The following is a 54,469-nucleotide window of genomic DNA, read 5'->3' as shown; positions in this document are numbered from 1 at the left end:
GGCTCGCTCCCACAGGAGAACGCATTCCAATGTGGGAGCGAGCCTGCTCGCGAAGGGGCCAGCTCAGGCAGTGCAAGTCTCAGGTGAACTCGAAGGTATCGGCATCCAGGTTCGCCGGAAAACGCGCGCGATACGCTGCCAGTTCCGCCGCATCCAGCACCACCTTGAACACCCCGTCCGCCTCCCCCGCGCTGAGCAACGTCTCGCCCTGGAAATCCAGCACCTGGCTGTCCCCGGTATAGGCAAAGCCCTTGCCATCGGTGCCGATGCGATTCACCGCTGCCACGTAGCACAGGTTCTCGATGGCCCGCGCCGGCAGCAAGCGGTTCCAGTGCTGGCGCCGTGCGCCCGGCCAGTTGGCGGTGTACAGCAGCAGGTCAGTGTCCTGCGCATCGCGACTCCACACCGGGAAGCGCAGGTCGTAGCAAATCAGCGGCCGCACTCGCCAGCCCTTGAGCTCAAATTGCACCTGGCGTTCGCCGGGGGTGAAGTGCTTGTGCTCGCCGGCCATGCGGAACAGGTGACGTTTGTCGTAGTGCCACACTTCGCCGTCCGGCCGCGCCCACAACAGGCGGTTACGATGGCTGCCATCAGCGGCCTGCACAATCACGCTACCGGTGATCACTGCCTCGAATTTTGCCGCCTGAGCCCGCAACCATTTACTGGTCGGTCCGTTTTCCGCTTCAGCGAGGGTCTCGGACTCCATCGAGAAACCGGTGGTGAACATCTCCGGCAGAATGATCAGGTCCGCGCCGCGAGCCTGTTCCAGCAAGTGCTCGAAATGCTCCAGGTTGGCCTGGCGATCGTGCCAGGCCAGGGTGGTCTGGATCAGCGCAACGGTCAGGTTCGGCAGCGCACTCAGATCACGCATAATTTTTCCGCTGCTTCACGCAGGGTCTCCTCACGTTTGGCAAAGCACAGGCGTATCAGGCGCTGGCCTTCAGGCGGCGTCTGGTAGAACACCGAGATCGGGATGCTCGCAACGCCGTGTTCACGGGTCATCCACAGGGCCATCTCGACGTCGTTGAGATCCGGGCGGATCTGCGAGTAGTCGACCAGCTGGAAATACGTACCGCTTACCCGGGTGAAGCTGAAGCGCGAAGGCGCCAGCAGGTCGCAAAACAGGTCGCGCTTGGCCTGATAGAACGCCGGCAACTCTTCCACGTGTTCCGGGTGTTCGGCCATGAAGTCGGCCAAGGCATACTGCAACGGTGTGACGCCGCAGAAATTCACGTACTGGTGCACCTTGCGCAGCTCTGCCGTGAGCGCCGGCGGCGCGACTACATAGCCGGTTTTCCAGCCGGTGACGTGATAGGTCTTGCCGAAGGAGCTGACCACGAAGGCGCGCTGATACAACTCTTCATGGGCCAGCACACTGACGTGGGGCACACCGTCGTAGACCAGGTGTTCGTAGACCTCATCGCTGATCACATAGATGTCACGATCGCGGATTAACGCCGCCAGTTGGTCCAGCTCCGCACGGTTGATCAGTGCGCCGCTGGGATTGTGCGGAGTGTTGAGGATGATCATCCGCGTACGCGGACTCAGTGCCTGGGCGAGCTTCTGGAAATCGATGCTGAAGTCATCCAACCCCAGTTGCACATGAACGCAACGGCCACCGGCCAGCTCAACCGAAGGCTCGTAACTGTCATAAGCCGGGTCGAACACGATGACTTCGTCACCGCTGTGGATAACGGCCTGGATGGCGCAGAAAATCGCCTCGGTCGCGCCGGGCGTCACGGTCACTTCGTTGTCCACATCGACGCTGACGCCATAGCTGCGGGCGATTTTCGCCGCGATCTGCTGACGCAGTACCGGCAGCCCGGTCATTGGCGAGTATTGGTTGTGGCCATTGGCAATATGCCGGCCGACCGCATCGCACAGGGCCTGCGGAGCAGCGAAATCGGGAAAGCCCTGGGACAGGTTGAGCGCCCCGGTTTGCGCCGCGAGCTGAGACATCTGCGTGAAGATGGTGATGCCGACATTCGGCAGCTTACTGGTGATCATCGAGGATTCCCTGCTCTACACCCGGCTCTAACGGCGGCGCGGGAGAGCCCGAGGATAGCCCAAACGGCGCCCATAAAAAAAGGGCGCCAAAAGCGCCCTTCTTCTCGTCCTACCCTGTGGGAGCGAGCCTGCTCGCGAAGGCGGTGTGTCAGTCGCGATAAACGTTGACTGACAGATTGCATTCGCGAGCAGGCTCGCTCCCACATGAGTGAGGCAAGCCTTAGATCAGCGCTTGTCGCGGCGCTTCTTGTCGGCTTTCTTGTGGTGCGACATCAAGCGACGCTTCTTGTTGACCTGGCGGTCGGTCAGCGAGTTCTTGTTGCCTTCATACGGGTTCTCGCCGCCCTTGAACTCGATGCGGATCGGCGTACCGACCAGCTTCAAGACACGGCGGTAAGTGTTTTCCAGGTAACGCACGTAAGACTTCGGCACCTTCTCGATCTGGTTACCGTGGATCACGATGATCGGCGGGTTCGCACCACCCAAGTGGGCGTAACGCAGCTTGATCCGGCGGTTGTTGACCATCGGTGGTGCGTGCTCGCCAACCGCGTCTTCCAGGATCTGGGTCAGGCGGTTGGTCGGCCAGCGGGTGACCGCGGACTTGAACGAGTTCTGCACCGAGGCGTAAAGGTTGCCCACGCCAGTGCCGTGCAGGGCCGAGATGAAGTGGATGTCGGCGTAGTCAACGAAGAACAGACGACGCTGCAGCTCGACCTTCACGAAGTCGCGCTCGCTCGGCGTCATGCCGTCCCACTTGTTGATCGCGATGACCAGCGCACGACCCGACTCGATGGCGAAGCCCAGCAGGTTGAGGTCGTGGTCCACCACACCTTCGCGGGCGTCCATCACGAAGATCACCACGTTGGCGTCTTTGATCGCCTGCAGGGTTTTGACCACGGAGAACTTTTCGACTTCTTCGTGGATCTTGCCGCGCTTGCGCACACCGGCGGTGTCGATCAGCGTGTACTTCTCGTCGTTACGCTCGAACGGGATGTAGATACTGTCGCGGGTGGTGCCGGGTTGGTCGTACACGATCACCCGGTCTTCACCGAGCATGCGGTTGACCAGGGTCGACTTGCCAACGTTCGGGCGACCGATGATCGCGATCTTGATCCCGTCTTTTTCGCTCGGGCCAGGAATGCGCTTGGCTTCCTCGCCTTCGGCAACGTCCTCTTCCTCGCCTTCTTCCGGCTCGTCTTCGTCTTTCGGGAAGTCGCCCAAGGCGATTTCCAGCAACTGGGTGATGCCACGACCGTGAGCACCGGCGATCGGGATCGCGTGGCCCATACCCAGTGGAGCGAATTCAGCGCGGGCCATTTCCGGGTCGATGTTGTCGACCTTGTTGGCGACCACGTGGGAACGCTTGTTACGCTTGCGCAAATGCTCGGCGATCATCTGGTCGGCGGCGGTGAAACCGGCCTTGGCATCTACCAGGAATAGAACGACATCCGCTTCTTCAATGGCCAGCAGCGACTGCTCGGCCATTTTTTCGTCCATACCATGCTCGTCACCGGAGATACCGCCGGTGTCGACCAGAATGTAGGAACGCCCTTGCCACTTGGCCTCACCGTACTGGCGATCACGGGTCAGACCGGACAAGTCGCCGACGATAGCGTCGCGAGTCCTGGTCAGGCGGTTGAACAAGGTGGACTTGCCGACGTTCGGTCGGCCCACCAGGGCGATTACGGGAACCATGCGGCTCTCCACTTCGTTTATTTCAGAAAATACAAAAGCCGCTGCGAGGGCAGCGGCTGGTGCTCGGGGCAACACTGTGCGCTTGTCTGTGGGAGCGAGCCTGCTCCGGGCGGCGTTCCGACGAAAAACGCCGGAGCACCGCGTTTATTCAGGATGCAAACGTTATCGTTGACGTCCATCGCGAGCAGGCTCGCTCCCACATTCATATCCACAAGTGAAGCAGCCCGGGGGATTAACCCCAAGCATAGTCGTTACTTAATGGTCAGGGCTTCCAGTTTGCCGCTGTTGCCATATACATAAATCGTGTCACCCACCACCAGCGGACGGGCACGCAGGCCGTCGCTGTCGATGCGCTCGCGGCCGACGAATCGACCGTCCACCTGACTCAACAGGTGCAGGTAACCTTCCAGGTCACCGACTGCAACATAACTGGAGAACACTTCTGGAGCCGACAGTTGGCGGCGAGCCAGCGAATCGTTGCTCCACAAGGCTGTGGTGGAACGCTCGTCGACGCCTTCAACGGTGCCCGAGGACAGGCTCACGTAGACGCTGCCGAAACCCTGGGCGACACCGGCATAGCTGGAAGCATCACGCTGCCAGAGTTGCCGACCGCTTTGCAGGTCCAGTGCCGCAACGCGACCCTGGTAGCTGGCGACATAAATCGTCTCACCGGACAACAGCAAGCCGCCATCGATGTCGACAACACGCTCCAGTTCCGAACGACCTTGCGGGATCGCTACACGCTGTTCCCACACCGGCACGCCGTTGGAAATGTCGAGAGCGACCACTTTACCAGTCGAGAAGCCAGCCACCGCGAGGCGGTTGGTCACGATCGGTGCGCTGGTACCGCGCAGGGTCAGTACCGCAGGCGTGCTGTCATACAACCAGCGCTGGTTGCCAGTGGCGGCATCCAGACCGATCAAACGATCGTCCTGGGTCTGGACCACGACCACATCGCCATTGTTGGCCGGCGGTGCGAGGACTTCACTGGACACGCGCGCGCGCCATTTCTCTTCGCCGTTGATGGCGTCCAGGGCAACGATTTCACCCTTGATCGTACCCACCGTCAGCAGACCGTAACCCACGCCAACAGCGCCGGAAACAGGCAGTTCGAGATCTTTCTTCCATTTGACGTCGCCGTTGCTGCGATCCAGCGCCATTACCACACCGGTGACATCGGCGGCATAGATGGTATCGCCATCGATGGCCGGAACCAGCATGTTGTAGGTTTCGCCCTGACCGTCACCGATCGAACGACTCCACTGCTTCTGCAGGACCACTTCTTCCTTGAAGTCGGTCAATTCGGCCGGTGGCAATTCTTTCTTGCTGTTGCTGCTGCAACCCGCGGCCAAAATGGCCAGGGCCAGCAATGCTGCATGCTTCCAACGAATCACGTCACGCATCCCCTTTGGCCAGGTCGTCCAGCTTGATTTGCAGGCCACCGACCGCCGCTTCATCCGACAGTGCCGCCTTGGCTTTTTGATACGCCGCGTGCGCTTCGTCGGTACGACCCAACTGCACCAGCAGGTCGCCCTTGAGTTCTTCGCGAGTGGCCAGGAAGGCCTTGTCGGCATCGCCTTCCAGCAGCTTCAGGGCTTCATCGACCTTGTCCTGCGCGGCCAGTACCTGCGCCAGGCGCTGACGGGCGATTTCGCCCAGTGCCGGGTTGGCCGGCTTGGCGACGATGGCCTTGAGCTCGCTGGCTGCGTCATCGAGCTTGCCACTGTCGACCGCGACTTTCGCCACGAACAGGCTGCCGTATTGCGCATAGGCGCTGCCGCCGAACTCGCTGTTGAGCTTGCCGGCCAGGTCCGAGACACGCGCCGCATCTGGCTTGCCGTCAGGCGTCAGCGTGGTTTCGAGCAATTGCTGATAGAGCATCGAGGCACCTTGCGACTGGTTGCTCTGATACTTCTGGAACGCCTGCCAACCGAACACGATGACCAGCGCCAACAGGCCGCCAGTAACCAGGGGCTTGCCGTTGCGTGACCACCATTCCTTAAAATCCGCCAGCTGTTCGTCTTCGGTACTCGACACCCCAATACTCCTTAATCGCTAATTCGGCTGTTATGACAGCTTCAACCCTGCACGACGCAGGTGGCCAGGTGTGCAGCAAGCGCATCCCAGGCAATGCTTTGTTGTTCGCCCTGGCCACGCAGGGGTTTGAAACCTACCACTTGCTGGGCCATCTCGTCGTCGCCGAGGATCAGTGCGAACAGCGCACCGCTCTTGTCGGCCTTCTTGAACTGGCTCTTGAAGCTGCCAGCGCCGGCATTGACTTGCAGGCGCAGGTTGGGCAACTGGTCGCGCACGCGCTCGGCCAAGGCCAGGCCTGCCAGCTCGGCGGCTTCACCGAAGGCACAGAGGTAGACGTCGACCTGACGGGAGATTTCTTCCGGGATCTGCTCCAGGGTTTCCAGCAGCAATACCAGGCGCTCGATACCCATGGCGAAACCGACGCCGGCAGTAGGCTTGCCGCCCATCTGCTCGACCAGGCCGTCGTAACGACCACCGGCACACACTGTGCCTTGGGCGCCAAGTTTGTCGGTGACCCATTCGAAAACGGTCTTGCTGTAGTAGTCCAGCCCGCGAACCAGCTTCGGGTTGATCACATAGGGGATGCCGGCGGCGTCCAGGCGAGCCTTGAGGCCCTCGAAGTGCACGCGAGATTCTTCGTCGAGGTAGTCGGCCATTTTCGGCGCATCGACCAGAATCGCCTGTGTATCGGCATTCTTGGTGTCCAGGACCCGCAGCGGGTTGGTTTTCAAGCGGCGCTGGCTGTCTTCGTCCAGCTTGTCCAGGTGACCGGACAGGAACTCGACCAGCGCTTCACGATAGCGGCCACGGGACTCGCTGGTGCCCAGGCTGTTGAGTTCGAGCTTGACCGCATCGCGGATGCCCAGCTCGCCCCACAGGCGCCAGGTCAGCACGATCAGTTCGGCGTCGATGTCCGGACCGTCGAGGTTGAAAACCTCGACACCGATCTGGTGGAACTGGCGGTAACGGCCTTTCTGCGGACGCTCGTGGCGGAACATCGGACCGATGTACCAGAGCTTCTGCACCTGGCCACCGCCGGTGATGCCGTGCTCGAGCACCGCACGCACGCACGCTGCCGTGCCTTCGGGACGCAGGGTCAGGGAGTCGCCGTTACGGTCGTCGAAGGTGTACATCTCTTTTTCAACGATGTCGGTCACTTCACCGATGGAGCGCTTGAACAGCTCGGTGAACTCGACGATCGGCATGCGGATCTGCTTGTAACCGTAGTTATCCAGCAGGCGCGAAACGGTGCCTTCGAAATGACGCCACAGGGGGGTCTGTTCGGGCAGGATGTCGTTCATGCCACGAATGGCTTGCAGAGACTTGCTCACATTAAATCCTTAAATTCCGTTCGGCTCTTCAGTCGGCTCAGCCGCGCGCGATAACCGCTGCGTCGGCTTCGACCTTTTCGGCCGCTTTCTCGCGGATCAAGCGTTCAAGCTCATCCACCAGATTGTCATTCGTCAGTTTCTGCGACGGCTTGCCGTCGATGTAAATCAGGTTTGGCGTGCCGCCGGTCAAGCCGATATGGGCTTCCTTGGCTTCGCCCGGCCCGTTGACCACGCAACCGATGACCGCGACGTCAAGCGGCACCAGCAGGTCTTCGAGGCGCCCTTCCAGCTCGTTCATGGTCTTGACCACATCGAAGTTCTGCCGCGAGCAACTCGGGCAGGCGATGAAGTTGATGCCACGGGAACGCAGATGCAGGGACTTGAGAATGTCGTAGCCGACTTTCACTTCCTCGACCGGATCCGCCGCCAACGAGATGCGAATGGTATCGCCAATCCCTTCGGCGAGCAGCATACCGAGGCCCACGGCAGATTTCACCGTGCCTGAACGCAAACCACCGGCTTCGGTGATGCCCAGGTGCAGCGGCTGGACGATTTCCTTCGCCAGCAAGCGGTAGGCTTCGACGGCCATGAACACGTCGGAGGCTTTCACGCTGACCTTGAAGTCCTGGAAGTTCAGGCGCTCAAGGTGTTCGACGTGGCGCAGCGCCGATTCGACCAGCGCGGCAGGCGTCGGCTCGCCGTATTTTTTCTGCAGGTCTTTTTCCAGGGAGCCGGCGTTCACCCCGATACGGATCGGAATGCCACGATCGCGGGCGGCATCGACCACCGCACGCACGCGGTCTTCGCGACCGATGTTGCCCGGGTTGATCCGCAGGCAGTCAACGCCAAGTTCGGCCACGCGCAAGGCGATGCGGTAGTCGAAGTGAATGTCGGCGACCAAGGGCACCTTGACCAGTTGCTTGATCTTGCCGAAGGCCTCGGCGGCGTCCATGTCCGGCACGGACACCCGCACGATATCGACACCCGCGGCTTCCAGGCGATTGATTTGCGCGACGGTCGCAGCTACGTCGTTGGTGTCGCTGTTGGTCATGCTTTGCACAGCGATGGGCGCATCGCCGCCAACAGGTACATTACCGACCCAGATCTTGCGCGATTCGCGACGTTTGATTGGAGATTCGCCGTGCATGACTTATTGACCCAACTTCAGGCGAGCAGTCTCGCCACTGGTGAACGGAGCGACATTGACCGCCTGACCGTTGTAGCTGACCTGCGCGCCGCGGGCATAACCCAGGCGCACGGAAAACGGCGGCTTGCCATTGAGGGAAACGCTTTCGCCTTTACGCTTCAGGCCGCTCAACAGCACCTTGCCGTTGCCGTCGGTGACCTGGGTCCAGCAGTCGGCGCTGTACTGTAGTTGGACCTGGCCCTGGCCTGCCACCGCAGGCGCTGCTGGCGCCGGTGCCGCAGCGGTTGGCGCTGCAACACTTGGAGCAACCGGTGCATTCACCGTCGGCGCTGCAACAGCTGGAGCTGCAGGAACAACCGGGGCTGGCGTCACAGGCGTGGCGGCGGTCGGTGCGGCGGCGGTCGGTGCAACGGGTGCCGGCGCTGGCGTTTCAGCCGGAGCCGGGGTCGCGGAGTCGGCCTGCGGCAATGCCAGGGCCGTGGTGTTTTGCGCCTCACCCTCGGCCACCGCCTGGTCTTCCGGCTCATCCAGCGGATGAATCTGGGTAGTGCCATCGGCACCTTCGACTTCCACGTGTTCTGGGGTGAGGCTGATCAGGTCCTTGGTGCGCAGCGAGGTCTGGTCCTGCCACCAGACAAAACCACCACCCACCACGGCCACCAGCAACAACAGGCTGACAATGCGCAAGATGGTGTGGGACACGCGAACTGGCTCTTCGATACGGCCCAGGCTGTGAACGCTGCTGCCCTTGGAGTCGGTACCGGTGGATTGGTCGAACTGCTGGACCAGGACGGCCTGGTCCATGCCGAGCAATTTGGCATAAGCACGGATATAGCCGCGGGCGAAGGTATGCCCTGGCAGCTTGTCGAAATCGCCGGCTTCCAGATTGCTCAGGGAATTGACGGTAAGGTTGAGCTTAAGGGCCACTTCGGCCAGCGACCAGCCATTGCTTTCGCGGGCCTGGCGCAAGGTCTCACCGGGGTTAACGCGATTCGCTGCTACAACTTCGGGATGCGCCGCTTTCATCATTGCTCCGACAGGTATTGCTGATATTCCGATGTACCGGGATAAAGTCGTTTTAATTGCAGGCCCGCACTGGCGGCCTTGTCGCGATCATCAAACACTTTTGCCAGGCGAATGCCGAGCAATAGACTACGTGCATTTTGCTCGGCAAGCAGGCTAAAACGGTCGTAAAAGTCACGCGCGGGCACATAATGCCTGTCTTCGTAAGACAACTCAGCCATTTCCAACAATGCCCGAGGCTGTTGTCGATTCAAACGCAGGGCTTTTTCCAGTTGCTGCTGGGCCAACTCGCGCTGGCCGAGCATCGAAGCCGTCATGCCCAGGTTCTCGAACACGCGCGAACGCTCAGGATACAGGGTATCGGCGGCGGCCTGCTCGAAACGCTCGTAGGCTTCCTTGTAACGTTTCTGCTCGTAGAGAAAGCTGCCGTAGTTGTTGAGGATTCGCGCATCGGCGGGACGGGAAGCCAGCGCCTTGCGAAAATGCTGGTCAGCCAGTTCCGGCTCCATTTCGGCCTGGAACACCAACCCCAGCGCGGCATTGGCGTCCGGGTCTGCGGCGTCCAGCTCCAGCGCCTTCTTCAGAGGCACTTTTGCTCGCTCGGTCATGCCTTGTTGCAAATAACCGATGCCCAGTTGCACGTAGGCCTCGAGCGCCTCGCCACGGCCTTTGCTGGTCTTCATCGGGTTGTAGTCGCCCGAAAGCACACAGCCAGCGCACAGGCTGGCCATTAGCAAAAGCAGCGCAAAGCGCAGGGACATGGAGATCCTCTCTTGATTACTTCGCAGCGTTCGACGCCATATCGTTGTCGGCGCTCAGTTCACGCACGGCGATATAACGTTCGCTGCGACGGGTGCGATCCAGCACCTGCCCTACCAATTGACCACAGGCCGCGTCGATGTCTTCACCACGGGTGGTGCGTACAGTGACGTTGAAACCGGCATGATGAAGCTGATCCTGGAACCGACGAATGGCATTGTTGCTAGGCCGCTCGTAACCGGAGTGCGGGAACGGGTTGAACGGGATCAGGTTGATCTTGCACGGGATGTTCTTGAGCAGCTCGATCATTTCAACGGCGTGCTCGACCTTGTCGTTCACGTCCTTGAGCAAGGTGTACTCGATGGTCAGCACGCGCTTTTCGCCCAGGGACGACATGTAGCGCTGGCACGACTCGAGGAGCATCTTAAGCGGATACTTCTTGTTGATCGGCACCAATTGGTTACGCAATGCGTCATTCGGTGCGTGCAGGGACAACGCCAGGGAGACGTCGATGTGCTTGGACAGCTCATCGATCATCGGCACCACGCCGGAGGTCGACAGGGTCACGCGGCGCTTGGAAATGCCGTAGCCCAGGTCGTCCATCATCAGGTGCATGGCCGCGATGACGTTGTCGAAGTTCAGCAGCGGCTCACCCATGCCCATCATCACCACGTTGGTGATGGCACGGTCGACGGTTGCCGGGACGCTGCCAAAGGATTTGTTGGCAATCCACACCTGGCCGATGACTTCGGCGGCGGTGAGGTTGCTATTGAAGCCTTGCTTGCCGGTGGAGCAGAAACTGCAATCCAGGGCACAGCCTGCCTGGGACGAAACGCACAAGGTGCCGCGCTTGCCCTGGGGAATGTACACGGTCTCGACGCAGCTGCCGGACGCCACGCGCACCACCCACTTGCGGGTGCCGTCGCTGGAGATGTCCTCGCTGACCACTTCCGGACCGCGAACTTCAGCAACGGCCTTGAGCTTCTCGCGCAGGGCCTTGCTGACGTTCGTCATGGCGTCGAAATCATCGACGCCAAAGTGGTGAATCCATTTCATTACCTGACCGGCACGGAAACGCTTCTCCCCGATTGAGTCGAAGAATTTTTCCATTTCCTGTTGAGTCAGACCCAGCAGGTTGGTTTTTACAGTCGATGTAGTCATGGATTCACCTTCACTCTTAAGCCAATGCTTAGCGAGTGGTTACTTCAGTAGCTGCGAAGAAGTATGCGATTTCGCGAGCGGCAGCGGCTTCGGAGTCCGAACCGTGTACGGCGTTGGCGTCGATCGATTCAGCGAAGTCAGCACGGATGGTGCCGGCAGCAGCTTCTTTAGGGTTGGTAGCGCCCATCAGCTCACGGTTGCGAGCGATGGCGTTTTCGCCTTCCAGAACCTGGACAACAACCGGACCGGAGGTCATGAACGCTACCAGGTCACCGAAGAAACCGCGCTCGCTGTGCTCAGCGTAGAAGCCTTCGGCTTCGGCTTTGGACAGTTGCTTCATTTTCGAAGCTACAACGCGCAGGCCAGCGTCTTCGAAACGGGAAACGATCTTGCCGATCACGTTTTTAGCAACGGCGTCAGGCTTGATGATGGAGAAAGTACGTTGAACAGCCATGGTGTAACTCCAGAAACGGTAATTTGCGAAAAATTAAACCCGCGAATTATACGCGGGTTCTTGGGTATTGCCTAACTGTGTACAGGTCGCCAGCTCTGTAGGAGCTGCCGAAGGCTGCGATCCTTTGATCCTGGCCTTTCGCTTGAGATTCAAGTGGCACCGGAAAGATCGCAGCCTCGCTTCGCGAGTCAGCTCCTACAAGCGTTCTTCGATCCAGTGGGCCTGAATGGCCTCCAGGATCTTTTCGCCACAATGCTCAGGCTTGTCGTCGAATTCGGGCAATTCCATCACCCATTTACGCAGATCGACGAAGTTGACCGACATAGGGTCCACTTCAGGCTTGCTTTCAGCCAGCTGGATCGCGATTTCCAGCACATCCGTCCACTTGAGACTCATGACAGTTCCTTGAATCAGTGCGGCGCTTCGGCTGCGTGGTTGAGCGAGTACTTCGGAATTTCAACGGTCAGGTCTTCGGTGCCGACCTTGGCCTGACAGCCCAGGCGCGACTCACGCTCCAGCCCCCAGGCCTTGTCGAGGTAGTCCTCCTCCAGCTCGTCAGCCTCTTCCAGCGAATCGAAACCTTCGCGGATGATGCAGTGGCAGGTGGTGCAGGCGCAGACGCCGCCACAGGCACTTTCCATCTCGATATGGTGTTCGTGAGCCAGCTCGAGGATGGAAATACCCGGCTCAGCCTCGACGACCATGCCTTCAGGGCAAAACTTCTCGTGTGGCAGAAAAATGACCTGCGGCATCGTTATTCCTCAATCTCATTCAGGTTGCGCCCCGCCAGCGCGGCTTTCACCGTCGAGTCCAGGCGGCGGGCAGCAAAGGCGTCGGTCACTTGCGACAGACGCTTGGTCTGCTGCTCGATGGCGTAGCCATCGGTACCTTTCATCAGTTCGGTCAGTTCCTGCACTTGCAGTTCGATGACCATGCGCTCGTCGGCGTCCAGCAAGCGCTCGCCGTCAGCTTCCAGGGCGGCCTGTACCGCCTCGATCAGGCGCTGGGCATCGACCTGCTGCTCACGCAGAACGCGGGCAACCTTGTCGTCGTTGGCGTGCTGGAACGAATCCTTGAGCATCTTGGCGATTTCGCCGTCGGTCAGGCCGTAGGACGGCTTGACCTGGATACTGGCCTCGACGCCCGAACCCAGTTCGCGAGCGGAAACACTGAGCAAGCCATCGGCATCGACCTGGAAGGTCACGCGAATCTTCGCCGCGCCGGCCACCATCGCCGGAATACCGCGCAATTCGAAGCGCGCCAGGGAGCGGCAGTCGCTGATCAGCTCGCGCTCGCCCTGCAACACGTGGATCGCCATGGCCGACTGGCCATCTTTGTAAGTCGTGAAGTCCTGCGCCCGAGCGACGGGGATGGTGGTGTTGCGTGGAATCACCTTCTCCATCAGGCCGCCCATGGTTTCCAGGCCCAGGGACAACGGAATCACGTCCAGCAGCAGCAATTCATCGCCATCGCGCTTGTTGCCGGCCAGGGTATCGGCCTGGATCGCGGCACCGATGGCCACCACTTGATCCGGGTCGATTTCAGTCAGAGGCTGGCGCCCAAAAGCTTCGGCGACAGCTTCGCGAACACGAGGCACGCGAGTCGAGCCGCCAACCATGACCACCGCATGCACGTCTTCCAGCTCTACACCGGAATCACGCACCGCGCGGCGACAGGCTTTCAGGCTGCGCGCGATCATCGGCTCGATCAAGGCATCGAAGGCTTCGCGGGTCAGCTCGGCTTTCCAGTCGCCATGAGTCACTTCGACCGACGAGGCGTTGGTCAGGGCTTCCTTGGCGGCGCAAGCCGTTTGCAGCAGCTGACGCTGCGCACCCGGATCGAGGTTGGCGGACAGACCGGCGCTCTCGATGATCCAGCCAGCAATTGCGTGGTCGAAGTCATCACCGCCCAGGGCGCTGTCGCCGCCGGTAGCCAGGACTTCGAACACACCGCCGGTCAGGCGCAGAATCGAAATATCGAAGGTGCCGCCGCCCAGGTCATAGATGGCAACCAGGCCTTCGGCGTGCTGGTCCAGACCGTAAGCCACCGCCGCGGCGGTCGGCTCGTTGAGCAAACGCAGCACATTCAGGCCGGCCAGTTTGGCCGCATCCTTGGTGGCTTGACGCTGGGCATCGTCGAAATAGGCCGGAACAGTGATGACCGCACCTACCAGCTCGCCGCCCAAAGTGGCTTCGGCACGCTGGCGCAAGACCTTGAGGATGTCCGCCGAGACTTCGACCGGGCTTTTCGGCCCCTGGATCGTCTCGATGAACGGCATGTGCGACTCGCCGCCGACAAAGCGGTACGGCAACTGATCACCCAATTGCTTGACGTCGGACAAACCACGACCCATCAAGCGCTTGACCGACAGCACGGTGTTCAAGGGATCGGTGGCGGCAGCCAGCTTGGCGGATTCGCCAACCTCGACGCGATCGGCGTGATAGCGCACGGCAGACGGCAGGATGACCTGCCCTTGCGCATCAGCCAGCGGCTCGGAAAGACCACTGCGCAACGCAGCGACCAGCGAATTGGTAGTGCCCAAGTCGATCCCCACAGCCAGGCGACGCTGGTGCGGTTGAGGACTTTGGCCGGGTTCGGCGATCTGCAGTAGGGCCATCGTTATCAGGACTTATCTGTATATCAGGCGTGCGACCGGAGCGGCACTGGGTTAATCGTCGAGGCGCTCTTCCAGCTGGCGCACTTCGTAGGTCAGCTTGTCGAGGAACTGCATGCGCCGCATCAGGCGTTCGGCCTGTTCACGTTGCGCTGCATCATTCCAGCAAGCTGCGAAACTGTCGTTCAGTTTTTCCTGGGCCACTTTCAGGCGGCGCTTGAAGACGGCAACGCCATTGAGGTCGGCGCTGTCCTGCAGGTCTTCGAGCTCTTCGCGCAACTCCATCTGTTGCAGAAGAAACTCCGGATCATGCACCGTGACCTCCAGCGGCAACTCGCCACCATTCAAGGCGAGCAGGTAACGCGCGCGCTTGGGTGGACTCTTGAGCGTCTGGTAGGCCTCGTTGAGGCTCGCGGATTGCTCTAGCGCCAGCCGCTGCTCCCGCTCGGAAGCGTCGGCAAAGCGGTCTGGATGAACACTGCGCGCCAACTCACGGTAGCGCGTAGCCAGCTGGTCGAGATCCAGGTTGAAGCTCGGTTGCAGCTCGAATAAAGCGAAATGACAAGGAGTACCCACGACAAGCCTCAGATGTTGAAGCTTTCGCCGCAGCCACATTCACCGCGCACGTTGGGGTTGTTGAACTTGAAGCCTTCGTTCAACCCTTCCTTGACGAAATCGAGCTCGGTGCCGTCCAGGTAGGCCAGGCTTTTCGGGTCGATGATCACTTTCTCGCCGTGACTCTCGAACACCTGGTCCTCTGCAACCACCTCGTCGACAAACTCCAGCACGTAGGCAAGGCCGGAGCAGCCCGTGGTGCGAACACCCAGGCGAATCCCCTCACCTTTGCCGCGCCCGTCAAGGGAGCGTCGCACGTGTCGAGCAGCCGCTTCTGTCATGCTGATAGCCATCGGTGACTCCTTACTCGTCGCCAAAAACTGAAAGTCAGATCAAGCCTTTCTTCTGCTTGTAGTCGCGAACAGCCGCCTTGATGGCGTCTTCGGCGAGTACCGAGCAGTGAATTTTGACTGGCGGCAGGGCCAGCTCTTCAGCCAGCTGGGTGTTCTTGATGGTTTCCGCTTCGTCCAGGGTCTTGCCCTTCATCCACTCGGTGGCGAGGGAGCTGGAAGCGATAGCCGAACCGCAGCCGTAGGTCTTGAACTTGGCATCTTCGATGATGCCGGCGTCGTTGACCTTGATCTGCAGGCGCATCACGTCGCCGCACGCCGGAGCGCCGACCATGCCGGTGCCGACATCAGGATCTTCCGCGTCCATCTTGCCGACGTTGCGCGGGTTTTCGTAGTGGTCGATGACCTTTTCGCTGTAAGCCATGATTCTCAATCCTCACTCATCAGGGCCGCTCTTGAGACCCTGTAGCTGCGCTTGCGTCAGTCGCCGCGTCGCTACAGGAGCTGTATCTGGCGGCTTCTTTATTTAGTGTGCCGCCCACTCGATCTTCGAGATATCGACGCCGTCTTTGTACATGTCCCACAGCGGCGACAAAGCGCGCAGCTTGGTAACGGCCTCGCAGACTTTCTGCGCGGCATAATCGATTTCTTCTTCGGTGGTGAAACGGCCGAAGGTGAAGCGGATCGAGCTGTGTGCCAGTTCGTCGTTGCGGCCCAGGGCGCGCAGTACGTACGAAGGCTCAAGGGACGCCGAGGTGCAGGCCGAACCGGACGAAACCGCCAGGTCCTTGAGCGCCATGATCAGCGACTCGCCTTCAACGTAGTTGAAGCTCAGGTTCAGGTTGTGCGGAACGCGGGCGGTCATGCTGCCGTTGACGTACAGCTCTTCCAGGTGCTCGACCTGCTTGTAGAAACGGTCGCTCAAGGCCTTGATGCGCACGTTCTCGGCAGCCATGTCTTCCTTGGCTACGCGGAAAGCTTCGCCCATGCCGACGATCTGGTGGGTCGCCAGGGTGCCCGAACGCATGCCGCGCTCGTGACCGCCGCCGTGCATGGTCGCTTCGATGCGAACACGTGGCTTGCGGCTGACGTACAGGGCGCCGATGCCTTTAGGACCGTAGGTCTTGTGGGCGGAGAACGACATCATGTCGACTTTCAGCTTCTGCAGGTCGATCTCGACCTTGCCAGTGGACTGGGCGGCGTCGACGTGGAACAGGATGCCCTTGGAACGGGTCAGTTCGCCGATGGCCGCGATGTCGTTGATGGTGCCGATTTCGTTGTTCACGTGCATGACCGAAACCAGGATGGTGTCGTCGCGCAGTTCGGCTTCGATCATCTCAGGCGTGACCAGGCCGTCGGTGCGAGGCTCGATGTAGGTCACTTCGAAACCTTCACGCTCCAGTTGGCGCATGGTGTCCAGGACAGCCTTGTGCTCGATCTTGGTGGTGATCAGGTGCTTGCCTTTGGTGGCATAGAAATGTGCCGCACCCTTGATTGCCAGGTTGTCAGATTCGGTGGCACCGGAGGTCCAGACGATTTCACGCGGGTCGGCGTTGACCAGGTCGGCCACCTGACGACGGGCGTTTTCGACGGACTCTTCGGCCTTCCAGCCAAACACGTGGGAACGGGACGCCGGGTTACCGAAGTTTCCGTCGACCAGCAGGCATTCACTCATCTTTTGCGCGACACGCGGATCAACCGGGGTAGTCGCAGAGTAATCAAGGTAAATCGGCAATTTCATGGACTATCTCCTAAATCAGGCTGGCTGGCGTGCCGCTAGCTCTCTGGCTGTCATTCGACGGCGGACGCTTCAATCTTGTCCAGGCGTGGCGCCTTGCTGTTGCAACGGCGTTGATCCTGACGCTGGGCTACTTCTTGCACCTCACGGCGAGTCACAAGGTCAGCCAAGCTGATACCGCTCAGAAATTCGTGAATCTGCAAGCTCAGATCGCACCACAAGTGGTGGGTCAGGCAGGTGTCGCCTTGATGGCAATCACCCTGACCCTGGCATTTGGTTGCATCGACCGATTCGTTCACCGCATCGATCACCTGGGCGACCTGGATACCTTGCATGTCGCGTGACAGCTGGTAACCGCCGCCTGGACCGCGAACGCTGGACACCAGATTGCTACGGCGCAATTTGGCAAACAGCTGCTCGAGGTAGGACAGGGAGATGCCTTGGCGCTCGGAGATATCGGCCAGGGACACGGGCCCGTGCTGCGCGTGCAACGCCAGGTCGAGCATGGCGGTCACGGCGTATCGGCCTTTTGTAGTCAGTCGCATGGACAATTACCACGGAGTTCGGAATGAGGCGAGTATGCAATTCCCGAGTATTTAAGTCAACTATAAGACCTAGTACTTTAGTCAGGTTTACCCGCAAAAGAGCGGCCGCATCATATCAGGATCTGCGACTTAATGGCACACCGCTTAGCGCGGTGCCATTGTCTAAATGCGACCTGTAGGAGCTGCCGCAGGCTGCGATCTTTTGATTTTGCTTTTATAAGACAAGATCAAAAGATCGCAGCCTGCGGCAGCTCCTACAGGGGGGGGGAATTCAGCCGGCCTGGCTTTGGTCCTTGTCCTTCACACAGGCGAAGTCTTCTTCGCGCAGCGAAGGCAGGTCCTTGGCACAGTAATTACTGCCCAGGTCCTTCAACGCCCCGCACATCCCCTCCAGACGCCCATCGACCGCCTGCAGGTGGTCGAGCAACTGGTTGATGGCGCGTGCCACCGGGTCCGGCATGTCTTCAGTCACGCCATAGGCATCGAAGCCAATCTTCTCGGCCATGGCCTTGCGCTTGGCATCCAGCTCCTGGTCCGGCTTGACGATGATCCGCCCCGGAATGCCCACCACCGTGGCGCCAGGCGGCACCTCTTTGGTCACAACGGCATTGGAGCCGACTTTGGCACCCGCCCCCACAGTGAACGGGCCAAGCACCTTGGCACCGGCGCCGACCACCACACCATCACCCAGGGTCGGGTGGCGCTTGCCCTTGTTCCAACTAGTGCCGCCCAGGGTCACGCCCTGGTAAATGGTCACGTCATCGCCGATTTCGGCGGTTTCACCAATGACGATGCCCATGCCATGGTCAATGAAGAATCGCCGGCCGACCTTGGCCCCCGGGTGGATCTCGATCCCGGTCAGCCAGCGGCCGAAGTTCGACACCAGCCGCGCCAGCCATTTCAGGTCGGCGCGCCACAGCATCGCCGACAAACGGTGGATCCAGATGGCATGCATGCCGGGGTAGCAGGTCAGGACTTCAAAAGCGTTACGCGCCGCCGGGTCTCGATGGAAAACACTCTGGATATCTTCACGCAAACGCTCAAACATCATTAATCCTTCCGCTTAAGAAGCTCACCACGGGCCGCTTTCTGGGTTTCCGTGAGGATGCCACGCAAAATGTTCATTTCCGCTCGGCTGACCGAGCTGCGTCCGTACAACCGGCGCAGGCGCGCCATCAAGTGCCGTGGTTTTTCCGGGTCGAGGAATTCGATGGACACCAGGGTTTGTTCCAGGTGCTCATAGAACCGCTCCAGCTCATCCATAGTCGCCAGCTCAGCGCTTTTGACCGATGCCACTTCTTCCTTCTCGACCTTGGTTGGCTGACCTTGGGCGGCCAGCCAGGCCATGCGCACTTCATAACTCAACACCTGCACCGCCGCCCCAAGGTTCAGCGAACTGAACTCAGGGTCTGATGGAATGTGCACGTGATAGTGACATCGCTGCAGCTCTTCGTTGGTCAGGCCGGAATCTTCACGACCGAACACCAGGGCGATCTCGGCCCCCTGCCCGGCCTCCTCGACCACTTTGGTCCCGCATTCGCGCGGGTCCAGCAGCGGCCAGGGAATGCGCCGGTCGCGAGCACTGGTGCCCAGCACCAGATTGCAGCCGACCAAGGCATCTTCCAAGGTGGCGACGACTTGCGCCTTTTCAAGGATGTCACCGGCACCGGAAGCACGGGCATCGGCCTCGTGGTGCGGAAACAGGCGTGGTTCGACCAGCACCAGGCGCGACAGCCCCATGTTTTTCATGGCGCGCGCGGTCCCGCCGATATTGCCCGGATGGCTGGTATTGACCAGGACGACACGAATGTTTTGCAGCAAGGGAGGCGCTCTCGAACACATTATCGGGAGCAGAATCTTACAGCGCCCACTACCGTTAAGCCATGAAAGCGAACGTCGTCCTTCTCCTGTAGAAACTTTCTGATAGAATGCCCGGCTTTCTTTAACAACCTTAGGTGACACATCCATGCAGCCCATGCTGAATATCGCGCTGCGCGCCGCCCGCAGCGCCAGTGAATTGATCTTCCGCTCCATCGAGCGCCTGGATACCATCAAGGTCGACGAAAAAGACGCCAAGGATTACGTATCCGAGGTGGATCGCGCCGCCGAACAGAAAATCATCGACGCACTGCGCAAGGCGTACCCAAATCACTCGATCATGGGTGAAGAGACCGGCCTGCACGCCGGCAGCGGCATCGAAGGCGAAGAGTACCTATGGATCATCGATCCGCTGGACGGCACCACCAACTTCCTGCGCGGCATTCCTCACTTCGCTGTCAGCATCGCCTGCAAATACCGCGGTCGCCTGGAACACGCTGTGGTCCTGGACCCGGTTCGCCAGGAAGAATTCACCGCCAGCCGTGGTCGCGGCGCCCAACTGAACGGCCGTCGCCTGCGCGTCAGCGGTCGCACCAGCCTGGACGGCGCCCTGCTGGGTACCGGTTTCCCGTTCCGTGACGACCAGATGGACAACCTCGACAACTACCTGGGCATGTTCCGCGCCCTGGTCGGCCAGACCGCCGGCATCCGCCGCGCTGGCTCGGCGAGCCTGGACCTGGCCTACGTGGCCGCCGGTCGTTTCGACGCCTTCTGGGAGTCGGGCCTGTCCGAGTGGGACATGGCAGCAGGCGCCCTGTTGATCCAGGAAGCAGGCGGCCTGGTGAGCGACTTCACCGGCGGTCATGACTTCCTTGAAAAAGGCCACGTCGTAGCCGGCAACACCAAATGCTTCAAGGCAGTATTGACGGCCATCCAGCCGCATCTGCCGGCCTCGCTGAAGCGCTAAGCTTCCAGCGACAGAAAAAGCACCCTGCGGGGTGCTTTTTTTATGCCTGGAATCCATCTCCGGCGGCAACACTACCCCCCTGTGGGAGCGAGCCTGCTCGCGAAAGCGGTGTATCAGCCGCCATCATTGCTGGATGCGGGGACGCCTTCGCGAGCAGGCTCGCTCCCACAGGGGATTGGGGTGCGGCATGACTCGTGCGCACAAAAAAGCACCCCGCAGGGTGCTTTCATTTGAATCTGACTTCAGCGGATCAATGTGCCTGCTGATTCTCCGACAAGATCAACTTGCCCTCTTTATCCACAGGGATCTGGTTCCCTGGATCGCGATCCATCCGCACCTTGCCTTCCTTGCCATCAAGCGAATAACGCACGTCGTAACCCACGACCTTGTCGCTGATGTCATTCACCGTATTACAACGGGTCTGCGTCGTGGTGTAGGTGTCACGCTCTTGCATGCCCTCCTGCACCTTGTTACCGGCATAACCTCCACCGACAGCGCCTGCAACCGTGGCAATCTTCTTGCCCGTGCCGCCGCCGATCTGGTTACCCAGCAAACCACCTGCCAGCGCACCTACCACGGTACCGGCAATCTGGTGTTGATCTTTGACCGGCGCTTGCCGGGTGACCGCCACATCCTTGCACACTTCACGTGGAGTCTTGATTTGCGTCTTGACCGGCTCAACGGCGAGTACTTGCGCGTACTCAGGGCCATTATCCTTAACCAGGCTGTAGGTGGCCACAGCACCGCCGGCAGTTACACCGACAGCACCCAGTACAGCACCAACCAGCATCGACTTGTTCACATGAACCTCCTGAACATCACATGCGGAGCGCGTCTGCGCTTCTCCCAGCCTTGGAGTATAAAAAAAGGCGCGAGTTCAACTCGCGCCTTTTTGGACTACATCGCCGAAGGAATTGGCCTTCAAGGACGGTCGTCGACTTCCTTCTCGGTGTTGGCCGCAGGAATCAGGTCTTCGGAGCTCAGGTTCAGCCAGATCAGCACCACGTTGGCGATGTAGATCGAGGAGTAAGTACCCGCCAATACACCAATAAACAGCGCGATGGAGAAGCCGAACAGGTTGTCACCACCGAAGAACAGCAGGGCCGCGATCGCCAGCAAGGTGGAGATCGAGGTGGCCATGGTGCGCAGCAGGGTTTGCGTGGTCGAGATGTTGATGTTCTCGATCAGGCTGGCCTTGCGCAGTACCCGGAAGTTCTCACGAACCCGGTCGAATACTACGATGGTGTCGTTGAGCGAGTAACCGATGATCGCCAGTACCGCCGCCAGCACCGTCAGGTCGAAGGTGATCTGGAAGAACGACAGGATACCGATGGTCACGATCACGTCGTGGATCAGGGACACGATCGCCCCGACCGCGAACTTCCACTGGAAGCGGAACGCCAGGTAGATCAGGATGCCGCCCAGCGCCATCAGCATGCCGAGGCCACCCTGGTCGCGAAGCTCTTCACCCACCTGCGGGCCGACGAACTCGACGCGCTTGACCGTCGCCGGGTTTTCGCCGCCGACCTTCTGCAAGGCCTCGGCCACCTGGTGGCCCAGTTGTGGATCTTCACCCGGCATACGCACCAGCAGGTCGGTGGTCGCACCGAAGTTCTGCACGATGGCTTCGTGATAACCCGCGGTCACCAGTTGCTCACGCACCTTGGTGACGTCGGCCGGACGCTCGTAGGTCAGCTCGATGAGCGTACCGCCGGTGAAGTCCAGGCCCCAGTTCATGCCCTTGGTGGCGACGCTGAACAAGGCCAGCACGGTAAGGAACAATGTGACGCCGAACGCAACGTTGCGAACGCCCATGAAGTTGATTGTACGTAACATGGCAGCCCCTTAAATCCACAACTTCTTGAAGTCACGTCCGCCGAAGATCAGGTTGACCATCGCGCGGGTCACCATGATGGCCGTGAACATCGAGGTAAAGATCCCGAGGGACATGGTCACTGCGAAGCCCTTGACCGGCCCTGTGCCCATGGCAAACAGGATGCCGCCGACCAGCAAGGTGGTCAGGTTGGCGTCGAGAATCGCGGTGAATGCCCGGCCGAAGCCTTCGTTGATTGCACGCTGCACAGTCATGCCCGCGGCAATCTCTTCACGAATTCGCGAGAAGATCAGCACGTTGGCGTCGACCGCCATACCCATGGTCAAAACGATACCGGCGATGCCCGGCAGGGTCAGCGTGGCCCCCAGCAGCGACATCAAGGCCAGCAGCATCACCATGTTCACCGCCAGTGCGACGGTGGCAATGATGCCGAAGAAGCGGTAGATGGCGATGATGAACAGGGAGACGAACAGCATGCCCCACAGCGACGCATCGATACCCTTGGTGATGTTGTCGGCACCCAGGCTCGGGCCAATGGTGCGCTCTTCAGCGAAGTACATTGGTGCAGCCAGGCCACCGGCACGCAGCAGCAGCGCCAGTTCGGACGACTCGCCCTGGCCGTTCAGGCCAGTGATACGGAATTGCGCACCCAGCGGCGACTGAATGGTCGCCAGGCTGATGATCTTCTTCTCTTCCTTGAACGTCTGGACCGCTACGTCTTTCTCGACGCCATTAACCATCTGCTTGGTGTAAGTGGTAACCGGACGCTGCTCGATGAAGATCACCGCCATGCTGCGACCCACGTTCGAACGGGTCGCACGGCTCATCAGCTCGCCACCGTGGCCATCCAGGCGGATGTTCACTTCTGGCGTACCGTGCTCGCCGAAACCAGCCTTGGCGTCAGTCACTTGGTCACCGGTGATGATCAGGCCACGCTCGATCAGCGCAGGAGGACGCTTGCCCTCACGGAACTCGAATTCTTCGGACGTGGCCTTCGAAGCGCCAGGCTCGGCGGCCAGGCGGAACTCAAGGTTGGCCGTCTTGCCGAGGATACGCTTGGCTTCGGCAGTGTCCTGCACGCCCGGCAGCTCAACCACGATGCGGTTGGCGCCCTGACGCTGGACGATCGGTTCGGCAACACCCAGCTCGTTGACGCGGTTACGGACCGTGGTCAAGTTCTGCTTGATGGAGTATTCGCGGATTTCCGCCAGCTTGGCCGGGGTCATCGCCAGACGCAGCACCGGTTGGCCATTGAGGTCGGCCGGAACAATGTCGAAATCGTTGAAATTCTTGCGGATCAGGCTGCGGGCCTGTTCACGGCTGTCTTCATCGGAGAAGCCCAGCTGAATGGCGCCATTGAGTTGCGGCAGGCTGCGATAGCGCAGTTTCTCTTTACGCAACAGGCTCTTCACATCGCCTTCGTACACTTTCAAACGTGCATCCAGAGCTTTGTCCATGTCCACTTCCAGCAGGAAGTGCACGCCACCGGACAAGTCCAGGCCCAGCTTCATCGGGTGCGCGCCCAGGCTGCGCAGCCATTGCGGGGTGGTTTGCGCCAGGTTCAGTGCAACGACGTAGTCATCACCCAATGCCTTGCGCACGACGTCTTTGGCCGGCAGCTGGTCTTCAGCCTTGGTCAGGCGAATCAAGCCGCCCTTGCCGTTGGCAGCCAGGGTGGCAGCCTTGACGCTGATCCCGGATTCCTTGAGCGCAGCGCTCACACGATCCAGATCAGCCTGATTGACCTGCAGTGCAGTGCTTGCACCGCTGACCTGAATGGCCGGGTCATCAGGATAAAGATTGGGAGCGGAATAAATCAGACCGATCGCCAGCACCGCCAGGATCAGAATGTATTTCCACAGAGGGTATTTGTTCAGCATCACGCCGCCCGCTTATGACGCGGGGCGCCTTGCGCGCCCCGTCGATTGAGTAAAAGTTGAAACTTAGATCGCTTTGAGCGTGCCTTTTGGCAGCGTGGCGGCGATGGCGCCTTTCTGGAACTTCATTTCGACGGTGTCGGAAACTTCCAGAACCACGAAATCGTCGGCCACTTTGGTGATCTTGCCGGCGATGCCGCCGGTGGTCACGACTTCGTCGCCTTTCTGCAGGCTGCTCAGCAGGTTCTTCTGCTCTTTGGCGCGCTTGGCCTGTGGACGCCAGATCATCAGGTAGAAGATGACCAGGAAGCCGACCAGGAAAATCCACTCAAAGCCGCCGCCCATAGGGCCTGCCGCAGGTGCAGCAGCGTCTGCCATGGCGTTAGAGATAAAAAAGCTCATTTAGCACTCCAGTTGCAAATGTTGAATATTGGGGTCAGGAAACTCAGTCCAAAGGCGGCACGGGTAGCCCGCGTTTGGCGTAGAAGGCATCGACAAAGGCGGCCAATGTACCCTGTTGAATAGCCTCGCGCAAACCAGCCATAAGCACTTGATAATGACGCAAGTTATGGATGGTATTGAGCATGCTTCCCAGCATTTCGCCGCACTTGTCCAGGTGATGCAGATAAGCACGGGAGAAGTTCTGGCAGGTATAGCAATCGCAGGTCGGATCCAGCGGCGAATCATCATGGCGATGGAACGCGTTACGGATCTTGATCACGCCTGTGTCAATGAACAGATGCCCATTGCGGGCATTACGGGTTGGCATCACGCAATCGAACATGTCCACACCGCGGCGCACACCCTCCACGAGATCTTCCGGTTTGCCAACGCCCATAAGGTAACGAGGTTTGTCAGCCGGCATCTGGCCCGGCAGATAGTCCAGCACCTTGATCATTTCATGCTTGGGCTCGCCCACTGACAGACCGCCGATGGCCAGGCCGTCGAAGCCGATCTTGTCCAAGCCTTCCAGGGAGCGCATGCGCAAATCCTGGTGCATGCCGCCCTGAACGATACCGAACAGCGCCGCCGTGTTGTCGGCATGGGCGTTTTTCGAGCGCTGGGCCCAGCGCAGCGACAACTCCATGGACACGCGAGCGACGTCTTCGTCAGCCGGGTACGGCGTGCATTCGTCAAAAATCATCACGATGTCCGAGCCCAAGTCGCGCTGGACCTGCATCGACTCTTCCGGGCCCATGAACACCTTGGCGCCGTCGACCGGGGAGGCGAAGGTCACGCCCTCCTCCTTGATCTTGCGCATGGCGCCCAGGCTGAACACCTGGAAACCGCCGGAGTCGGTCAAAATCGGGCCTTTCCACTGCATGAAATCGTGCAGGTCGCCGTGCTTCTTGATCACTTCCATGCCTGGGCGCAGCCACAGGTGGAACGTGTTGCCCAGAATGATTTCAGCGCCAGTGGCCTCGATATCCCGCGGCAACATGCCCTTGACCGTGCCGTAGGTGCCCACCGGCATGAAGGCCGGGGTCTCGACGGTACCGCGCGGGAAGGTCAAACGACCGCGACGAGCCTTGCCGTCAGTAGCAAGTAACTCAAACGACATACGACATTGGCGACTCATTCTTTGTCCTCAGGGCCACGTGGTGCGGGGTTACGGGTGATAAACATCGCATCACCGTAGCTGAAAAAGCGGTATTCGTTGTCGACGGCGGCTTTATAGGCGGCCATGGTTTCCGGATAACCGGCAAACGCCGAGACCAGCATCAACAACGTGGATTCAGGTAAATGGAAGTTGGTGACCAGGGCATCGACCACATGAAACGGCCGGCCCGGGTAGATGAAAATGTCGGTATCGCCGCTGAACGGCTTGAGCACGCCATCGCGGGCGGCACTTTCCAGGGAACGCACGCTGGTCGTCCCCACCGCCACCACCCGACCGCCGCGCGCGCGACAGGCGGCCACCGCATCCACCACGTCCTGGCCGACTTCCAGCCATTCGCTGTGCATGTGGTGGTCTTCGATCTTCTCGACCCGCACCGGCTGGAAGGTGCCAGCGCCCACGTGCAGGGTCACGAACGCCGTCTCGACGCCCTTGGCGGCAATCGCCTCCATCAACACCTGATCGAAATGCAGCCCCGCCGTCGGCGCCGCCACCGCGCCCAAACGCTCGGCGTAGACGGTCTGGTAACGCTCGCGGTCCGCGCCTTCGTCCGGGCGGTCTATATAAGGAGGCAGCGGCATGTGCCCGACACGGTCGAGCAGCGGCAACACCTCTTCGGCAAAGCCCAGCTCGAACAACGCATCGTGACGCGCCAGCATCTCGGCCTCGCCACCGCCGTCGATCAAAATCTTCGACCCGGGCTTGGGCGACTTGCTGGAACGCACATGGGCCAGCACGCGATGACTGTCCAGCACCCGCTCCACCAGGATTTCCAGCTTGCCGCCGGAAGCCTTCTGGCCAAACAGCCGCGCCGGAATCACCCGGGTATTGTTGAACACCATCAAATCGCCAGGGCGCAAATGCTCCAGCAAATCAGTGAATTGACGGTGTGCCAGGGCGCCGCTGACCCCATCCAGGGTCAACAGGCGACTACCGCGACGCTCGGCCAAAGGGTGGCGGGCGATCAGCGAATCAGGGAGCTCGAAAGTAAAGTCAGCAACGCGCATGATGGGGTTCGTCTAGCAGGGCCGGGAAGTCTAGCGGAAATATCAAAAATTCTCCATGTACCTGATTGACCGACGGTTATCTCATCTTTATACTCCGCGGCCATTGCCCTGATGGCGGAATTGGTAGACGCGGCGGATTCAAAATCCGTTTTCGAAAGGAGTGGGAGTTCGAGTCTCCCTCGGGGCACCAAATTAAGAAAGGTCTTGCTTAGCAAGGCCTTTTTTTTTCGCCCGCAGAAAAGCACCTGGCACCCCACCGCCAACGCCCTGACACCGCGCTGACCTGTAGGACCCGGCTTGCTGGCGATGCTTTTGATCCTGCCTCTCCACGCGCACCACACCCGCGGAACATTTCACAAGGACTCCCCCATGGAATCGCACCTGGAAACCGTCGCCCTCTTCTCCCTCAAGCTGGCTTATGAGACGGAAGGTTCAAGCCCGATTTTGCGGGATGATCTGGTCATGGGCGATTACCAGCGGGATGTGTTCGAGTTGCTGGTGCGCCGGGGGGATGTTGAGGGGATTCAGGTGAAGGTGAGTGAGTGTGTGGGGTTGGCGTTGGAGGCGGTTGGGGGTGTGGATAAGCCGTTGGGGCGGGAGTTGGGGAGGTTGGTGGGGGAGTTTGCCGGGGTTCGGGGGATGGAGGAGCTTGATGCGCCGCTCGTTGCGCTTAAGGATTATCTGAAAGACATTCAATGAATCAACGCCGGCGCACCGACGCGGGCCGCCACCCTTTGACCAATGATAAATCTGTCTTCTGCTCCCAGTCCCTTTCTCCTGGAATGCCCTCCTTTTCCAGACCACTGCTGCGTTTTTGGCAGCTTGCCAGCTACGCGAGTGTTCCAAAAGTGGCTAGAACTCGACCCTGTGATAAACACCTTCAGCACCTACATTATGACCAAAGCCGCACCAGTCACCTGTCGTGCGCTTTACAGCGAACAGATCTTGTTGATGGTATTCCACAATGAAGCCCCAGCGTATTGCCAATATTGCGCCTCCAACTTAGCGGACATATTTTCTACCAATTTTTTTATATCGCCCTCGAGCTTGCCAACATTGAAAATCGACTTTTTGTCCTCTGGCAGAATGCTCAGCCATGCTCGTGCCTTTAGGTAATTTCCTTCGCGCGCATAGGTGAGAGCGACGTTATTGTAGGCCATCGCTATTTTATCTTCGTCCAACCGACAACTCTCCGACCAGCCAACCTGCCGCTCGTACTGCTCCCGAGCCTTGGCGTATAGCTTAAGCTTGTAATACCTTCCGCCCTCGGCGGAGTACTCGCTAATTTTAAGGCAATTAGCCGCCGCTTTTTACGCCGTAATTTCCGCATGAGCATAAGCCGGCACAATAAAAAGTAGCATGATTGCCTCAGCCTTTACGCAGCGCCGCATTAAAAAATAGAAATTCGGAAACCCCACACTAACCCTATTTAAAAATCTGAAAAAAAGTGGGACAGATTTATTTTCACAAATAAATAAAACTGCCCCCCCCCTTACCTGCCCCCCTTTACCTCCACAGCGAGAACATTTTCGATCAACATGCGATGCGCTTGTAAATCGCCAACTGTTAACTTCCTGATTATTTCCGAAAAAAGAATATCGAAATTAAGTACAAAATCCAACCAGCATGAAAGCTATACTTTATTATCTTTTTATAAACATGATCACTAGAATGCCGATGGCAATTGGAAATAATTAACGAAAAAAACTTATTGAAAACGTCGTTAATGAAAATACCGGCATCAGCACTCCAAGCCCTGAAAACTCTACTAGAAATGATTGACCACGACCACCTCCAGGCAAAAGTAGATGTTGATGATATATTGCGTAAATAGAAAGCATTATAAAAATCAACGAAACCCCACCAAGTAGGATTTTTAATCGAAGTGGTGCCTCCTTCAAAATATTGAAGCTCCCCATCTCATATTTTTTTAATCGACAAGAAAGACAGCACCCCCTTCTATTAGCGATAAGCCGTCTCTATCCAGCACTCCACATTTTTTGCATTTCTTTACTCTGGGCTTCATTTATTTTCGATCCATCTGTTCACACCGAGCAGCGAACGGGTGCAAATAATGGGGCCGCCATCAGGTCGACTGCCCCATTTTCGACTAATGGAGGAGATGCGCTTTCCCTATCACGACAAGCAATATCATTGAAACTACAAGCCCAATAAAGCCCCATTGCAACATTACAAGCTTGCGCTTAAGCGGGAGGGGGAAGCTATCTATATCCTCAGCATTGGCTAGACCTCGCTTAAGGAAGAACCCTGGAAACGTAAGAATACTAGAAATGCTTCCTACCAACAGCAATCTGCCATGAAGACTAGTACTCTTGTATATCCCTAAAGCCAGCAGAGACGAGCTGTTTTTGAAGTGCGACGACATCAAGTCACCCTTCGTATAGCTCAGATACAAAGCAACTCCAATGCTGATGAATTGGCAGAGAATTACCAGACCACCCAAACCGCCGATGATTAGTTTAGCTGTAATCACTTCACTGCCTCGTAAATCTGTTCTCCGACCATTTCGCCAAGTACACCACCAAATTCTCCTCCAGCATAAGAACTAACTCCAACGACCAGAATACTACATGCTAATGGCGCAACACCGGCAGTAGGTACAGTTAATGCCACACAGAGGCCACCCACTAAGGGAGCGGTCAAACCGCCAACTAATGCACCACCCCCGAGTTCGCCAGCAAAGCTTCCCGCTTCAGTAAATTTAACTCGCTTGCAGGCCTGGGCATTGCCCGCCGTACACACATCCTGAACTTTCAAAGCGGAAGCTCCTCCGCCGACGGCAGTCCCGACCCAACCGCCGTATTTAACGTACTTAGAGGCCTTCGCCACACCTTCAAGATGGGTGGCATGACCCGGTATTTGCCCCCCGGGACTGGCATGGGTCCAGTGGTGGACCAGGCTTTGGCTGGAAATACCCAACATTTTTTTCAAGTTGATATGGTCAGGGAATCCAATGCCCTTGCGGGTCAGTGTCGTCATATGGCTGTTTAGTTGTGCGAGCAGACGCTGGCGCTCTACAAAGAACGCTGGCGAGCGCAGGTGCCCATCTCTTTGCAGCGTATTCTGTTGCAACGCTTCAATATCCCTCAAGGCATTGCCTACGTTATCCAGGTTGTTCTTGAAAATACTCGCGCCAACGCCAACAGCGTTCGAGCCATAGGTCAGGAAGGCCTGGATGACATCACGGTGTTGCACCATGAAATCCGCCTCTTCGGGGCTAAGCGTTTCAATGATCTGGTTGGTCTTGGCTGCCACGTCCATGAGCAGCGCTTCTTCACGGGTGCACTGGTAGTTGTTGGGGTCGCCCAGCACGATCATCGAACCGGCTTTGACATCGCGCAGGTTGGGGTTGAGCAGCTTGAATTTTCCCATCACCGCCGGGTCACGCAGGGTGAACAAGGAGGCTTCGAGCTGTTCGCGGGTGGTGCTCTTGGGCACGATGTAGAAGCCTGGTTCCTGGGCTGCTGCACCGCCTAAGGACACTGGCTGGGGAGTGCTCGACGCCGATGCGAAACCGGCTGATCGTGGCGCTGCCGGATTGCCGGCGAGAGGTGTGGTCGGTTGGGACGCGGCCCTTGTGGTCTGGGGCGCAGCACTGCTACGCGACTCATAACTGGCGGTAAACACCGAGGGAATCAACCTGGCTCTGCACGGGCAGGTGCTGTAGCTGTCCAGCGAGCCCGCCACGATCCTGCCATGACTGTTGATGTAGGAGACGCCTCCCACAATTGTGTAGGTTTCGTCGTTTTTCCCGCAGGAAACACGGTCGCCTTCACGGGCATGGGCGATACCAAACATCATGACGCGTGTGTCGGCCTCTAAAACCTGGCCACCGCAAGTGGTCTTGTCACCCAGGCGAATGAAATGTCCTTGTGCCATTGTTGATCTCCCTCTCTGCTAGCGCCCCAGATAGCGCACCACGGTTAACGATCGATAAGCCGACTCGGGGTGAGTGGCTTAACGCAAAGTACGTGGACAGAGAGGAAACTCAAGATGGTCGAGAAAATCAGGAAAGATCCCACAAACCATGCGGAAAAAGCTGAAGAAAATGTAGATAGGACAAATACAAATTCGCCCTTAATTCGTAAAAACGTCAAAAAAACATACATTAATAACTTAATCGTCCTTCGCCCCATTATCTTCTCGGCGGCAGGTCATGTACTGCTCGATTGATGGTTGCACCAGTGGTGACTGCACGATACCCTTCCGCCGTCGCTGCCAATTCAGCGACCGGGTGTGAGAACCCGTGGAAATCAAGGCGCAAAGCGCCCCAAAACCTATCGTGGCGTTTTTTTTCGTCTGCGATATGGCTTTATGGCGGCTGTGCGTGGGAGACCTTCGGGTCTGCCGGTTGCCTTGATTGCCGGTTTCTCACCCCGCGCACGGCTGTCACCCAAGCCCGTGAGAAGGCTCGTGGCAGCTCCTCAAATCAAGGATGTTGACCATGACCAAGACAAATCCGTTTGAAATTTGGCTTTTCCCATTACGTAATTCCCAATTGCATGCCCCCCTCCCCCATTGCCTCTCCATCCTCGGAGGTGACCAATGACCGAACAACCCGAGCTCAAAACCATCGGATTAACCCCCGCCATTTACTGCTCCGATCAACCACTGTTCCACGTTACTCGCGGCGTTCCGCTCGGTGATGCGTTGTCGATGGCTTCTGATTTTCTGTTTCTGGCCAAGACGCTGACTGAAGATACTGCCTATGCCAGGGATACCGACCGGCATGCCTGGGCTGCGCATTATTTGACGTCGATGGGTAAGGCGTTGGTGGATGATGCGGTGAAGGTGTTGGAGCGGGATCGGGCGGTTGGGCCGATGGGCAAGCGGGCGGCGGAGGCTGGAGGGTAGCTTTTGCGTTTTAGACGTCAGGCATGACGTTTGTAGGGATGGGTTTGGTTGCGGGGGCTTGGGCATTCTGCGGGCGTGGGGGTTGCCTTGGGTTTTTCGCGAGCATGCTCGCTCCTACAGGAAGCTGGTATGGGCAATCTTCGTGGTTTGTAAACAAGAAGGCCCGAATGTAATGCCGGACTGAGCCAGTCTGATGATTGTGGCAATTTCGATTTCGCATTGAACACTGGTTTTGGTGACACCCGTGCGGGTGGCTAGCTTCAGCACTGATGTTGGCTGGGCTGGCGTTATCGCTGGCAAGCCAGCTCCTACAGGGTATTGCGGAAGGCTGGTGGGTATTGTTTGGCCCTGGTGGGTGAGTTGTTTTTTTATGCAGGACCCCATTTGGTATTTGTGTTGGCTGGGCTGGTGCTTTCGCGAGCAGGCTCGCTCCCACAGGGGGTTCACACAGGGGTTTTGCGTGCCGTTCGGTTGGATTAGCCCCGAGTTTCGGGCTTTGGTTGAGCGGACCGCTGCTTTTCCCGGAATGGTTTTGCCCATCTGCTCCGCAGAATTGCCTACGGTTCTGAGGCTTCTTTCCACCTGTAATGCTTGTTATACATCCCTCATCGACAAGCCTTCAGGCCGTTAGGCCAGTGTATGAACGCCCCCTGCGGCGCTCATCTAGACTTTATGCATAGTCGTAGGCAGAACCGAGCACGTCGCTTTGGTGCGGTTTGATCAATAGCGGCGTGGCAAGCTGCCCTTTATGCCCAGTTGAGGTGCGGCGAAGACCGTGCCGGGCACAACAAGATGCCCGCTCAGGGTGCCCTGGCCAACGGCCTGTCAATGCCACGATGCCGTGACGTGGTGTGAGTGCCGCAGCCGACACTTTCGGACGACCGACGACCTTCTGGTTTGTCCGTGACCGTGAGGATTGCTGAATGCCTGATGTTGAGTTGCACCTGTCTGTGGTCAATACCCTGCTGGAGCGCCATAAGGGCACTCCCGGCGCCCTGTTGCCGATTCTTCATGATATTCAGGAGCGCATTGGGTATATCCCCGATGCGGCCGTGCCCGAGATTGCCCACGCGCTGAACCAGAGTCAGGCCGAGGTGCGCGGGGTGATCAGTTTTTACCATGACTTCCGTACTGCGCCGCCTGCCCGGCATATCCTGCGGCTGTGCCGCGCCGAGTCGTGCAAGAGCCGCGGGGCCGAGCAGTTGGCGGCGCAATTGCGTGAGCGTCTGCAGCTGGATGACCACGGCAGCAGCGCCGATGGCAGCATCAGTTTGCGGCCAGTGTATTGCCTGGGTGCTTGTGCCTGCTCGCCGGCCCTGGAGCTGGACGGCCGGGTGCATGCGCGGCTGAGCGCTGAGCGTCTGGATGCCTTGCTCGACGCTTGCCGGGAGGACGCATGATGCCGACTCTTTATCTGCCGACCGACTCGCTGGCCCGTGCCGTGGGGGCCGATGAGGTGTCCACGGCGCTGATCACTCAGGCCAGGGAGCGCAACCTGCCGCTGGAGTTGCAGCGCACCAGTTCGCGCGGCCTGTATTGGCTGGAGCCATTGCTGGAAGTGGACTCGCCACAAGGCCGGATCGGCTTCGGCCCGCTGACCGCTGCCGATGTGCCGTCCGTTCTCGAAGCCCTAAACAGCTCAACCGAACATCCTCTGTCCCTGGGCCTGGTAGAAGAGCTGCCTTATCTGAAGACCCAACAACGCCTGCTGTTCGCCCGCGCTGGCATTACCCGGCCGTTGTCGCTGGACGATTACCGCGCCCACGGCGGTTTCGAAGGCCTGGCAAGGGCTGTCGCCATCGGCGGCGAGCAAACCGCCACAGCGGTGTTCGATTCGGGCCTGCGTGGTCGTGGCGGCGCCGCCTTCCCTGCCGGGATCAAATGGCGCACGGTGCGCGGCACCCAGGCGGCGCAGAAGTACATTGTGTGCAACGCCGACGAAGGCGACTCCGGCACCTTTGCCGACCGCATGTTGATGGAAGGCGACCCCTTCCTGCTGATCGAAGGCATGGCCATTGCCGGCATTACCGTCGGCGCCAGCTTCGGCTACATCTATGTGCGATCGGAATATCCAGACGCCGTCGCTACTCTGCGCGCAGCGCTGAACATCGCCCGTGACGCCGGCTATCTCGGCGCCAATGTCGGCGGCAGCGGCCAGGCGTTCGATATGGAAGTGCGGGTCGGTGCCGGCGCGTACATCTGCGGTGAGGAAACCGCCCTGCTGGATTCGCTCGAAGGCAAGCGCGGGGTCGTTCGCGCCAAGCCGCCGATCCCCGCGTTGCAGGGCCTGTTCGGCCAGCCGACGCTGGTGCACAACGTGCTGACCCTGGCCTCGGCGCCGCTGATTTTGGCCAAGGGTGCGCAGTTCTATCGCGACTACGGCATGGGCCGTTCCCTGGGCACCATGCCCTTCCAGTTGGCGGGCAATGTTCGTCACGGCGGCCTGGTGGAACGGGCCTTTGGCCTGACCCTGCGCGAGTTGGTGGAAGGCTACGGCGGCGGCACTGCCAGTGGCCGACCGCTGAAGGCTGCGCAGGTGGGTGGCCCGCTTGGCGCCTGGGTGCCGCCGGCGCAATTCGACACGCCGCTGGATTACGAGGCCTTCGCCGCCATGGGCGCGATGCTCGGTCACGGTGGTGTGGTGGTGGCGGACGATACGCTGGACATGGCCCACATGGCGCGGTTCGCCATGGAGTTCTGCGCCGAGGAATCCTGTGGCAAATGCACGCCGTGCCGTATCGGCTCGACCCGGGGCGTGGAGGTGATCGACCGCTTGCTGGCCGCGCCAGATCAGGCTGGTCGTGATCAGCAAGTGATCATCCTCAAGGACCTGTGCGACACGATGCAATACGGTTCGCTGTGCGCCTTGGGCGGCATGGTCTCCTTTCCGGTCGCCAGCGCCCTCAAGTACTTCCCCGCCGACTTCGGCTTGCAGCCCTCGGAGGCCGAGCAATGATCACTGTATTCGATCCGAAAACCGACATGGATCTGGGCACGCCAGCCCGTGAAAGCCAGGTGCAGGTCACCCTGAACATCGATGGTCAAACCATCAGCGTGCCCGAAGGTACTTCGGTGATGCGCGCTGCCGCATTGCTGGGCACCACCATTCCCAAACTCTGCGCCACCGACAGCCTGGAAGCCTTCGGCTCCTGCCGCATGTGCCTGGTGGAGATCGATGGTATGCGCGGCTATCCCGCGTCCTGCACCACGCCGGTCACTGAAGGCATGACCGTACATACCCAGACGCCGAAGCTCGCCACCCTACGCCGCAACGTCATGGAGCTGTACATCTCCGATCACCCGCTGGACTGCCTGACCTGCTCGGCCAACGGTAACTGCGAGCTGCAAACCGTGGCCGGTCAGGTCGGCCTGCGGGAGGTGCGTTACGGCTATGAAGGCGACAACCATCTGGCCGATGTGAAGGACACTTCCAACCCCTACTTCGACTACGACCCGAGCAAGTGCATCGTCTGCAACCGCTGCGTGCGTGCCTGCGAAGAAACCCAGGGCACCTTTGCCTTGACCATCACCGGACGTGGTTTTGAATCCCGGGTGGCGGCGGCTGGCGGGGATAACTTCCTTGATTCGGAATGCGTGTCCTGCGGCGCCTGTGTACAGGCCTGCCCGACCGCCACGCTGATGGAAAAAAGTGTGGTCGAACTGGGTCAGCCCGAACACAGCGTGATCACCACCTGCGCCTATTGCGGCGTGGGTTGTTCGTTCCGCGCCGAGATGAAAGGCGACCAACTGGTGCGCATGGTCCCGGACAAGAACGGCCAGGCCAACCACGGCCACTCCTGCGTCAAGGGGCGCTTTGCCTGGGGCTACGCCACCCACCCGGATCGCATCACCAAGCCGATGATCCGCAAGCACATCAACGACCCGTGGCAGGAAGTCAGCTGGGATGAAGCGGTGACCTACGCCGCCAGCGAATTCCGCCGCCTGCAGCAGAAATATGGCCGCGACTCCATTGGCGGCATCACTTCCAGCCGCTGCACCAATGAAGAAACCTACCTGGTGCAGAAACTGGTGCGCGCCGCGTTCGGCAACAACAACGTCGACACCTGTGCGCGGGTCTGCCATTCGCCGACCGGTTATGGCTTGAAGCAAACGTTGGGCGAGTCCGCTGGCACCCAGAGTTTCGACTCGGTGATGCAGGCCGACGTGATCCTGGTGATGGGCGCCAACCCGAGCGATGCGCACCCGGTGTTCGCTTCGCAACTCAAGCGCCGCCTGCGTGAAGGTGCGCGGCTGATCGTCATCGACCCACGGCGTATTGATCTGGTGGACTCGGTGCACGCCCGCGCCGACTATCACTTGGCCCTGCGCCCCGGCACCAACGTCGCCATGCTCAACGCCCTGGCCCATGTGATCGTCACCGAAGGCCTGCTCAACCAGCCCTTCATCGACGCCCGCTGCGAAGGCAACGATTTCGCCCGCTGGAGCGAGTTTGTCAGCCGTGCGGAGAACTCACCGGAAGCCCTTGCCCCAGTCTGTGGGGTCGACGCCGCCGATATTCGTGCTGCCGCGCGCCTGTACGCCACTGGCGGCAACGCCGCGATCTATTACGGCCTGGGCGTCACCGAGCACAGCCAGGGCAGCACCGCGGTGATGGGCATCGCCAACCTGGCCATGGCCACCGGCAACATCGGCCGCGAAGGTGTGGGCGTGAACCCGCTACGCGGGCAGAACAACGTGCAGGGCTCCTGCGACATGGGCTCCTTCCCTCACGAGTTGCCCGGCTACCGGCACATTTCCAACGAAGTGGTGCGGGCGCAGTTCGAGCAGGCGTGGAACGTCACGTTGCAACCCGATCCGGGCTTGCGCATTCCCAACATGTTCGAGTCGGCGCTGGCCGGCAGCTTCAAGGGCTTGTACTGCCAGGGCGAAGACATCGCCCAGAGCGACCCGAACACCCAGCACGTCACCGCGGCCCTGTCGGCCATGGAGTGCGTGGTGGTGCAGGATATCTTCCTCAACGAAACCGCCAAGTTCGCCCACGTGTTCCTGCCGGGCGCTTCGTTCCTGGAGAAGGACGGCACCTTCACCAACGCCGAGCGGCGCATCTCGCGGGTACGCAAGGTCATGGATCCCCTGGGCGGCAAGGCCGACTGGGAAGGCACGGTGGCGCTGGCCAATGCCTTGGGTTACCCGATGAACTACAAGCATCCATCGGAAATCATGGATGAAATCGCCCGCCTGACGCCGACCTTCACCAACGTCAGCTACGCCGAACTCGAGCGCCACGGCAGCCTGCAATGGCCGTGCAACGCCGAGGCACCGGACGGCACGCCGACCATGCACATCGATCAATTCGTGCGCGGCAAGGGGCGCTTCATGCTCACCGGCTACGTGCCCACAGAGGAGAAGGTCAACAGCCGCTATCCGCTGCTGCTGACCACCGGGCGCATCCTCAGCCAGTACAACGTCGGCGCCCAGACCCGGCGAACCGAAAACGTCGCCTGGCACGATGAAGACCGCCTGGAAATCCACCCGACCGACGCCGAGAGCCGTGGCATCAACGAAGGCGACTGGGTCGGCATCGGCAGCCGCGCCGGGCAGACCGTGCTGCGCGCGCGGGTCACTGAACGAGTGGCGCCGGGCGTGGTGTACACCACCTTCCACTTCCCGGAATCGGGGGCCAACGTGATCACCACCGACAACTCCGACTGGGCCACCAACTGTCCGGAGTACAAGGTCACGGCCGTGGAGGTCAGCCGCGTGTACCACCCTTCGGAGTGGCAAAAACGCTTCCAGGAATTCACCGAAGAACAGCACCGCTTGCTCAAGGAGCGCCGCCAGGCCCGTGGCGATAAGGCAGAGGTGCGCCGATGAGCACCGAAAACCTGATCAAGATGGTCAACCAGATCGCCCAGTACTTCGCCAGCGAACCGGACCGGCAACAGGCAGTACTGGGTGTGCGTAATCATCTGCAGATGTACTGGACGCCGGGCATGCGCAAGGAGCTGTTGGCCTGGCAGACCGAGCATCATGGCGCGGATATGCACCCGCTGGCGCAAGAGGCGGTCAGTGGAGCGGGTTGGGAGGCTTAGCCTGCTGGCGGAAAACCTGTAGGAGCGAGCATGCTCGCGATGGACTCGAGAACGCCGCGGGGTGCCAGGCTTCCCGCGTTATCGTTAACGACCATCGCGACGGTGCGACGATTCGACATGCTCGCTCCTACAGGGTTAAGTATCAATTTTGAATGCAGCTTTCGTCTTTGAGGTAGCGCGACAACTCATGTTGCCGCTGACAACCAAGTAACAGCCAAAGCAGAACCCTGGCTTTACGCGGACATAGAAATCCCGCCATCGATGCACCCTTGCGAATCAAATCCATCTCACTGCCGTGAAAACCATAGCTGGCTTGCGCGGTAGAGCCGGAACCGGTGCGAGTCGCGATGATGACCGGGATACTTTCGGCGACGTGCTCAATCACGGTCGCCCAGCTCTGCGAGACATGTCCGGCGCCGAAACCGGCTATCACCAGCCCGTCATAACCGAGGGTGAGGGTGCTTTCCAGAAACAGCGTGTCGGCCGAGAGGGATGCCTCGAGCATCGCAACCTTCTGTGTTGTCTGGTGTGGCAAAGGCAAAACCGTGCGCTGAGCCGGCGCACGCAGGTAGTGAACGCGGTCTTCCATGATCAAGCCTGTAGGCCCCACGACCGGAGAGGTAAACGCCTGCAGCGCCAGCGAATCGGTTTTGCGCACGCGTCTCGCTTGATGAATCTCCCCGTTCATAACGACATGAACGCCCCGCCGCCGGCTATTCTCGGACAGCGCTACGCGGCATGCATCCAGCAGATTCGCTGGCCCCTCGGCCCCCGGCTGTGCTGCCGAGCGCATCGCACCGGTCAGCACCAGCGGCGCGTCGTGAGGCCACAGGTAATCGAAAAAAACTGCCGTTTCTTCGAGTGTGTCGGTGCCTTGGATCAACACGACACCCACGGCGCCTTGTTTGATTTGAAATTCTGCCCAAGACAATACGTTCAGTAAAAGTTCGAAATCCAGTGAAGCGCTGGGAAGCAGTCCAAGGGTTTCAACGGTCACCCGGGCAAGCGTCGTCAATTGCGGAACGGACGCCAGTAGAGTCTCGCCGCTGACGGTCGGGATAACGCCTTCGCCAGCATTCCTGGCTTGCATGCTCACTGTGCCACCGAGCGCCGCGATAGCTAGTTTGGGCAGATCCATGTGATACCTCACGTGTTCAGGAGGAGAGGTGGCTGTACCCGGTTCAAGACGGGGACAGCCGAAGGGGCGGGGGCATTTACTCCGCGATAAGAACGCCGATCAGCGGCACGATCAACAACGTGCTGATGGCCATGGACAGGACATTGCCGATGTAGGTATGCATGTCGGCCGGCAATCGCTTGGCAATCGCACAGGCCAGGGGCGGTGCGATCAATGCCCCCAGCAACGCACTCGAGGCGATCACCAGCCCACTGCCACCATGGGTCAGGATCGCAGCGGGCACCACTGACACCAGAGGCACGTAAGTGGGGTACCAGCCGCGCAACATCCATTGTCGACGCCACACCAGCACCCCGATGGCCGAGCTCAGCGCTTGTGCAGAGATGATATGCAGCAATAGTCCCGACCCGTACGCCGGGCTGATCGGGTTCATCGCGTACGCCAGCAATACCCCCAGTAACAAGCCAAGACTGGCCAGTTCATTGCCAAAGAATGGCGCTTCGGAAAAGTCTGCCAAGACCCGGCGCAGGCTCCAGACGACCCCGTAGTCGGGCGCTTTGGTGACGGGCGCGGGAGACTTGGCGGGTGGTATCACGGACTGCTCGGACTTCATCAGGCCGGGTCGATAGCGGCACAGTAGAAATGCCACGACGCTGGCGACCGCCATGCCCAGCACATTGCCGATCACCGCTGGCAACCCCAAGGGGTTACACAGGTAATTAACGATCAACAGGCACATGGGTGTGACGAGTACGGCCCCCATGATTGCGCCGTTGATCGTGACCTTCCAGCCCCTGCCAAACATCAGCACCATCGCCGCTGGCAGCGACACGAACGCGGCGAATGTCGGTTGCCAGCTGGTGGCGGTCACCGTCCAGCCCCACAGCACGTTACTCAGCAACAACCCGAGCAACGAACTGGTGATCAGCCACGGCCATAACCCGGTGCCATAGGCAATGCTGAAGCCTTGCCAGGCTCTGCCCGTTCGATTCGCCCAATAGGCGAGATAGGCGCCCGCCAAGAGTCCGATCGAGGCGAACTCGTGTTTGTAGAACGCCACCTCGCTGATGTCGCCAAGCAGCCAGCGCAACCAGGCACTCGGCTGGGAAAGGCTCGACACCATGTCGCTGTAACTCGGCCAATGCGCGGCCCAGAGCGAGCGATAGGTGAATGAAAGCCAGATGATCAGCAATGTCGCGCCGACCAGCATCAGGATGACCGCCATATCAAATGGCGATCTGTGGGCAATGCGGTTTTTGTCGGTAGTCGTTTGCATGTCAGGTCTCCCCTATCAGCGTGGGAGACATGGGTGTTGGGTGTAGCCGAGCATCTGATCGTAGAGGTCGGCTCTACGGTCACGATGCAGATCGTTCAGGTTGTTCCAGATGGGGGCGCTGCGGGAGCTGGTCAGGTCAATATCGGCATACAGGATTTCCTCCTGGTCTGCCGAGGCTACGGCGCCAATCGGCCAGCCATTGGTGCCAGCGATCAGCGAGCATCCGAGGTAGCGGGCACCTCGTTCCTCACCGATCCGGCTGGCAGCGGCGATAAACACATTGTTTACGTGCGCCGCTGTCATCGTCAGGTACGACGCCATGCATTTGCCGGCATCGTCGAACAGCGGCGGCGGTGTCCAGACCCAGTTATTGGGACTGCAAATGATGTCGGCGCCTTGTTGACTCAGGATGCGTGGCACCTCGGGGAACCAGATATCCCAGCAAATCAACATGCCGATTCGACCAATCGGCGTATCAAAAACCGGAAACCCCAGATCGCCGGGTGTGAACCAGAGTTTCTCCAGGTTCCACAAATGCGCCTTTCGATACTTGCCGATAAAACCGTCAGGGCCGACCAACATCGCGGTGTTGAACAGTCGCATGCCGTCGCGCTCCGCCAGGCCGGCCACGAGGTAGACGTTGTGCCTGCAGGCAAAATCGATCCACAGTTGCGCGCTTGGCCCGCCGGGTATCAACTGCGCATGTGCAAAGGCATCCTGCCGACTGCTGAAGAAATAACCGGTGCTGGACAGCTCAGGCAGCACGATAAGATTCGCACCGCCGTTGACCGCCTCCAGCGCCAATTCCAGGCTGCGACACAGATTTGCATCACAATTTTCAATGCCGACTTGTGGATCGAATTGCACGACTGCTACACGCACAGGGCTTGTTGGCTCGCTCATTTCGGGTGACCTCTTTTTATTTTTATTCACGCTGTTTAATTGCGTGTTTATGAGAGTCGAAATGCCAGCGGGTGTAAGTCAGATGCTTCCGGTAGGGCTGTAGCCTGTGTCCGAAGATGTATGAGGGAGTTTCTTTAGTTTGATTCGGAAAAAGGGTCTGCATTTGCAGGCCCTTTTTGTGTGTGAAGAGCCCTCAAGTTCCCCCCCCTGTGGGAGCGGGCTTGCCCGCGAAGAGGCCAGTACTTTCAACGGGGATGCCGACCGGGCGAGCGCCTTCGCGGGCAAGCCCGCTCCCACAGGGTATGCATCGTTCTCGAGTTCCTGTTTTGATCACTCGATCTCAATCGGCCCCTTGGTCCCTGCATCACTGTCCGTCCAGTAATCCTCGCCCGTCAGCCGCCGATCACCTTGAAGCGTGAAGGTAAGTTTGCCCTGGTGAAATTGCAGGGTGCCGTCGGTGCGTTTGGCGTCAACCCGTTTGCCGTTCACCCAGACCTGTTCCTTGGCATCGATGCGGATGGTGGCCACTGTCGCGCCTGCATCGCTTTTGGCTACCCACTGGCCGGCATAGGGCGTCTGGGTCGTCGAGTTGTCGGTGGCGGGGTTGGTGAAACCGGCCTTGGCGTTTTCCGCCTTGCTTTTGTGGATATCACAGCCCTGGGTCTCGCTGACCTGGGTGCAGCCCGATTGCTCGAGTTGCTTGCGGTACTTGTCGTTGATGGCAAACGCCGGGGATTGCGCGGTCAGCAGGATTGCCAGCACTGGCAGGATGATTCTGTTCATGATTGCCCTCTTATTGATCAACAACTTGGTCATTGGCTGCGAACAGTATGGGTGGGATGGAGCGGTGCCCCATACCTGCGGACGGCGTTCCGACGAGGGCGCCGCGGGGTGCCAGGGTTCCCGCGTTATCGTTAACGACCATCGTCGGAACGCCGCCCGGAGCGTGCTCGCTCCTACAGGGGGGGGGGGTTAGAGCAGGTGTTGGGAGATCAGCTTGGAGATCTCGACCATCGAGGTCTTGCCGGTGAACTCGAATTTTACTTTGCCCAATGACGAAAAGTAGATTTCCAGCTCGGAATCCAGGTCGAACGTCCCCGAGGTTTCCACCGAATACGCCACGATGTTTTTGTATGGCAACGAGGTGAAGTCTTTCTTGCTGCCGGTGATGCCTTGTACGTTCACCGCAATGATGCGCTTGTTGGTGAACACCACGCCGTCGCGCATGGACTTGTAGGAATCGATGACCTGTTCGCCGTCGAGCAAAAGGTCGGCAACGCGTTCGGCGTATTCCGCATTTTGCTTGAGCTTGAAGAATCCCTTGTTGTTGAAGTCGATCATTGGCCTCTCCCTGATTGTCAAAAAGTGCATCTAAGCACGACTTCATGCCATCGGGCCTGCCCTACTTTTCTCCGCCGGTCGTGCGTACCGCACTCTCGATCGCCCGCACGCTGATCGCCGCAAAGATCGCGGTGAGCAGCACGCCGTTGAACCCCAGCAATATCGCGAGTATTCGCGACATCGGCAGTTTCGGCACGAGTTCGCCGTAGCCGATGGTCAACCCGGTCACGAAACCGAAGTAAATGCCGTCGAAAGCGTCCCAGCCTTCCAGGTAGCTGATGATCAGGCCGCAGGTGACGATGACGACCAGCATGGTGGAAAAAATCGGCCAGACAATTCGCAGGTAGTAACCTACGGCTTTGTAGAACTCTCGACGGATGTGCGAGGTATGGGTGGGCTTCATGTCATGGGTATCCTGGGGGCGGCGGATCATTTCGTGACAGACGCAATCGCCACTTCACTTTAGCCTGTGTCGCCGTCAGCTGCGCTATCATCGCCCGCCTCTGTATCTTCAAGAGTTTGTATCCCGGATGTCCCAAGCGCTGCCAATACCCGATGCCCCTCAATCGCTGCCACCCGTGCTGGCCGGCCCGCTGTTGCGACGCCTGGAACCCACGCGGCTGGTGCTGTGGCTGGTGGGCTCGCGGGCGCTGGAGCTGACGCTGCGCTTGCAGGGCGTGGGCGATATTCGCCTCGATGCCGGGCTATGCACGGTGGTTGCCGTGGGTACCCATGCATTTGTGCACCTGATTGATGTAGCGCTGGACGTTGCCCTGCCCTGCGATGAACTGATCGAGTACGACCTGCTGATCGATGACGGCACCGGCATCGCCACCTGGGCGCCGCATCTGTTGTATGGCGAGGCCACTGCGCCGAACTTCGTCCTGCGCGCTCGCGTCGATCAGTTGCTGCACGGCTCCTGCCGCAAGCCCCATCACCCGGCCTCCGACGGGCTGCTGTGTGTCGACGAGCTGTTGGCGCAAGACCATCCGGCCACGGACCGTCCGGCGCTGCTGATGATGAGCGGCGATCAGGTCTACGCCGATGATGTTGCCGGGCCGACCCTGCGGGCGATCCATGCCTTGATCGAACGCCTGGGGTTGTTCGGTGAGCATCTGGAGGGCGCCGTGGTCAGCGACAGCGCCGAGCTTTACGGGCACGCGGCCTGTTATTACCACCGCGCGGATTTGTTACCGGCGCTGGAGAGCAACGAAACCCTGCGCGAGCGCTTTTTCGGCGGTGCGCGCAAGCCGATTTTCACCAGCAGCAGTGCCGACAATCACCTGGTGACGTTCGCCGAAGTCATGGCCATGTACCTGTTGGTCTGGTCGCCGACGCCCTGGACCCTGATCGCGCCAAAACCGCCGAAACTGATCAAGGAGCGGCGCGAGCGGTATGCCCTGGAACAGACGCGCATCGACGGATTCAAGGCCGGCCTGGGCAAGGTCGCCCGAGCCCTGGCGCACGTGCCAACGCTGATGATTTTCGATGACCACGACATCACCGACGACTGGAATCTTTCCGCACAATGGGAAGAAACGGCCTATGGTCATCCGTTTTCCAAACGCATCATCGGCAATGCGCTGTTGGCCTACATGCTGTGCCAGGGCTGGGGCAACAATCCGGATGCCTTCACCGCGGTCCTGGAAAAGACCCGTTTGCTCAGCGCCACCGGCGATGATCGCTACCTCGACAGCGATGTCCAGGACGCTTTGATCGATGAACTACTGCGCTTCCAGCATTGGCATTACGTGCTGCCCACCATACCGGCCATGGTGGTGCTTGATACCCGTACCCGGCGCTGGCGCAGCGAGATGAACCTCAAGCAACCGTCGGGCCTGCTGGACTGGGAAGCCCTCTGCGAACTGCAGCAGGAGCTGCTCGATCACCCCTCGGCGATCATCGTGTCGCCGGCGCCGATCTTCGGCGTCAAACTGATTGAAACCGTACAGCGGGTGTTCAGCTGGCTGGGTTATCCACTGCTGGTAGACGCCGAGAACTGGATGGCCCATCGCGGCGCGGCCCAGGTGATCCTGAACATCTTCCGCCACTCGCGCACGCCGGGTAACTATGTGGTGCTGTCCGGCGATGTGCATTACTCCTTCGTCTACGAAGTGCTGATCCGCCACCGCAAGGCCGGCCCGCGCATCTGGCAGATCACCAGCAGCGGGATCAAGAACGAATTTCCACCGACCCTGCTGGAGTGGTTCGACCGCCTCAATCGCTGGCTGTACTCACCGCGCTCGCCCCTGAACTGGCTGACCAAGCGCCGACGCATGCGCATCGTGCCGCACGTGCCCGAACATGCCGAAGCGGGCGAGCGACTGTGGAATTCGGCGGGGATCGGCCAGGTGTACTTCAATGAACAAGGGCAGCCCCGGGATATTTTTCAGCACAACGCCAATGGTTCGCCGAAGACGCGGATGGTGGCGCCTGCAAACGATGACTGAGGGGCTGTACGGAGAACCTGTGGGAGCGACGGTGCGGCGATCCGACCTGCTCGCGAAGACTGCTTAACATTCAGCATTTATGCTACCTGATACACCGCTTTCGCGAGCAGGCTCGCTCCCACACTTTGATCGGTGTCGCTCATGGACCTCATCCGAACTCTGATCATCGGTAACTCCGGCTCCGGCAAGAGCTGGCTGGCGCAACGCCTGGCCGAGCGATTGCAGGTGCCATGGACCGATCTCGACCGCATTCACTGGCTGTCCGACGAACACAGCATCGCCCGCCCCCGCGCCGAAGCCTTGGCCATGGCGAGGATCGCGGCCGAGCAAGAACGCTGGGTGATCGAAGGCGTGTATGGCTGGATCGCCAGCGAACTGCTGCCCCGCACGACGACGCTGATCTGGTTGAGCGTTGCCGACGAGGTTTGCGTCGCCAACATCCGCCAACGTGAAGCCAACGACGACGAACGCCTGATCGCCCTGCTGGAGTGGGCGGGGAGCTATCGCCAGCGCGATGGGTCCAGCGGATATACGGCCCATCGGCAGCTGTTCGAAGGGTTTGACGGTTGCAGAATTCAATTGATGGACTGGACTGAAATCACCGATTTCGCCAGCGCAATGCACTACGCCGATTGATTTATCTTCACGGCTTCTCATCAGATAAGGACTACAGCGTTCTCGGAAACGTCCCGAGAAGGTTTCGACGATACTCAGGAGAAGCGTTGATGCGCCAATTGCATAACGACCATTCGGAGCTATCGCCTTGTCAACCTGTACTGATTTCTGTACGTTCCTTGCATCGAGCGAGGATTTCACCATGCACACCATCAATTACACCACCGCACGCGCGCACCTGGCTGAAACCATGGATCGCGTCAATGAAGACCGCACCCCACTACTGGTCACCCGCCAGAAAGGCGAGCCGGTGGTGATGATGTCGCTGGCGGAATACAACGCCCTTGAGGAGACCGCCTACCTGCTTCGCTCCCCCGCCAACGCTGAACGCCTGATCAAGTCGATTGGCAACCTGCGCGCCGGGAAAACCAAGTCTCGGCAACTCATTGAAGAATGAATATCGAGTTCACTCCTGAAGGCTGGGACGACTACCTTTGGTTTCAGAAAAACGATAAGGCGGGACTCAAACGCATCAACCTGCTGATCAAAGCCATCCTGCGTGAACCGTTCGAGGGTCTCGGAAAACCGGAACCGCTCAAACACAACTTGAGCGGCTTCTGGTCGCGCCGGATAACGGCTGAACATCGCTTGGTCTACACCATCGAAGACGGTGAGTTATGCGTTGTCATGTGCAGATACCACTACTGAACTCACCCCCCTGACAATCATCTCCACCTCCCGCTCATCAATCGTCAGCGGCGGCAACAAACGAATGGTTTGCCCCCGCGTCACGTTGATCAGCAGCCCGTGGTCCCGGGCGGCGATCAGGCTCAGGTCGCGGATCGGTTGCTTGAGTTCGATGCCGATCATCAGGCCCTGGCCACGGATCGCCAGGACGTTCGGTTGGTCCGCCAATTCCATGCGCAACCTGCTTATCAGGCGTTCGCCCTGAAGCCGGGCATTTTCCAGCAAGCCTTGCTCCTCGATGATGTCCAGCACCGTGCAACCGACCCGACAGGCCAGCGGGTTGCCGCCGAAGGTGCTGCCGTGACTACCGGGGGTAAAGAGTTCGGCGGCTCTGCCACGGGCCAGGCAGGCGCCGATAGGGACGCCGTTACCCAGGCCTTTGGCCAGGGTCATCACATCCGGGACGATGCCTTCGTGCTGGAACGCGAACCACTGCCCGGTACGGCCGATGCCGGTCTGGATTTCATCCAGCATCAACAACCAGGAGCGCCGGTTGCAGAGCTCGCGCACGGCTTTCAAGTAACCGGGTGGTGCCAGTTGCACACCGCCTTCGCCCTGGATCGGCTCCATCAGGATGGCCACGATGCGCGAGCCGTGATCCTGGCGCACCTTGTCCAGTGCCTTGAGGTCGCCGAACGGCACTTTGACGAAGTCCCCTGGCAACTTGTTGAAACCCAGGCGCACCGCCGGGCCATCGCTGGCGCACAGGGTGCCGAGGGTGCGGCCGTGGAAAGCGTTTTCCATGACCACCACCAAGGGTTGCTCGATGCCTTTGTGCCAGCCATGCAGGCGGGCAATTTTCAGCGCCGTTTCATTGGCCTCGGCCCCGGAGTTGTTGAAGAACGCCCGGTCCATGCCTGACAGTTGGGTCAGTTTGCGCGCCAGGCGTTGCTGCCAGTCGATGCTGTAGAGGTTGGAAGTGTGCAGCAACAGGCCGGCCTGTTCGCTGATCGCCGCGACGATTTTCGGGTGAGAGTGGCCGACGTTGGTCACCGCCACCCCGGCCACCGCATCCAGGTATTCACGACCGGCCTGGTCCCACAGGCGCGTGCCCAGGCCTTTGTGGAAACTCAAGGCCAAGGGTTGGTAAGTGCTCATCAGGCAGGCGGCGGTCATGACATCAAGCTCCATCAAGGGTCGGTGTTTTTGCAGTATGGTTAGCCACCTGAACTGGATAAATACTGCAATACTTCAATCATTTTAAAGTTGAGCTTGATAATGGACCTGTTCCAGGCAATGACCGTCTACGTCAAAGTGGTAGAAGCCGGCAGCATGACGAGCGCCGCTGCGCAGTGCAAAATGTCCACGACCATGGTCGGCAACCACCTCAAGGCCCTCGAGCAGCGCTTGGGCGTGCGCCTGCTCAACCGCACGACCCGGCGCCAGCGGTTGACCGAATTTGGCGTTGCGTATTACCAGCGCTGCCTCGAAGTGTTGGGGCTGGTGGCTGATTCCGAACGCCTGGCCGAGCAAGCGCTGGATGAACCCAGCGGCACGTTGCGCATCTCGGCGCCCTTGACCTTCGGCACGGAAAAACTGGCACCCGCCCTGAGCGAATTCGCCCTGCTCTACCCCCGGGTAAAACTCGACGTGATGCTCACCAACCGGCGCCCGGACCTGCTGGAAAACGGTCTGGACGTGGTCTTTCGCCTGGGCGCCATCGAGGCGCCCAACCTGATCGCCCGCCCGCTGCTCGACTACACCCTGACCATGTGCGCATCGCCGGCGTATGTGGCCCGTCGCGGCGCACCGCAAACCCCTGAAGACCTGCGCCACCACGATTGCCTGTCCTTCGCCTATCCGGCTGGCGATGACTGGCATTCGGTGGAGAAAGAATGGCGCCTGGCCGGCCCCGAAGGCGAAGTCACGGTAGCGGTCAGCGGACCGATGCTGATCAACAGCTCGGCAGGGCTGCATCAGGCGGCGCGAACCGGCATGGGTATCGTGATGTTGCCCGATGTCCTGGTCGAGCAAGACATCCAGGACGGCAAACTGCTGGCCTTGATGCCCGGATTCAACCCGCCGAGCCGGCCGATGCACCTGATGTATGCCCAGGATCGCTACCGCCTGCCGAAATTGCGACGTTTCGTCGACTTCGCCGTGCAGATGTGGGGCAAACACTAGCAGCCTCGCCGAGCCTTGGACTAATCTCCCTGACTGAGCAGGTCATTGGCTATCAGGCGTGTGCCAGGGAGAGCAGCGATGGGAGAAGCATCGAGTATCGAACCCTTGAAGTTCAATGTCTCGGACATGAACGAAGGCATGCTGCACACCATCATGGAACTGGTCAGCGACGGAATATGGGACTGGAACGCCAACACTGGCTTCGTCTACCGCAACGCCCGTTGGTACGAAATGCTCGGCTACACGCCGCATTCCCTGGATAACAACGTGTTGACCTGGGAAAACATCATCCACCCCGATGATTTCCCGCAGGTGATGGCTCTGTTCGATGACTACCTGAGCCAGCGCACCCCCGTGTATCAGGCCGAGTACCGCTGCCGCACGCATGACGGCCGTTATATCTGGATCGAAGACCGCGGCCACGTGCTGGCACGCAATGCCGACGGTTCGGTGGCGCGAATGGTCGGCGCCCACCGCAGCATCGAAGACAAGAAGCGCCTGCTCGAAGCCCTCGAACGGCGCAATCAATCCCTTGAAGCCCTCGTTGAAGAACGCACCCGCGAGCTGTCCAGCGTCAATCAGCAACTGCAGAGGCAACTGGAAGAAAATCGTAAGTTGGCTGAAACCGATGCCCTGACGTCGACTGCCAATCGATATCGCCTGGATCAGGCCCTGCGCCAGGAATGCGAGCGGTCCCAGCGCTTTCGCCAGCCGTTGTCACTGATCGCCATGGACATCGACGATTTCAAGAGCATCAACGATCACTACGGCCATGCACTGGGCGATGCCGCCTTGATTCAGGTGGTCGAACGAGTCAAGCGCAGTTTGCGTGCGGGTGATGTGCTGGCCCGTTGGGGCGGCGACGAATTCATCGCGGTCCTGCCCGATACCTTGTTGGCTGAGGCCAGGACCCTGGCCGAAGCCATCCGCCAGGGTCTATCGGAGATGCCATCGGTGGGCGACTTTCACGTGAGCATGAGTTTCGGCGTGGTCCAGCGCTTCGAGGAGGAGCAACAGAGCGGCCTGATGGCCAGGGCCGATCAGGCACTGTATCGGTCGAAAGTCGCCGGCAAGAATGTGATCAGCGGATAACCGCCGTCACATCCCCGTCTTCACCAGCACCGGTTTTTCCTGATAGCGATCCGGGTACAGCTGCTTGAGCTGTGCCACCTTTGGCAAGTCATTGATCACGATGTAGGGATAGGTCGGGTGCTCGGTCAGGAAGTCCTGGTGTTCTTCTTCGGCCGGATAAAAACCGTTGAAGCTTTCCAGCTTGGTCACGATCGGCTTATCGAACGAATGCGCGGCATCGAGCTGGGCAATGTAGGCCTGGGCGACCCGTTGCTGTTCGCTGCTCTTGGTAAAGATCGCCGAGCGGTATTGGGTGCCGGTGTCGGGCCCCTGGCGGTTGAGTTCGGTCGGGTTGTGCGCCACGGAAAAGTAGATCTGCAGCAAGGTGCCGTAGCTGACCTGGCTCGGGTCGAAGGTCACTTCCACCGATTCCGCATGACCGGTACTGCCGCTGCTGACGCGTTCGTACTGCGCCGTGTTGGCTGCGCCACCGGCGTATCCGGAGACGGCATTCTTCACGCCTTTGACATGCTGGAACACCCCTTGCACACCCCAGAAACAACCACCGGCAAATACCGCGGTTTCGCTGTGGGCCTGGGTGGTTTCGTCGAGGGCAGGAGGGGGAAGGAGCACGCCTTCTTCAGCCCCGCCCAGGGAAAATGCCGAGCATTGGCCGATGATGCCGGCAGCGGCCAGACCCAACAGCGTGCGGCGCCAGGTAAAAAGATTTTTCATGTCACAGACTCCTGGGAAATTCAGACGGCTTTGGGCTCGAACTTGAGCGCCAGACCGTTCATGCAGTAACGCAAACCGGTCGGTTTCGGCCCGTCGTCGAAGACATGGCCCAGATGCCCGCCGCAACGCCGGCAGTGCACCTCTTCGCGCGACATGCCGTAGGAACGGTCCTGGCGAGTGGCCACGGCCTTGTCCAGCGGCGCCCAGAAACTCGGCCAGCCGGTATGGCTATCGAACTTGGTCGCCGATGAGAACAGCGGCAACTGGCACCCGGCGCAGAGGAATGTGCCGTCGCGGTGCTCATTGTTCAGCGGGCTGCTGTAGGCCCGTTCAGTGCCTTCTTCGCGGAGGATTTCGTACTGTTCGTCGCTCAGGATGGCGTGCCATTCGCTGTCGCTGTGGGTCACTTCGAACGCCTCGGCGGCGCTGGCATCGCTGATCAATGCCGTGCCTGTGGAAAACTTCGGCAACAGGCCGATTGCCAGGGCTGCCACCCCCAGCCCGCCGCTCGCGAGAAGAAATTGCCGTCGTGAAAACATGCTCGTCTCCAAAAATCCAGGGGTGTTTCATGGAACACAGCCTAGGCTTTGGGTGATCGCCAAATCCTCACGGGAAGTTAAACAATTCGTGATAACTCGGGCCACGAAAAACCCGCACAATGGACCCTTCACTGACTTCACTGACTTGACTGACTTGACTGACTTAATTGTAGGAGCTGCCGCAGGCTGCGATCTTTTGATCTTGTTTTTTTAAATCAAAGTCAAAAGATCGCAGCCTTCGGCAGCTCCTACAGTGAGTGGCATTACGCACATTGCGCCGAAGGATTGAAGTGGATGGAACAGACCAAACGCGTCCTCGTGGTCGAGGACGACCTGCATATCGCCGACCTGATTTGCCTGCACCTGCGTGACGAGCGGTTCGAGGTGGTGCACAGCGCCGACGGCAATGAAGGCATGCGCCTGCTGCAGCAAGGCAACTGGGATGCGCTGATCCTCGACCTGATGCTGCCCGGTGTCGACGGCCTGGAAATCTGCCGCCGCGCCCGCGCCATGGCCCGCTACACGCCGATCATCATCACCAGTGCGCGCTCCAGTGAAGTGCATCGGATCCTCGGCCTGGAGCTCGGTGCCGACGATTACCTGGCCAAGCCGTTTTCCATGCTCGAACTGGTGGCCCGGGTCAAAGCTTTGCTGCGCCGGGTGGATGCCATGGCACGCAACCTGAAGATGGACGCCGGCAGCCTGCTCATCGACGGACTGGCCATTGACCCGATCACCCGCGAAGTGTCCCAGGGCGGCCGACGCCTGGACCTCACACCCCGGGAGTTCGACTTGCTGTACTTCTTCGCCCGCCAGCCGGGCAAGGTGTTTTCGCGCATGGACCTGCTCAACGCCGTCTGGGGCTATAGCCACGAAGGCTATGAGCACACGGTCAACACCCACATCAATCGCCTGCGCGCCAAGATCGAGGCCGACCCGGCGCAACCGGTGCGCATCCTCACGGTCTGGGGCCGCGGCTACAAGTTCGCCACCGGGGAGGAATCGCCGCCATGAGGCTGACCCTGACGCAGCGCCTGTCCCTGGTGTTCGCCGTGCTACTGCTGGTGTGCTGCGGCACCTCGGCGTGGCTACAGGTGCGTTCCAACCAGATGCATGAACAGGAAGTGGTGCAAGGGTTGTCCCGGGACCTGGCGCAGCACATCGCCAGTGACACGGTGCTGATGGACACCCAGGGCCTGATGCCCAATGCCGTGCGGGATCTGTTCAGCAAGCTGATGCAGGTCAACCCCAGTGTCGAGGTGTACCTGTTGGACACCGAGGGCAAGATTGTCGGCAGTGCCGCGCCCGAAGGCAGGATTCGACGCGAGCGTGTCGACCTGGCGCCAATCCAGCGCCTGCTCAGGGGCGACGCCCTGCCGATTACCGGTGATGATCCGCGCAGCGTCGACGCGCGCAAGGTGTTCAGCGCCGCACCGTTGAAGGTCAATGGCAAGGCCGTCGGGTATCTCTACGTGGTGCTGCTGGGCGAAGACCATGATCGCCTGGCCGAACGCGGCGCCACCAGTGCTGCACTCAATACCGCCTTGATGTCCATTGGATTGGTTGCGCTGTTGTGCCTGATTGCCGGTCTCACCGCGTTTGCGCTGATCACCCGGCCATTGCGCCGCCTCACCGAAACCGTCAGCCAGTTCGACATCGATGGCGTCCCGGTGACGCCGGCCCTGCCCGTCCCCCTGGAAAAGGTCGCCAGCCACGATGAAATTGCTGTACTCGACGCTGCCTTCCGGCAGATGCAGGCGCGTTTGGGCGAACAATGGCGCTCGTTGACCCGCCAGGACCAGGAACGCCGCGAACTGGTGGCAAACATCTCCCACGATCTGCGTACGCCGCTGGCCTCGTTGCACGGCTATCTGGAAACCCTGTCGCTCAAGGACGCCACGCTGTCCGCCACCGACCGCCGCCGCTACCTGGGCATCGCCCTTGATCAAAGCCGCAAGGTCGGCGGGCTGGCGCAGTCGCTGCTGGAACTGGTGCGCCTGGAACATGGTTTTGTGCAACCGGTGCTGGAGCGTTTTTCGCTGACCGACCTGGTCCAGGACATTTTCCAGAAGTTCGAACTGACGGCCGAGGCGCGGCAGGTTGAATTGAAGGCCACGTTCGCCCCCAACGTTTCTGCAGCTTGCGCTGACCTGGGATTGATCGAGCGGGTGTTGACCAATTTGTTCGACAACGCGTTGCGCCATACGCCGCCAGGTGGCGAGATCGAACTGGGTTTGCGTCCCCAAGGCTCATTCATTGAAGTGACTGTCAGCGACACGGGCCCTGGTATTGCTCCCGAATTGCGCGAGGGTCTGTTTTTGCGGCCGTTCAATATCGGTGGCGCACGGCGCGATGGCGGGCTGGGGTTGCGTATTGTGCACCGCATCCTGCAATTGCATGGGCTTGAGATTCAGTTGATCGACAGGCCGGGGCGTGGGGCGACGTTTCGGTTTTTGTTGCCGATCGATGAACAGACTGCGGCGGGATTGGCGGAGCGGTCGATGAACCTGAATACCCCTCGGCAAGTCTGAAAAGTCAGGGCGCCTGACAAACCGCTTTCGCGAGCAGGCTCGCTCCCACAGGGGATTTGCGTCGAACACAGAGTTTGTGGCAACCCGTATCAACTGTGGGAGCGGGCTTGCTCGCGAAGAGGCCAGCCCAGGCGATCGAGGACCTGGATCACTCCCGATAATCTGGCGCAACCCTTTCCAGCAATCTCAGCAACGCCGCCCAGGCCAGTTGCATGGCATCTGGATCATTGAGCTCACCCTCCTCCAGCGCCCGTCCCGGCTCATTGAACTGCCGCTCGGTATGCGCGCAAACCTCGGGCGACGGCAACACCAGCTCCCCGGCAGCCATGGCTGCCAACTGAATGTCGCAGGCCTTTTCCAGGTAATACATGCGCATGAACGCCTGCCCCACCGTCTCCCCCCACCGTCAGCAAACCGTGATTGCGCAGCATCAGCACCGGCTTGTCGCCCATGTCCGCCACCAGCCGCTATTCGCTCATGTCCAGCGCCACGCCTTCGTAGTCGTGGTAGGCCACACGGTTGTAGAACTCCATGGAAATCTGGTTCACCGGCAACAGCCCGCACTTCAACGTCGCCATCGCGCAACCGGATTTTGTGTGCGTGTGCAACACGCATTGCGCGTCTTCACGAGCACCGTGAATGGCGCTGTGAATCACGAAACCGGCCGGGTTCACCGGGTACGGCGACGGTTCCACCGCGTTGCCATCGAGGTCGATTTTCACCAGGTTCGACGCCGTGATCTCATCGAACATCAGCCCGTAGGGGTTGATCAGGAAGTGATGCTCCGGCCCCGGAATGCGCACTGAGATGTGGGTGAAGATCAAATCGGTCATGCGAAAATGCGCTGCTGGCCCTGGTCAGCGCATTGATCTGGGTGCTGTTGAAAATGACCCGCGTGAACCGACTGGTAGGCTGAGATCACTATGAACACCCATCGTACAAGCCTGAGTACCCGCCTGCTGGCCGTGGTCGCCATGGCCTTCATGCTGTTCCCGTTGCTGACGGTCATCCCGGTGTCGTTCACCAGCAAGCGTTTCCTGTCGATGCCCCAAGGCAATTGGTCGCTGCGGCATTACGAAGCGCTGATGAGCAACCCTGACTGGTTCAATGCCATCAGCCAAAGCCTGACCATCGCCTTTGCCACGAGCATCATCGCGACCTTGCTGGCCGCCAGCTTCAGCCTCGGCATCTGGTACATGCGCTCCAAATGGGCCACGGCGTTGATCGGCCTGGTGCTGCTGCCGATGGCGATTCCGTTCATTACCAGCGTCAACGTCGACACCCTGCCCAAGCGGATCTGGAGCGGCTTGCGCGATAACGTTGATCCGAGTATGGCGGCGATTTCCGTCTTGCTGATCTCGTTGACCTTGCTGGTGCTGATCGGGCGGTTGGTGGCTCAACACTTGGCGGATAAACGCGCGCAGAAACTGTTGCATCCATAACCAAGTCGTTACCGCGCCCCCTTGTAGGAGCTGCCGCAGGCTGCGATCTTTTGATCTTGATTTTTCAAGATCAAAAGATCGCAGCCTGCGGC

Annotated in this window: 55 protein-coding genes, 1 tRNA gene and 1 pseudogene; 18 read left to right on the top strand and 39 right to left on the bottom strand. The window is 59.7% G+C overall.

The annotated features are described in order from the left end of the window. Positions 1–79 precede the first annotated feature (79 nt). From AC3WWR_RS22285 to trmJ, 21 genes are all read right to left on the bottom strand, one after another. A complete protein-coding gene (locus AC3WWR_RS22285; protein ID WP_492599058.1) occupies positions 80–871 on the bottom strand; it encodes an amidohydrolase in 792 nt (263 codons plus the stop codon). Then, complete coding sequence (locus AC3WWR_RS22280) at positions 859–2,007, bottom strand: pyridoxal phosphate-dependent aminotransferase (RefSeq protein ID WP_432669045.1); 1,149 nt, start codon at positions 2,005–2,007, stop codon at positions 859–861. The genes AC3WWR_RS22285 and AC3WWR_RS22280 overlap by 13 nt, the downstream gene beginning before the upstream one ends. A 225-nt stretch (positions 2,008–2,232) precedes the next feature. Beyond that, positions 2,233–3,702: a ribosome biogenesis GTPase Der gene (der, locus tag AC3WWR_RS22275; RefSeq protein WP_110747055.1), complete on the bottom strand. Its 1,470-nt coding sequence runs from the start codon at positions 3,700–3,702 to the stop codon at positions 2,233–2,235. A gap of 251 nt (positions 3,703–3,953) precedes the next feature. Next, positions 3,954–5,105: an outer membrane protein assembly factor BamB gene (bamB, locus tag AC3WWR_RS22270; protein WP_020795610.1), complete on the bottom strand. Its 1,152-nt coding sequence runs from the start codon at positions 5,103–5,105 to the stop codon at positions 3,954–3,956. After that, on the bottom strand, positions 5,098–5,739 hold the full coding sequence (locus AC3WWR_RS22265) for a tetratricopeptide repeat protein (RefSeq protein ID WP_020795609.1): 642 nt from the start codon (positions 5,737–5,739) through the stop codon (positions 5,098–5,100). Before AC3WWR_RS22265 ends, bamB begins: the two co-directional genes overlap by 8 nt. Positions 5,740–5,780: 41 nt before the next feature. Next, positions 5,781–7,070 carry a histidine--tRNA ligase gene (gene hisS, locus AC3WWR_RS22260; RefSeq protein ID WP_020795608.1) on the bottom strand — a complete coding sequence of 430 codons (1,290 nt, stop codon included), beginning with the start codon at positions 7,068–7,070 and terminating at the stop codon, positions 5,781–5,783. Positions 7,071–7,107: 37 nt separating this feature from the next. Next, positions 7,108–8,217, bottom strand: a complete 1,110-nt coding sequence (ispG, locus tag AC3WWR_RS22255; protein ID WP_020795607.1) for a flavodoxin-dependent (E)-4-hydroxy-3-methylbut-2-enyl-diphosphate synthase — start codon at positions 8,215–8,217, stop codon at positions 7,108–7,110. Between the two features lie 3 nt (positions 8,218–8,220). Further along, positions 8,221–9,243, bottom strand: coding sequence for a RodZ domain-containing protein (locus AC3WWR_RS22250; protein WP_492599057.1), 1,023 nt, complete (start codon positions 9,241–9,243; stop codon positions 8,221–8,223). Next, on the bottom strand, positions 9,243–10,001 hold the full coding sequence (pilW, locus tag AC3WWR_RS22245; protein ID WP_033043496.1) for a type IV pilus biogenesis/stability protein PilW: 759 nt from the start codon (positions 9,999–10,001) through the stop codon (positions 9,243–9,245). The genes AC3WWR_RS22250 and pilW overlap by 1 nt, the downstream gene beginning before the upstream one ends. Positions 10,002–10,017: 16 nt before the next feature. Continuing rightward, positions 10,018–11,160, bottom strand: coding sequence for a dual-specificity RNA methyltransferase RlmN (rlmN, locus tag AC3WWR_RS22240; RefSeq protein WP_020795604.1), 1,143 nt, complete (start codon positions 11,158–11,160; stop codon positions 10,018–10,020). A gap of 28 nt (positions 11,161–11,188) precedes the next feature. After that, the gene (gene ndk / locus AC3WWR_RS22235; protein WP_020795603.1) at positions 11,189–11,614 is read right to left on the bottom strand and encodes a nucleoside-diphosphate kinase; all 426 of its coding nucleotides are present in this window, start codon (positions 11,612–11,614) and stop codon (positions 11,189–11,191) included. A 195-nt stretch (positions 11,615–11,809) separates the two neighbouring features. After that, a complete protein-coding gene (gene iscX / locus AC3WWR_RS22230) occupies positions 11,810–12,010 on the bottom strand; it encodes a Fe-S cluster assembly protein IscX (RefSeq protein WP_020795602.1) in 201 nt (66 codons plus the stop codon). A 14-nt stretch (positions 12,011–12,024) separates the two neighbouring features. Next, a complete protein-coding gene (gene fdx, locus AC3WWR_RS22225) occupies positions 12,025–12,366 on the bottom strand; it encodes an ISC system 2Fe-2S type ferredoxin (protein WP_020795601.1) in 342 nt (113 codons plus the stop codon). 2 nt (positions 12,367–12,368) lie between these two features. Then, a complete protein-coding gene (hscA, locus tag AC3WWR_RS22220) occupies positions 12,369–14,231 on the bottom strand; it encodes a Fe-S protein assembly chaperone HscA (RefSeq protein WP_033043497.1) in 1,863 nt (620 codons plus the stop codon). Between the two features lie 51 nt (positions 14,232–14,282). Next, on the bottom strand, positions 14,283–14,804 hold the full coding sequence (gene hscB / locus AC3WWR_RS22215) for a co-chaperone HscB (RefSeq protein WP_008025499.1): 522 nt from the start codon (positions 14,802–14,804) through the stop codon (positions 14,283–14,285). An 8-nt stretch (positions 14,805–14,812) separates the two neighbouring features. Next, the gene (gene iscA, locus AC3WWR_RS22210) at positions 14,813–15,136 is read right to left on the bottom strand and encodes an iron-sulfur cluster assembly protein IscA (RefSeq protein ID WP_003227904.1); all 324 of its coding nucleotides are present in this window, start codon (positions 15,134–15,136) and stop codon (positions 14,813–14,815) included. Positions 15,137–15,170: 34 nt separating this feature from the next. Then, positions 15,171–15,557: a Fe-S cluster assembly scaffold IscU gene (gene iscU, locus AC3WWR_RS22205; protein WP_007974006.1), complete on the bottom strand. Its 387-nt coding sequence runs from the start codon at positions 15,555–15,557 to the stop codon at positions 15,171–15,173. A gap of 102 nt (positions 15,558–15,659) precedes the next feature. Then, entirely contained in the window at positions 15,660–16,874 is a 1,215-nt protein-coding gene (locus AC3WWR_RS22200; RefSeq protein WP_020795599.1) for an IscS subfamily cysteine desulfurase, read from the bottom strand. Positions 16,875–16,924: 50 nt separating this feature from the next. Then, complete coding sequence (iscR, locus tag AC3WWR_RS22195; protein WP_007903581.1) at positions 16,925–17,416, bottom strand: Fe-S cluster assembly transcriptional regulator IscR; 492 nt, start codon at positions 17,414–17,416, stop codon at positions 16,925–16,927. Positions 17,417–17,687: 271 nt separating this feature from the next. After that, positions 17,688–18,464, bottom strand: coding sequence for a serine O-acetyltransferase (cysE, locus tag AC3WWR_RS22190; protein WP_020795597.1), 777 nt, complete (start codon positions 18,462–18,464; stop codon positions 17,688–17,690). Positions 18,465–18,466: 2 nt separating this feature from the next. Beyond that, on the bottom strand, positions 18,467–19,237 hold the full coding sequence (gene trmJ, locus AC3WWR_RS22185; protein ID WP_020795596.1) for a tRNA (cytosine(32)/uridine(32)-2'-O)-methyltransferase TrmJ: 771 nt from the start codon (positions 19,235–19,237) through the stop codon (positions 18,467–18,469). Positions 19,238–19,382: 145 nt separating this feature from the next. On the opposite strand from trmJ, the gene suhB reads away from it, so the two are divergent. Further along, complete coding sequence (gene suhB / locus AC3WWR_RS22180; protein ID WP_110747042.1) at positions 19,383–20,201, top strand: type III secretion system regulator SuhB; 819 nt, start codon at positions 19,383–19,385, stop codon at positions 20,199–20,201. A gap of 250 nt (positions 20,202–20,451) precedes the next feature. On the opposite strand, the gene AC3WWR_RS22175 is transcribed toward suhB, so the two are convergent. The 6 genes from AC3WWR_RS22175 to queA form a co-directional block, all read right to left on the bottom strand. Continuing rightward, positions 20,452–21,003, bottom strand: a complete 552-nt coding sequence (locus AC3WWR_RS22175; RefSeq protein WP_020795595.1) for a glycine zipper 2TM domain-containing protein — start codon at positions 21,001–21,003, stop codon at positions 20,452–20,454. Positions 21,004–21,122: 119 nt separating this feature from the next. Next, on the bottom strand, positions 21,123–22,037 hold the full coding sequence (gene secF / locus AC3WWR_RS22170) for a protein translocase subunit SecF (protein WP_033040611.1): 915 nt from the start codon (positions 22,035–22,037) through the stop codon (positions 21,123–21,125). 9 nt (positions 22,038–22,046) lie between these two features. Further along, positions 22,047–23,915 (bottom strand): protein translocase subunit SecD, encoded by a 1,869-nt coding sequence (secD, locus tag AC3WWR_RS22165; protein ID WP_151140555.1) that lies wholly within the window; start codon positions 23,913–23,915, stop codon positions 22,047–22,049. A 63-nt stretch (positions 23,916–23,978) separates the two neighbouring features. Then, entirely contained in the window at positions 23,979–24,314 is a 336-nt protein-coding gene (gene yajC, locus AC3WWR_RS22160) for a preprotein translocase subunit YajC (protein WP_007982729.1), read from the bottom strand. 43 nt (positions 24,315–24,357) lie between these two features. Next, positions 24,358–25,473, bottom strand: coding sequence for a tRNA guanosine(34) transglycosylase Tgt (gene tgt / locus AC3WWR_RS22155; RefSeq protein ID WP_020795592.1), 1,116 nt, complete (start codon positions 25,471–25,473; stop codon positions 24,358–24,360). A gap of 14 nt (positions 25,474–25,487) precedes the next feature. After that, on the bottom strand, positions 25,488–26,537 hold the full coding sequence (gene queA, locus AC3WWR_RS22150) for a tRNA preQ1(34) S-adenosylmethionine ribosyltransferase-isomerase QueA (protein ID WP_008020244.1): 1,050 nt from the start codon (positions 26,535–26,537) through the stop codon (positions 25,488–25,490). A 105-nt stretch (positions 26,538–26,642) separates the two neighbouring features. On the opposite strand from queA, the gene AC3WWR_RS22145 reads away from it, so the two are divergent. Further along, positions 26,643–26,727 (top strand) — tRNA-Leu (locus AC3WWR_RS22145). A gap of 179 nt (positions 26,728–26,906) precedes the next feature. Next, positions 26,907–27,236, top strand: coding sequence for a hypothetical protein (locus tag AC3WWR_RS22140; protein ID WP_083350120.1), 330 nt, complete (start codon positions 26,907–26,909; stop codon positions 27,234–27,236). 230 nt (positions 27,237–27,466) lie between these two features. Here the strand turns inward: AC3WWR_RS22140 and AC3WWR_RS22135 are convergent, their stop codons facing one another. Beyond that, on the bottom strand, positions 27,467–27,718 hold the full coding sequence (locus AC3WWR_RS22135) for a hypothetical protein (protein WP_231989895.1): 252 nt from the start codon (positions 27,716–27,718) through the stop codon (positions 27,467–27,469). Between the two features lie 1,309 nt (positions 27,719–29,027). After that, on the bottom strand, positions 29,028–30,437 hold the full coding sequence (locus tag AC3WWR_RS22130) for a PAAR domain-containing protein (RefSeq protein ID WP_492599056.1): 1,410 nt from the start codon (positions 30,435–30,437) through the stop codon (positions 29,028–29,030). A 114-nt stretch (positions 30,438–30,551) separates the two neighbouring features. On the opposite strand from AC3WWR_RS22130, the gene AC3WWR_RS22125 reads away from it, so the two are divergent. From AC3WWR_RS22125 to AC3WWR_RS22100, 6 genes are all read left to right on the top strand, one after another. Further along, positions 30,552–30,731 (top strand): hypothetical protein, encoded by a 180-nt coding sequence (locus tag AC3WWR_RS22125; RefSeq protein ID WP_083348266.1) that lies wholly within the window; start codon positions 30,552–30,554, stop codon positions 30,729–30,731. Positions 30,732–31,103: 372 nt separating this feature from the next. Further along, on the top strand, positions 31,104–31,412 hold the full coding sequence (locus AC3WWR_RS22120; protein WP_033044400.1) for a DUF3077 domain-containing protein: 309 nt from the start codon (positions 31,104–31,106) through the stop codon (positions 31,410–31,412). A gap of 923 nt (positions 31,413–32,335) precedes the next feature. Continuing rightward, a complete protein-coding gene (locus tag AC3WWR_RS22115) occupies positions 32,336–32,812 on the top strand; it encodes a formate dehydrogenase subunit gamma (RefSeq protein WP_020795582.1) in 477 nt (158 codons plus the stop codon). Next, positions 32,809–34,368, top strand: coding sequence for a formate dehydrogenase beta subunit (locus AC3WWR_RS22110; RefSeq protein ID WP_432669041.1), 1,560 nt, complete (start codon positions 32,809–32,811; stop codon positions 34,366–34,368). The genes AC3WWR_RS22115 and AC3WWR_RS22110 overlap by 4 nt, the downstream gene beginning before the upstream one ends. Further along, positions 34,365–37,247 carry a formate dehydrogenase subunit alpha gene (gene fdhF / locus AC3WWR_RS22105; protein ID WP_432669040.1) on the top strand — a complete coding sequence of 961 codons (2,883 nt, stop codon included), beginning with the start codon at positions 34,365–34,367 and terminating at the stop codon, positions 37,245–37,247. Before AC3WWR_RS22110 ends, fdhF begins: the two co-directional genes overlap by 4 nt. Beyond that, positions 37,244–37,465, top strand: a complete 222-nt coding sequence (locus AC3WWR_RS22100) for a formate dehydrogenase subunit delta (protein WP_432669038.1) — start codon at positions 37,244–37,246, stop codon at positions 37,463–37,465. Before fdhF ends, AC3WWR_RS22100 begins: the two co-directional genes overlap by 4 nt. A gap of 142 nt (positions 37,466–37,607) precedes the next feature. Here the strand turns inward: AC3WWR_RS22100 and AC3WWR_RS22095 are convergent, their stop codons facing one another. The 6 genes from AC3WWR_RS22095 to AC3WWR_RS22070 all read right to left on the bottom strand — a co-directional run bounded on the left by AC3WWR_RS22095 (position 37,608) and on the right by AC3WWR_RS22070 (position 42,526). Further along, positions 37,608–38,603: an asparaginase gene (locus AC3WWR_RS22095; RefSeq protein ID WP_020795577.1), complete on the bottom strand. Its 996-nt coding sequence runs from the start codon at positions 38,601–38,603 to the stop codon at positions 37,608–37,610. A 76-nt stretch (positions 38,604–38,679) separates the two neighbouring features. Beyond that, complete coding sequence (locus tag AC3WWR_RS22090; RefSeq protein ID WP_432669037.1) at positions 38,680–39,879, bottom strand: hypothetical protein; 1,200 nt, start codon at positions 39,877–39,879, stop codon at positions 38,680–38,682. 15 nt (positions 39,880–39,894) lie between these two features. Then, a complete protein-coding gene (locus AC3WWR_RS22085) occupies positions 39,895–40,782 on the bottom strand; it encodes a nitrilase family protein (protein ID WP_020795575.1) in 888 nt (295 codons plus the stop codon). A gap of 330 nt (positions 40,783–41,112) precedes the next feature. After that, the gene (locus AC3WWR_RS22080) at positions 41,113–41,565 is read right to left on the bottom strand and encodes a hypothetical protein (RefSeq protein WP_020795574.1); all 453 of its coding nucleotides are present in this window, start codon (positions 41,563–41,565) and stop codon (positions 41,113–41,115) included. A 189-nt stretch (positions 41,566–41,754) separates the two neighbouring features. Next, positions 41,755–42,123: a PH domain-containing protein gene (locus AC3WWR_RS22075; protein ID WP_020795573.1), complete on the bottom strand. Its 369-nt coding sequence runs from the start codon at positions 42,121–42,123 to the stop codon at positions 41,755–41,757. 61 nt (positions 42,124–42,184) lie between these two features. After that, positions 42,185–42,526: a potassium channel family protein gene (locus tag AC3WWR_RS22070; RefSeq protein ID WP_432669036.1), complete on the bottom strand. Its 342-nt coding sequence runs from the start codon at positions 42,524–42,526 to the stop codon at positions 42,185–42,187. Between the two features lie 127 nt (positions 42,527–42,653). Here AC3WWR_RS22070 and AC3WWR_RS22065 point away from each other — a divergent pair, with 127 nt between their 5' ends. From AC3WWR_RS22065 to AC3WWR_RS22050, 4 genes are all read left to right on the top strand, one after another. Beyond that, the gene (locus tag AC3WWR_RS22065) at positions 42,654–44,573 is read left to right on the top strand and encodes an alkaline phosphatase D family protein (protein ID WP_432669035.1); all 1,920 of its coding nucleotides are present in this window, start codon (positions 42,654–42,656) and stop codon (positions 44,571–44,573) included. 141 nt (positions 44,574–44,714) lie between these two features. Continuing rightward, positions 44,715–45,209: a P-loop NTPase family protein gene (locus tag AC3WWR_RS22060; protein ID WP_083348259.1), complete on the top strand. Its 495-nt coding sequence runs from the start codon at positions 44,715–44,717 to the stop codon at positions 45,207–45,209. A 181-nt stretch (positions 45,210–45,390) separates the two neighbouring features. Next, positions 45,391–45,645, top strand: a complete 255-nt coding sequence (locus AC3WWR_RS22055) for a type II toxin-antitoxin system Phd/YefM family antitoxin (protein WP_020795569.1) — start codon at positions 45,391–45,393, stop codon at positions 45,643–45,645. Then, positions 45,642–45,896 (top strand): Txe/YoeB family addiction module toxin, encoded by a 255-nt coding sequence (locus tag AC3WWR_RS22050; protein WP_432669034.1) that lies wholly within the window; start codon positions 45,642–45,644, stop codon positions 45,894–45,896. The genes AC3WWR_RS22055 and AC3WWR_RS22050 overlap by 4 nt, the downstream gene beginning before the upstream one ends. On the opposite strand, the gene AC3WWR_RS22045 is transcribed toward AC3WWR_RS22050, so the two are convergent. Continuing rightward, positions 45,864–47,051 (bottom strand): aspartate aminotransferase family protein, encoded by a 1,188-nt coding sequence (locus AC3WWR_RS22045; protein ID WP_020795567.1) that lies wholly within the window; start codon positions 47,049–47,051, stop codon positions 45,864–45,866. The genes AC3WWR_RS22050 and AC3WWR_RS22045 overlap by 33 nt on opposite strands. A 102-nt stretch (positions 47,052–47,153) precedes the next feature. Between AC3WWR_RS22045 and AC3WWR_RS22040 the strand changes: the two genes are divergently transcribed. Continuing rightward, the gene (locus tag AC3WWR_RS22040) at positions 47,154–48,059 is read left to right on the top strand and encodes a LysR family transcriptional regulator (RefSeq protein WP_432669033.1); all 906 of its coding nucleotides are present in this window, start codon (positions 47,154–47,156) and stop codon (positions 48,057–48,059) included. Positions 48,060–48,137: 78 nt separating this feature from the next. Further along, the gene (locus tag AC3WWR_RS22035) at positions 48,138–49,151 is read left to right on the top strand and encodes a sensor domain-containing diguanylate cyclase (RefSeq protein WP_033043127.1); all 1,014 of its coding nucleotides are present in this window, start codon (positions 48,138–48,140) and stop codon (positions 49,149–49,151) included. A 6-nt stretch (positions 49,152–49,157) separates the two neighbouring features. Here AC3WWR_RS22035 and msrA read toward each other — a convergent pair whose 3' ends face one another. Beyond that, a complete protein-coding gene (msrA, locus tag AC3WWR_RS22030; protein WP_033043128.1) occupies positions 49,158–49,865 on the bottom strand; it encodes a peptide-methionine (S)-S-oxide reductase MsrA in 708 nt (235 codons plus the stop codon). 20 nt (positions 49,866–49,885) lie between these two features. Next, a complete protein-coding gene (gene msrB / locus AC3WWR_RS22025; protein ID WP_020795563.1) occupies positions 49,886–50,404 on the bottom strand; it encodes a peptide-methionine (R)-S-oxide reductase MsrB in 519 nt (172 codons plus the stop codon). Between the two features lie 294 nt (positions 50,405–50,698). Between msrB and AC3WWR_RS22020 the strand changes: the two genes are divergently transcribed. Beyond that, positions 50,699–51,418: a response regulator transcription factor gene (locus AC3WWR_RS22020; protein WP_033043130.1), complete on the top strand. Its 720-nt coding sequence runs from the start codon at positions 50,699–50,701 to the stop codon at positions 51,416–51,418. After that, on the top strand, positions 51,415–52,935 hold the full coding sequence (locus AC3WWR_RS22015) for a sensor histidine kinase (RefSeq protein WP_020795561.1): 1,521 nt from the start codon (positions 51,415–51,417) through the stop codon (positions 52,933–52,935). The genes AC3WWR_RS22020 and AC3WWR_RS22015 overlap by 4 nt, the downstream gene beginning before the upstream one ends. Positions 52,936–53,083: 148 nt before the next feature. Here the strand turns inward: AC3WWR_RS22015 and AC3WWR_RS22010 are convergent. Further along, positions 53,084–53,780 (bottom strand): annotated as a pseudogene (locus AC3WWR_RS22010) (class II aldolase/adducin family protein); the annotation flags it as partial. 78 nt (positions 53,781–53,858) lie between these two features. On the opposite strand from AC3WWR_RS22010, the gene AC3WWR_RS22005 reads away from it, so the two are divergent. Further along, complete coding sequence (locus tag AC3WWR_RS22005; protein WP_492599055.1) at positions 53,859–54,377, top strand: ABC transporter permease; 519 nt, start codon at positions 53,859–53,861, stop codon at positions 54,375–54,377. Positions 54,378–54,469: the final 92 nt, after the last annotated feature.

The sequence above is a fragment of the Pseudomonas sp. EB271-G4-1 genome (genome assembly GCF_058791355.1).
The sequence above is the reverse complement of the archived record's forward strand: the minus strand, read 5'-3'. Positions and strand labels throughout refer to the sequence as shown.

Bases quoted from the DNA above. Each gene is read 5' to 3' on its own strand.
- AC3WWR_RS22285 (WP_492599058.1), bottom strand. From the start codon at position 871: ATGCGTGATCTGAGTGCGCTGCCGAACCTGACCGTTGCGCTGATCCAG.
- AC3WWR_RS22280 (WP_432669045.1), bottom strand. From the start codon at position 2,007: ATGATCACCAGTAAGCTGCCGAATGTCGGCATCACCATCTTCACGCAG.
- der (WP_110747055.1), bottom strand. From the start codon at position 3,702: ATGGTTCCCGTAATCGCCCTGGTGGGCCGACCGAACGTCGGCAAGTCC.
- bamB (WP_020795610.1), bottom strand. From the start codon at position 5,105: ATGCGTGACGTGATTCGTTGGAAGCATGCAGCATTGCTGGCCCTGGCC.
- ispG (WP_020795607.1), bottom strand. From the start codon at position 8,217: ATGCACGGCGAATCTCCAATCAAACGTCGCGAATCGCGCAAGATCTGG.
- AC3WWR_RS22250 (WP_492599057.1), bottom strand. From the start codon at position 9,243: ATGAAAGCGGCGCATCCCGAAGTTGTAGCAGCGAATCGCGTTAACCCC.
- pilW (WP_033043496.1), bottom strand. From the start codon at position 10,001: ATGTCCCTGCGCTTTGCGCTGCTTTTGCTAATGGCCAGCCTGTGCGCT.
- rlmN (WP_020795604.1), bottom strand. From the start codon at position 11,160: ATGACTACATCGACTGTAAAAACCAACCTGCTGGGTCTGACTCAACAG.
- ndk (WP_020795603.1), bottom strand. From the start codon at position 11,614: ATGGCTGTTCAACGTACTTTCTCCATCATCAAGCCTGACGCCGTTGCT.
- iscX (WP_020795602.1), bottom strand. From the start codon at position 12,010: ATGAGTCTCAAGTGGACGGATGTGCTGGAAATCGCGATCCAGCTGGCT.
- fdx (WP_020795601.1), bottom strand. From the start codon at position 12,366: ATGCCGCAGGTCATTTTTCTGCCACACGAGAAGTTTTGCCCTGAAGGC.
- hscA (WP_033043497.1), bottom strand. From the start codon at position 14,231: ATGGCCCTACTGCAGATCGCCGAACCCGGCCAAAGTCCTCAACCGCAC.
- iscA (WP_003227904.1), bottom strand. From the start codon at position 15,136: ATGGCTATCAGCATGACAGAAGCGGCTGCTCGACACGTGCGACGCTCC.
- iscU (WP_007974006.1), bottom strand. From the start codon at position 15,557: ATGGCTTACAGCGAAAAGGTCATCGACCACTACGAAAACCCGCGCAAC.
- AC3WWR_RS22200 (WP_020795599.1), bottom strand. From the start codon at position 16,874: ATGAAATTGCCGATTTACCTTGATTACTCTGCGACTACCCCGGTTGAT.
- iscR (WP_007903581.1), bottom strand. From the start codon at position 17,416: ATGCGACTGACTACAAAAGGCCGATACGCCGTGACCGCCATGCTCGAC.
- cysE (WP_020795597.1), bottom strand. From the start codon at position 18,464: ATGTTTGAGCGTTTGCGTGAAGATATCCAGAGTGTTTTCCATCGAGAC.
- suhB (WP_110747042.1), top strand. From the start codon at position 19,383: ATGCAGCCCATGCTGAATATCGCGCTGCGCGCCGCCCGCAGCGCCAGT.
- secF (WP_033040611.1), bottom strand. From the start codon at position 22,037: ATGTTACGTACAATCAACTTCATGGGCGTTCGCAACGTTGCGTTCGGC.
- secD (WP_151140555.1), bottom strand. From the start codon at position 23,915: ATGCTGAACAAATACCCTCTGTGGAAATACATTCTGATCCTGGCGGTG.
- yajC (WP_007982729.1), bottom strand. From the start codon at position 24,314: ATGAGCTTTTTTATCTCTAACGCCATGGCAGACGCTGCTGCACCTGCG.
- tgt (WP_020795592.1), bottom strand. From the start codon at position 25,473: ATGTCGTTTGAGTTACTTGCTACTGACGGCAAGGCTCGTCGCGGTCGT.
- queA (WP_008020244.1), bottom strand. From the start codon at position 26,537: ATGCGCGTTGCTGACTTTACTTTCGAGCTCCCTGATTCGCTGATCGCC.
- AC3WWR_RS22140 (WP_083350120.1), top strand. From the start codon at position 26,907: ATGGAATCGCACCTGGAAACCGTCGCCCTCTTCTCCCTCAAGCTGGCT.
- AC3WWR_RS22130 (WP_492599056.1), bottom strand. From the start codon at position 30,437: ATGGCACAAGGACATTTCATTCGCCTGGGTGACAAGACCACTTGCGGT.
- AC3WWR_RS22125 (WP_083348266.1), top strand. From the start codon at position 30,552: ATGGTCGAGAAAATCAGGAAAGATCCCACAAACCATGCGGAAAAAGCT.
- AC3WWR_RS22120 (WP_033044400.1), top strand. From the start codon at position 31,104: ATGACCGAACAACCCGAGCTCAAAACCATCGGATTAACCCCCGCCATT.
- AC3WWR_RS22115 (WP_020795582.1), top strand. From the start codon at position 32,336: ATGCCTGATGTTGAGTTGCACCTGTCTGTGGTCAATACCCTGCTGGAG.
- AC3WWR_RS22110 (WP_432669041.1), top strand. From the start codon at position 32,809: ATGATGCCGACTCTTTATCTGCCGACCGACTCGCTGGCCCGTGCCGTG.
- fdhF (WP_432669040.1), top strand. From the start codon at position 34,365: ATGATCACTGTATTCGATCCGAAAACCGACATGGATCTGGGCACGCCA.
- AC3WWR_RS22100 (WP_432669038.1), top strand. From the start codon at position 37,244: ATGAGCACCGAAAACCTGATCAAGATGGTCAACCAGATCGCCCAGTAC.
- AC3WWR_RS22095 (WP_020795577.1), bottom strand. From the start codon at position 38,603: ATGGATCTGCCCAAACTAGCTATCGCGGCGCTCGGTGGCACAGTGAGC.
- AC3WWR_RS22090 (WP_432669037.1), bottom strand. From the start codon at position 39,879: ATGCAAACGACTACCGACAAAAACCGCATTGCCCACAGATCGCCATTT.
- AC3WWR_RS22085 (WP_020795575.1), bottom strand. From the start codon at position 40,782: ATGAGCGAGCCAACAAGCCCTGTGCGTGTAGCAGTCGTGCAATTCGAT.
- AC3WWR_RS22080 (WP_020795574.1), bottom strand. From the start codon at position 41,565: ATGAACAGAATCATCCTGCCAGTGCTGGCAATCCTGCTGACCGCGCAA.
- AC3WWR_RS22075 (WP_020795573.1), bottom strand. From the start codon at position 42,123: ATGATCGACTTCAACAACAAGGGATTCTTCAAGCTCAAGCAAAATGCG.
- AC3WWR_RS22070 (WP_432669036.1), bottom strand. From the start codon at position 42,526: ATGAAGCCCACCCATACCTCGCACATCCGTCGAGAGTTCTACAAAGCC.
- AC3WWR_RS22065 (WP_432669035.1), top strand. From the start codon at position 42,654: ATGTCCCAAGCGCTGCCAATACCCGATGCCCCTCAATCGCTGCCACCC.
- AC3WWR_RS22060 (WP_083348259.1), top strand. From the start codon at position 44,715: ATGGACCTCATCCGAACTCTGATCATCGGTAACTCCGGCTCCGGCAAG.
- AC3WWR_RS22055 (WP_020795569.1), top strand. From the start codon at position 45,391: ATGCACACCATCAATTACACCACCGCACGCGCGCACCTGGCTGAAACC.
- AC3WWR_RS22050 (WP_432669034.1), top strand. From the start codon at position 45,642: ATGAATATCGAGTTCACTCCTGAAGGCTGGGACGACTACCTTTGGTTT.
- AC3WWR_RS22045 (WP_020795567.1), bottom strand. From the start codon at position 47,051: ATGACCGCCGCCTGCCTGATGAGCACTTACCAACCCTTGGCCTTGAGT.
- AC3WWR_RS22040 (WP_432669033.1), top strand. From the start codon at position 47,154: ATGGACCTGTTCCAGGCAATGACCGTCTACGTCAAAGTGGTAGAAGCC.
- AC3WWR_RS22035 (WP_033043127.1), top strand. From the start codon at position 48,138: ATGGGAGAAGCATCGAGTATCGAACCCTTGAAGTTCAATGTCTCGGAC.
- msrA (WP_033043128.1), bottom strand. From the start codon at position 49,865: ATGAAAAATCTTTTTACCTGGCGCCGCACGCTGTTGGGTCTGGCCGCT.
- msrB (WP_020795563.1), bottom strand. From the start codon at position 50,404: ATGTTTTCACGACGGCAATTTCTTCTCGCGAGCGGCGGGCTGGGGGTG.
- AC3WWR_RS22020 (WP_033043130.1), top strand. From the start codon at position 50,699: ATGGAACAGACCAAACGCGTCCTCGTGGTCGAGGACGACCTGCATATC.
- AC3WWR_RS22015 (WP_020795561.1), top strand. From the start codon at position 51,415: ATGAGGCTGACCCTGACGCAGCGCCTGTCCCTGGTGTTCGCCGTGCTA.
- AC3WWR_RS22005 (WP_492599055.1), top strand. From the start codon at position 53,859: ATGAACACCCATCGTACAAGCCTGAGTACCCGCCTGCTGGCCGTGGTC.